General features: G+C 71.4%; 48 protein-coding genes (1 of these 48 only partly in view). 31 read left to right on the top strand and 17 right to left on the bottom strand.

Features of this window, described 5'->3' with window-relative positions:
* Positions 1 to 204: 204 nt before the first annotated feature.
* Together ACFYPH_RS26095 and ACFYPH_RS26090 are read right to left on the bottom strand one after the other, a co-directional pair.
* Positions 205 to 501 carry a DUF4873 domain-containing protein gene (locus ACFYPH_RS26095; RefSeq protein WP_355139932.1) on the bottom strand — a complete coding sequence of 99 codons (297 nt, stop codon included), beginning with the start codon at positions 499 to 501 and terminating at the stop codon, positions 205 to 207.
* Complete coding sequence (locus ACFYPH_RS26090) at positions 498 to 1,226, bottom strand: TetR family transcriptional regulator (protein WP_387185383.1); 729 nt, start codon at positions 1,224 to 1,226, stop codon at positions 498 to 500. Before ACFYPH_RS26090 ends, ACFYPH_RS26095 begins: the two co-directional genes overlap by 4 nt.
* Before the next feature lie 48 nt (positions 1,227 to 1,274).
* Between ACFYPH_RS26090 and ACFYPH_RS26085 the strand changes: the two genes are divergently transcribed.
* Positions 1,275 to 2,165, top strand: coding sequence for a diiron oxygenase (locus ACFYPH_RS26085; RefSeq protein ID WP_354862595.1), 891 nt, complete (start codon positions 1,275 to 1,277; stop codon positions 2,163 to 2,165).
* A 94-nt stretch (positions 2,166 to 2,259) separates the two neighbouring features.
* Here ACFYPH_RS26085 and ACFYPH_RS26080 read toward each other — a convergent pair whose 3' ends face one another.
* Entirely contained in the window at positions 2,260 to 2,859 is a 600-nt protein-coding gene (locus ACFYPH_RS26080) for a winged helix-turn-helix domain-containing protein (RefSeq protein ID WP_355066440.1), read from the bottom strand.
* Positions 2,860 to 3,102: 243 nt separating this feature from the next.
* Between ACFYPH_RS26080 and ACFYPH_RS26075 the strand changes: the two genes are divergently transcribed.
* The 3 genes from ACFYPH_RS26075 (at position 3,103) to ACFYPH_RS26065 (ending at position 9,452) form a co-directional block, all read left to right on the top strand.
* Complete coding sequence (locus ACFYPH_RS26075) at positions 3,103 to 7,515, top strand: S8 family serine peptidase (protein WP_387185379.1); 4,413 nt, start codon at positions 3,103 to 3,105, stop codon at positions 7,513 to 7,515.
* A 226-nt stretch (positions 7,516 to 7,741) separates the two neighbouring features.
* A complete protein-coding gene (locus ACFYPH_RS26070) occupies positions 7,742 to 8,920 on the top strand; it encodes a helix-turn-helix transcriptional regulator (protein ID WP_354861846.1) in 1,179 nt (392 codons plus the stop codon).
* Positions 8,921 to 9,185: 265 nt separating this feature from the next.
* Complete coding sequence (locus ACFYPH_RS26065) at positions 9,186 to 9,452, top strand: hypothetical protein (RefSeq protein WP_354861845.1); 267 nt, start codon at positions 9,186 to 9,188, stop codon at positions 9,450 to 9,452.
* Between the two features lie 179 nt (positions 9,453 to 9,631).
* Here the strand turns inward: ACFYPH_RS26065 and ACFYPH_RS26060 are convergent, their stop codons facing one another.
* Positions 9,632 to 10,132 carry a winged helix-turn-helix domain-containing protein gene (locus ACFYPH_RS26060; protein WP_354861843.1) on the bottom strand — a complete coding sequence of 167 codons (501 nt, stop codon included), beginning with the start codon at positions 10,130 to 10,132 and terminating at the stop codon, positions 9,632 to 9,634.
* A 567-nt stretch (positions 10,133 to 10,699) separates the two neighbouring features.
* Here ACFYPH_RS26060 and ACFYPH_RS26055 point away from each other — a divergent pair.
* Positions 10,700 to 11,569 carry an LLM class F420-dependent oxidoreductase gene (locus tag ACFYPH_RS26055; protein WP_354861841.1) on the top strand — a complete coding sequence of 290 codons (870 nt, stop codon included), beginning with the start codon at positions 10,700 to 10,702 and terminating at the stop codon, positions 11,567 to 11,569.
* 113 nt (positions 11,570 to 11,682) lie between these two features.
* Here ACFYPH_RS26055 and ACFYPH_RS26050 read toward each other — a convergent pair whose 3' ends face one another.
* A complete protein-coding gene (locus ACFYPH_RS26050; RefSeq protein ID WP_354861840.1) occupies positions 11,683 to 13,944 on the bottom strand; it encodes a catalase in 2,262 nt (753 codons plus the stop codon).
* A gap of 183 nt (positions 13,945 to 14,127) precedes the next feature.
* Between ACFYPH_RS26050 and ACFYPH_RS26045 the strand changes: the two genes are divergently transcribed.
* From ACFYPH_RS26045 to ACFYPH_RS25990, 12 genes are all read left to right on the top strand, one after another.
* Positions 14,128 to 15,024 (top strand): alpha/beta hydrolase, encoded by an 897-nt coding sequence (locus tag ACFYPH_RS26045; RefSeq protein WP_354861838.1) that lies wholly within the window; start codon positions 14,128 to 14,130, stop codon positions 15,022 to 15,024.
* A 131-nt stretch (positions 15,025 to 15,155) separates the two neighbouring features.
* On the top strand, positions 15,156 to 15,938 hold the full coding sequence (locus ACFYPH_RS26040; RefSeq protein WP_387185372.1) for an ABC transporter ATP-binding protein: 783 nt from the start codon (positions 15,156 to 15,158) through the stop codon (positions 15,936 to 15,938).
* Between the two features lie 58 nt (positions 15,939 to 15,996).
* A complete protein-coding gene (locus tag ACFYPH_RS26035) occupies positions 15,997 to 16,719 on the top strand; it encodes an ABC transporter ATP-binding protein (RefSeq protein WP_387185369.1) in 723 nt (240 codons plus the stop codon).
* A 28-nt stretch (positions 16,720 to 16,747) separates the two neighbouring features.
* The gene (locus tag ACFYPH_RS26030) at positions 16,748 to 17,626 is read left to right on the top strand and encodes a branched-chain amino acid ABC transporter permease (protein ID WP_387185366.1); all 879 of its coding nucleotides are present in this window, start codon (positions 16,748 to 16,750) and stop codon (positions 17,624 to 17,626) included.
* Positions 17,623 to 18,738, top strand: a complete 1,116-nt coding sequence (locus ACFYPH_RS26025) for a branched-chain amino acid ABC transporter permease (protein ID WP_387185364.1) — start codon at positions 17,623 to 17,625, stop codon at positions 18,736 to 18,738. The genes ACFYPH_RS26030 and ACFYPH_RS26025 overlap by 4 nt, the downstream gene beginning before the upstream one ends.
* 83 nt (positions 18,739 to 18,821) lie before the next feature.
* The gene (locus ACFYPH_RS26020) at positions 18,822 to 20,108 is read left to right on the top strand and encodes an ABC transporter substrate-binding protein (protein ID WP_387185363.1); all 1,287 of its coding nucleotides are present in this window, start codon (positions 18,822 to 18,824) and stop codon (positions 20,106 to 20,108) included.
* 133 nt (positions 20,109 to 20,241) lie between these two features.
* Positions 20,242 to 21,009 (top strand): SDR family oxidoreductase, encoded by a 768-nt coding sequence (locus ACFYPH_RS26015; RefSeq protein ID WP_387185361.1) that lies wholly within the window; start codon positions 20,242 to 20,244, stop codon positions 21,007 to 21,009.
* A gap of 94 nt (positions 21,010 to 21,103) precedes the next feature.
* Positions 21,104 to 21,715: a TetR/AcrR family transcriptional regulator gene (locus ACFYPH_RS26010; RefSeq protein WP_387185359.1), complete on the top strand. Its 612-nt coding sequence runs from the start codon at positions 21,104 to 21,106 to the stop codon at positions 21,713 to 21,715.
* A gap of 53 nt (positions 21,716 to 21,768) precedes the next feature.
* A complete protein-coding gene (locus ACFYPH_RS26005; protein WP_387185357.1) occupies positions 21,769 to 24,555 on the top strand; it encodes an AAA family ATPase in 2,787 nt (928 codons plus the stop codon).
* Between the two features lie 60 nt (positions 24,556 to 24,615).
* Positions 24,616 to 25,764: an acyl-CoA dehydrogenase family protein gene (locus ACFYPH_RS26000; RefSeq protein WP_387185354.1), complete on the top strand. Its 1,149-nt coding sequence runs from the start codon at positions 24,616 to 24,618 to the stop codon at positions 25,762 to 25,764.
* A 16-nt stretch (positions 25,765 to 25,780) separates the two neighbouring features.
* Positions 25,781 to 26,245 (top strand): MaoC family dehydratase, encoded by a 465-nt coding sequence (locus tag ACFYPH_RS25995; RefSeq protein ID WP_355066453.1) that lies wholly within the window; start codon positions 25,781 to 25,783, stop codon positions 26,243 to 26,245.
* A gap of 156 nt (positions 26,246 to 26,401) precedes the next feature.
* Positions 26,402 to 26,782, top strand: coding sequence for a helix-turn-helix domain-containing protein (locus tag ACFYPH_RS25990; RefSeq protein WP_387185350.1), 381 nt, complete (start codon positions 26,402 to 26,404; stop codon positions 26,780 to 26,782).
* 139 nt (positions 26,783 to 26,921) lie between these two features.
* On the opposite strand, the gene ACFYPH_RS25985 is transcribed toward ACFYPH_RS25990, so the two are convergent.
* Positions 26,922 to 27,578, bottom strand: a complete 657-nt coding sequence (locus tag ACFYPH_RS25985; protein WP_387185347.1) for a hypothetical protein — start codon at positions 27,576 to 27,578, stop codon at positions 26,922 to 26,924.
* A 247-nt stretch (positions 27,579 to 27,825) separates the two neighbouring features.
* The gene (locus ACFYPH_RS25980; protein WP_355066455.1) at positions 27,826 to 28,242 is read right to left on the bottom strand and encodes a VOC family protein; all 417 of its coding nucleotides are present in this window, start codon (positions 28,240 to 28,242) and stop codon (positions 27,826 to 27,828) included.
* 73 nt (positions 28,243 to 28,315) lie between these two features.
* Here ACFYPH_RS25980 and ACFYPH_RS25975 point away from each other — a divergent pair, with 73 nt between their 5' ends.
* The 3 genes from ACFYPH_RS25975 (at position 28,316) to ACFYPH_RS25965 (ending at position 31,206) form a co-directional block, all read left to right on the top strand.
* Positions 28,316 to 28,990 carry a hypothetical protein gene (locus ACFYPH_RS25975; protein WP_355066456.1) on the top strand — a complete coding sequence of 225 codons (675 nt, stop codon included), beginning with the start codon at positions 28,316 to 28,318 and terminating at the stop codon, positions 28,988 to 28,990.
* Positions 28,991 to 29,379: 389 nt separating this feature from the next.
* On the top strand, positions 29,380 to 29,763 hold the full coding sequence (locus ACFYPH_RS25970; RefSeq protein ID WP_363940311.1) for a hypothetical protein: 384 nt from the start codon (positions 29,380 to 29,382) through the stop codon (positions 29,761 to 29,763).
* 696 nt (positions 29,764 to 30,459) lie between these two features.
* On the top strand, positions 30,460 to 31,206 hold the full coding sequence (locus ACFYPH_RS25965) for a DUF6193 family natural product biosynthesis protein (protein ID WP_387185342.1): 747 nt from the start codon (positions 30,460 to 30,462) through the stop codon (positions 31,204 to 31,206).
* Between the two features lie 154 nt (positions 31,207 to 31,360).
* Here the strand turns inward: ACFYPH_RS25965 and ACFYPH_RS25960 are convergent, their stop codons facing one another.
* The 3 genes from ACFYPH_RS25960 to ACFYPH_RS25950 form a co-directional block, all read right to left on the bottom strand.
* Positions 31,361 to 32,560 carry a cellulose binding domain-containing protein gene (locus ACFYPH_RS25960; RefSeq protein ID WP_387185339.1) on the bottom strand — a complete coding sequence of 400 codons (1,200 nt, stop codon included), beginning with the start codon at positions 32,558 to 32,560 and terminating at the stop codon, positions 31,361 to 31,363.
* Positions 32,561 to 32,828: 268 nt separating this feature from the next.
* Complete coding sequence (locus ACFYPH_RS25955) at positions 32,829 to 33,839, bottom strand: acetylxylan esterase (protein ID WP_387185336.1); 1,011 nt, start codon at positions 33,837 to 33,839, stop codon at positions 32,829 to 32,831.
* Between the two features lie 14 nt (positions 33,840 to 33,853).
* Entirely contained in the window at positions 33,854 to 34,888 is a 1,035-nt protein-coding gene (locus ACFYPH_RS25950) for a LacI family DNA-binding transcriptional regulator (RefSeq protein ID WP_354861169.1), read from the bottom strand.
* A gap of 315 nt (positions 34,889 to 35,203) precedes the next feature.
* Between ACFYPH_RS25950 and ACFYPH_RS25945 the strand changes: the two genes are divergently transcribed.
* From ACFYPH_RS25945 to ACFYPH_RS25920, 6 genes are all read left to right on the top strand, one after another.
* The gene (locus ACFYPH_RS25945) at positions 35,204 to 37,594 is read left to right on the top strand and encodes a glycoside hydrolase family 3 N-terminal domain-containing protein (RefSeq protein WP_387185331.1); all 2,391 of its coding nucleotides are present in this window, start codon (positions 35,204 to 35,206) and stop codon (positions 37,592 to 37,594) included.
* 9 nt (positions 37,595 to 37,603) lie between these two features.
* A complete protein-coding gene (locus ACFYPH_RS25940) occupies positions 37,604 to 38,596 on the top strand; it encodes an ABC transporter permease subunit (protein ID WP_363938603.1) in 993 nt (330 codons plus the stop codon).
* Entirely contained in the window at positions 38,593 to 39,531 is a 939-nt protein-coding gene (locus tag ACFYPH_RS25935) for a carbohydrate ABC transporter permease (protein ID WP_354861174.1), read from the top strand. Before ACFYPH_RS25940 ends, ACFYPH_RS25935 begins: the two co-directional genes overlap by 4 nt.
* A 45-nt stretch (positions 39,532 to 39,576) precedes the next feature.
* Complete coding sequence (locus tag ACFYPH_RS25930) at positions 39,577 to 41,220, top strand: extracellular solute-binding protein (protein WP_387185327.1); 1,644 nt, start codon at positions 39,577 to 39,579, stop codon at positions 41,218 to 41,220.
* Between the two features lie 196 nt (positions 41,221 to 41,416).
* Positions 41,417 to 42,103, top strand: a complete 687-nt coding sequence (locus tag ACFYPH_RS25925; RefSeq protein ID WP_387185324.1) for a hypothetical protein — start codon at positions 41,417 to 41,419, stop codon at positions 42,101 to 42,103.
* Between the two features lie 43 nt (positions 42,104 to 42,146).
* Entirely contained in the window at positions 42,147 to 44,285 is a 2,139-nt protein-coding gene (locus ACFYPH_RS25920; protein WP_387185321.1) for an alpha-glucuronidase, read from the top strand.
* Between the two features lie 46 nt (positions 44,286 to 44,331).
* Here ACFYPH_RS25920 and manD read toward each other — a convergent pair whose 3' ends face one another.
* Positions 44,332 to 45,540, bottom strand: coding sequence for a D-mannonate dehydratase ManD (manD, locus tag ACFYPH_RS25915; RefSeq protein ID WP_354862453.1), 1,209 nt, complete (start codon positions 45,538 to 45,540; stop codon positions 44,332 to 44,334).
* A 295-nt stretch (positions 45,541 to 45,835) separates the two neighbouring features.
* On the opposite strand from manD, the gene ACFYPH_RS25910 reads away from it, so the two are divergent.
* Both ACFYPH_RS25910 and ACFYPH_RS25905 read left to right on the top strand, forming a co-directional pair.
* Entirely contained in the window at positions 45,836 to 47,209 is a 1,374-nt protein-coding gene (locus tag ACFYPH_RS25910; protein WP_387185317.1) for a PHB depolymerase family esterase, read from the top strand.
* Positions 47,210 to 47,242: 33 nt separating this feature from the next.
* A complete protein-coding gene (locus tag ACFYPH_RS25905) occupies positions 47,243 to 48,667 on the top strand; it encodes an endo-1,4-beta-xylanase (RefSeq protein WP_387185314.1) in 1,425 nt (474 codons plus the stop codon).
* A 168-nt stretch (positions 48,668 to 48,835) separates the two neighbouring features.
* Here ACFYPH_RS25905 and sthA read toward each other — a convergent pair whose 3' ends face one another.
* The 4 genes from sthA to ACFYPH_RS25885 are packed head-to-tail and all read right to left on the bottom strand — an operon-like array spanning position 48,836 to position 52,299.
* Complete coding sequence (sthA, locus tag ACFYPH_RS25900) at positions 48,836 to 50,239, bottom strand: Si-specific NAD(P)(+) transhydrogenase (RefSeq protein WP_387185311.1); 1,404 nt, start codon at positions 50,237 to 50,239, stop codon at positions 48,836 to 48,838.
* A gap of 53 nt (positions 50,240 to 50,292) precedes the next feature.
* The gene (locus ACFYPH_RS25895) at positions 50,293 to 50,424 is read right to left on the bottom strand and encodes a hypothetical protein (protein ID WP_355066469.1); all 132 of its coding nucleotides are present in this window, start codon (positions 50,422 to 50,424) and stop codon (positions 50,293 to 50,295) included.
* 37 nt (positions 50,425 to 50,461) lie between these two features.
* Positions 50,462 to 51,100 carry a response regulator transcription factor gene (locus ACFYPH_RS25890; protein WP_354862443.1) on the bottom strand — a complete coding sequence of 213 codons (639 nt, stop codon included), beginning with the start codon at positions 51,098 to 51,100 and terminating at the stop codon, positions 50,462 to 50,464.
* Positions 51,097 to 52,299 carry a sensor histidine kinase gene (locus ACFYPH_RS25885; protein ID WP_387185307.1) on the bottom strand — a complete coding sequence of 401 codons (1,203 nt, stop codon included), beginning with the start codon at positions 52,297 to 52,299 and terminating at the stop codon, positions 51,097 to 51,099. The genes ACFYPH_RS25890 and ACFYPH_RS25885 overlap by 4 nt, the downstream gene beginning before the upstream one ends.
* A gap of 147 nt (positions 52,300 to 52,446) precedes the next feature.
* On the opposite strand from ACFYPH_RS25885, the gene ACFYPH_RS25880 reads away from it, so the two are divergent.
* The gene (locus tag ACFYPH_RS25880) at positions 52,447 to 53,205 is read left to right on the top strand and encodes an ABC transporter ATP-binding protein (RefSeq protein WP_387185304.1); all 759 of its coding nucleotides are present in this window, start codon (positions 52,447 to 52,449) and stop codon (positions 53,203 to 53,205) included.
* Positions 53,202 to 55,736, top strand: a complete 2,535-nt coding sequence (locus ACFYPH_RS25875) for an FtsX-like permease family protein (protein ID WP_387185301.1) — start codon at positions 53,202 to 53,204, stop codon at positions 55,734 to 55,736. Before ACFYPH_RS25880 ends, ACFYPH_RS25875 begins: the two co-directional genes overlap by 4 nt.
* Positions 55,737 to 55,800: 64 nt before the next feature.
* Here the strand turns inward: ACFYPH_RS25875 and ACFYPH_RS25870 are convergent, their stop codons facing one another.
* Both ACFYPH_RS25870 and ACFYPH_RS25865 read right to left on the bottom strand, forming a co-directional pair.
* Complete coding sequence (locus ACFYPH_RS25870) at positions 55,801 to 56,664, bottom strand: alginate lyase family protein (protein ID WP_387185399.1); 864 nt, start codon at positions 56,662 to 56,664, stop codon at positions 55,801 to 55,803.
* A 123-nt stretch (positions 56,665 to 56,787) separates the two neighbouring features.
* Entirely contained in the window at positions 56,788 to 57,210 is a 423-nt protein-coding gene (locus ACFYPH_RS25865; protein WP_354859095.1) for a DUF2000 domain-containing protein, read from the bottom strand.
* Between the two features lie 50 nt (positions 57,211 to 57,260).
* On the opposite strand from ACFYPH_RS25865, the gene ACFYPH_RS25860 reads away from it, so the two are divergent.
* Positions 57,261 to 57,671, top strand: the 5' end (the start) of a protein-coding gene (locus ACFYPH_RS25860; protein ID WP_355137716.1) for an AraC family transcriptional regulator. The gene runs 417 nt beyond the window's last position; the window shows 411 of its 828 coding nt (coding positions 1-411); the start codon lies at positions 57,261 to 57,263; its stop codon lies off the right edge, out of view.

Raw genomic sequence — 57,671 nt, 5'->3', positions numbered from 1 at the left:
GACGGAGCTGTTCCCCGTACCGTCGTATTGCCCACTGAGCGGAATCCGCGCATGCCCGGATGACGCCGGGCCGGGGAATCGCACCGGACTCCCGGCGGATGACCGAGCGGCTTGCGCCGCCACCTGGCGGCCCGACGCGCGTCCGGCGTTCGCCGTTGATCGGCTGTAGCTCACGTTACGTGGTCGCCGGACCGCGGCTCGCGATTACGGGAAAACGGGCTGGTCCGGCTCGTCGCCTGTCGGCGCGGGCCAGGGTGGAGGTCCCACGCCGGTGATCCGCACACCACCCCAGGCGTCGACCTCGGCCAGCCGGGCGGGCCGGGCCCGGTCGGCGATGCGAAGCTCGACGTCGCGCCGACCGGAGCGCAGCAGTCCGGCCACCCTGGGCTCGGGCTCGATCCGGCCACTCCAGTGGTAGCGGCCGTCGACCGGCTCCCACCGACCGCTGAGGTGCACCCGCACCGGGGTGCCCGCGACGCTCGCCGGGCCGTGGTAGCTCACGGCACGATGCGTTCGTGCGCGCGGGTCAGCTCGCGCGGCAGGTCGGCGCTGGCGCGGACCCCCTGGATCCCGCTCCACAGCAGCGTGGTCAGGTAGTCGGTGAGGGCCGCGCGGCTGATCGGCTGGCCGCGGGTCGTCCACCAGTCGCCGACCGCCTGAACGAAGCCCACCAGGCCGTACGCCCAGGGCTCCGCCGGGCCGGCGTCCAGGCCCAGGGCGCGGAGCCGGTCGCCGATCACGCGGGCCAGCCCGGCGGCCACCTGCCGACTGGTCCCGGAGACGACCTGGTGGATGCCGGGGTCACCGGACCGGTGGATCAGGAACCGGTAGAGCGTCGGCTGGGACTCGATGACGCCGAGGTACGCGTCGATCGTCGCCTCGACCAGGTCGCGCTCCTCGCGGACCCGCGCGATGGCCGGAGCGATCGTGTCGACGACCTGGGCGGACAACCGCTCGCTCACGGCGACCCAGAGCTGCGACTTGTCGGCGAAGTACCGGTAGAGGACCGGCTTGCTGACGCCGGCGGCGGTGGCCACCTGCTCCATGTCGACCTCGGGGCCGTGCCGCAGCAACGCCTGCACGGCCGCACCGACCAGCGCCTGCCTGCGCTGCTCACGGTGGTTGGCCCAGCGGTCCCGGCGGCCGTTGCCCGTCGCCGTTCGACCGTCGCCGGTGGACGCGGCCGGCGGCTGGGGTCCATTGACATCGTTGCGTGGCGCTTGCATGCTACTACAGGTAACAGTTACTGCCAGTCACGTCAATGTGGAGGAGTCATGGAGGCGGCGGAACCCGAGGACTCGGCGGTCGCCGAACGGCTGCTCACGTCGTCGCTGCGCACCAGCTACGACCCGGTGGTCGAGATCGACTGGGACGCGCCGCACACCCCGGGCGCCTACTGGCTCCCGCCGCACCGCAGCAGCCTCTACGGCACGGCGCTCTGGTCGGGCCTCAGCGAAGAGCAGCGCGTCGAGCTCACCAAGCACGAGGTGGCCAGCACGGCCAGCGCCGGTCTGTGGTTCGAGACGATCCTCATGCAGATGCTGATCCGGCACTACTACGACGCCGACCCGACCAGCCCGCGCGCCCAGTACGCGCTGACCGAGGTCGCCGACGAGTGCCGGCACTCGATCATGTTCGGTCGGCTGATCGAGGCGATGGGCTGTCCCGTCTACCGGGCGGACCCGTTCGACCACCTGCTCGGCCGGTTCCTCAAGGCGACCGCCAGCGGCCCCCGGATGTACGCCGCGATCCTCGTCGCCGAGGAGATCCTCGACGCGTTCCAGCGCGAGATCATGGCGGACGAGTCTCTTCAGCCGCTCATCCGGATGGTCTCGCGCATCCACGTCGTCGAGGAGGCGCGACACGTCCGGTTCGCCCGCGACGAGCTGGCCCGCCAGGTCGCGGCTGCCGGACCGGTCGGCATGGCGTACGCCCGGCTGCTGGTCGGTCGCGCCGCACACTCGATCGCCAACCGTCTCGTCCACCCCGACGCGTACGCGGCGGTGGGTATCCCGCCGGCGGTGGGCCGGGCCGCCGCCCGCGCCAACCCGTACTGGCAGGCCACGCTGCGGTGGTCGGCGGCCCGTGTGCACGACCACCTCGCGGGCGTCGGGCTGGTGGGCGGGCCGGGGCGGCTGTTGTGGGCCCGGGCGGGGCTGATCTGACGGCCGTCGTCCGGCCGGGGCGCGGCGTCGACGGGGTCTGCCGGCGGTGCGGGGCGTCCGGACGTGGCGATGAACTGCCCACATCAGGCAGCCGTCAGGCACGCCCGATCCGCGGCTCGTGCCGGCCGGTAAGGCGCAACCCGACACCGCGTACGGCCTCGATCGTGGCACCGGCGCCGAGGTCCCGCAACTTGCGTCGCAGCCGCTTCACCAGCGACTGCACGTCCGCTCTGCGCTCGCGCCCCTCGTCGTGCCAGACCGACCGGTGCAGCTCGGCGTAGCTCCAGATCCGGACCGGCTCGGTGATCAGGCAGGTCAGCAGGTCGTGTTCCAGTCGGGTCAGGTCGACCTCGCGACCCCCGTACCGTGCGGTGGACCGGGCCGAGTCGATGACCAGGGCGGGGCCGGGCTCGACGGTGGGCGTCGGGGTCGACGGTGGCTCGCCGAGCGGGCCGGCCCGTTGCTGCGGGATCGCGATCAGCCGGCGCAGCTCGTCGAGGTCGGCCACCAGCAGCAGCGGCGCGATCCCGTCGAGGCGCTCCGCGAGCCGGATGCGCTCGGTCGGCGACGGCGTCACCGCGATCAGCAGCGGAAACGGTTCGTCGGCCGGATCAGCCCCGTCCACCGCCGTCTCGTCGTCCTCGGCCACCACACCGCCCGGGATCGATGGGCTTCCCTGCCCAGTTATCGTCATGGTCCTGACAATGATTGGCAAGCGCGCCGCCAGCAGGGCAACCGTTAGCGACAAGTTGCTCACAGCAAGTTCTTGATCGTCCTTTCCTCTCGATCATAGTGTCCACTCGGGCAACCGGCGTGACCCGCGCGGTGCATGGGGAGGCATGAGGGGTCCGTTCGCTCGGTTCCGTCGAGCTGGATCTCGCGCACTCCTCACCATGGCCCATAACACCCCTGGGTCGTTCTGAGGGAGGCAGCACCGATGTTCAGACGTCCACAATGGAGACGCACGGCCAGATCGCTGGTCAGCGCCAGCGCGGCGATGGTCCTCGCCGCCACATGCCTGGCCAGCGTCGGCTCCGGCGCGCAGGCCGCGCCCGGTTCGTTGGGAGCGGGCACCGCCGCCGGGGACAAGATCCGACCGGAGCTCGCCCGCCAGCTTGAGGCCAAGAGCGCAGGGGACTTCTGGATTCGGTTCAAGGACCGGGCCGACCTGAGCAAGGCCAGTGCCATCAAGGACTGGACGAAGCGCGGCGCCGCCGTCGCGCAGACGCTGCGGGAGACCGCCGCCGCCAGCCAGGGCAAGATCCGCGCCGAACTCGACAGCTCGGGTACGAAGTACCAGACCTTCTGGGCCACCAACGCCATCAAGGTGAACAGCGGCTCCCTGGCGATGGCGCAAAAGTTCGCCGCCCACGCGGAGGTCGAGGGCCTCTACGCCCCGGTCGCCTACAAGCTGCCGGAACTCACCAAAGGAACCGACGAGAAGACCGTCAACTCCGTGGAGTGGGGCGTTGCCAACATCAACGCCGACGACGTCTGGTCCCAGTACGGCGTCACCGGCGAGGGCGTCACCATCGCGAGCATCGACAGCGGTGTGCAGTACGACCACCCGGCGTTGGTGAACTCCTACCGCGGCAACAACGGCGACGGCACGTTCGACCACAACTACAACTGGTTCAACGCCGCCGGGACGTGCGCCGACGCACCCTGTGACGACGACGGCCACGGTACGCACACCATGGGCACCATGGCCGGCTCCGCCGGCGCGAACCAGATCGGCGTCGCGCCCGGGGTCAAGTGGATCGCGGCGAACGGCTGCTGCCCCACCGACGCGGCGCTGATCGAATCCGGTCAGTGGATGCTCGAACCGACCGACCTGAGCGGTCAGAACCCGGACGCCAGCAAGCGGCCGAACATCATCAACAACTCCTGGGGCACCCGGGAGCCGTCGAACGAGCCCTTCATGGAGGACGTGACGCTGGCCTGGGCCGCGTCGGGCATCTTTGGGGTGTTCTCCAACGGCAACAGCGGGCCGGCGTGCCAGACCAGCGGCTCACCGGGAAGCCTCGCCAGCAACTACTCGGCCGGCGCGTACGACGTCAACAACACCATCGCCAGCTTCTCGGCGCGCGGCGTCGGGCAGAACGGCGAGATCAAGCCCAACATCTCCGCGCCCGGCGTGAACGTCCGGTCGAGTGTTCCCGGCAACGGGTACGGCACCGCCAGCGGCACGTCGATGGCCGCCCCACACCTGGTGGGCGCGATCGCCCTGCTGTACTCGGCGGCGCCGTCGCTGATCGGTGACGTCGACGGGACCCGCGCGCTGCTCAACGGCACCGCGATCGACAAGGCCGACGCCCAGTGCGGCGGCACGGCTGCGGACAACAACGTCTGGGGTGAGGGCCGGCTGGACGCCCTCGCGCTGCTCAACGCCGCCCCGACCGGCGATGTCGGCACCCTGGCCGGCACGGTCACCGACGCGGCCACCGGCGCACCGATCGCCGGCGCGACAGTGACCCTCACCGGTCCGACCTCGCGTGAGATCACCACCGGCGCCGACGGCACCTACTCGACCCAGGTCCCGACCGGCGACTACCAGGTCGTCGTGTCGGCATTCGGCTACGGCAGCACCACGAAGTCCGCGACGGTCGCCAACCGCGCGACCACGACGCTCAACGTCGCCCTGACGGCGGTGCCGCGCGTCAACGTCACCGGCGCGGTCACCGACGGCTCCGGCCACGGCTGGCCGCTGTACGCGAAGGTGACCGTGAGCGGCCCGTCCGGCGTGTACGACTACACGACGCCCTCGAACGGCCGATACAGCATCACGCTGCCGGCCGGGCAGACGTACACCCTGAGGTACGAGTCGCAGTACCCGGGCTACCAGACCGTCACCAAGGAGGTCGTGGTCGGCACCCGCAACGTGACCGCCAACGTCGCGGTGCCGGTGAACACCACCACCTGCACGACGGCGCCCGGCTACACGTTCGGCTCCGACGGCGAGTACGAGACCTTCGACGCGACGACCACCCCGGCCGGCTGGACGGTGGTGGACAACGCGGGCAGCGGTCAGGTCTGGAAGTTCACCGACGACGGCGGCCGGGGCAACCTGACCGGTGGCACCGGCAACTTCGCGATGATCGACAGCGATGACTACGGCGCGGGCACCAGCCAGGACACCTCCCTGGTCAGCCCGGTGGTCGACCTGACCGGCGTCACGGCCCCGGTCATCCGGTTCAACCAGGACTTCAACCAGCTCAACGACGACACCGCCGACGTCGACCTGAGCATCGACAATGGCGCGACCTGGACGAACGTGCTCCGGCAGGAGACCGACGTCCGGGGCCCGAAGCTCACCGAGATCCCGATCCCGCAGGCGGCCGGCAAGGCGCAGGTCCAGGTGCGGTTCCACTACTACGACGCCTCGTACGAGTGGTGGTGGGAGGTCGACAACGTCCTCATCGGCAGCCAGGTCACCTGCGTGCCGGTCGACGGCGGCCTGGTCGTGGGCAACGTCCGCGACAAGAACGACAACAGCTACGTCAACGGCGCCACCGTCACCAGCAACGACCGGCCCGCCGAGAAGGCGGTCACCGTGGCGACCCCGGACGACCCGGGACTGCCCGACGGGTTCTACTGGATCTACTCGACGCTGACCGGCACCCACAAGTTCACCGCGACGGCCGGCAACTACGTCAGCCAGAGCAAGCAGGTCGACGTCGAGCCCGACTGGGCCACCGCCGCGAACTTCGTCCTCGCGGCCGGCCGGTTGTCGGTGACGCCCACCCAGGTGAGCGCGACGGTCCAGATGCCCAACGGGAAGGCCACCAGGACGTTCACCGTGACCAACACCGGCGGAGCGCCGGTCGAGGTCGGCTTCGGTGAGCGGGACAACGGCTTCGAGCTGCTGCGGGCGGACGGTTCCCGGGTGACCCGGCAGCAGGTGCTCGGCGCGGCCGGCGCACCGGAGCAGCGGCTGAGCGTCCCGACGTCGTTCGCGGCCCGGGCGTCCGGCAAGGCGACGTCGGCGACCGCCGCCGCGGCCGGCCCGCAGGCCGCTCCGTGGACGGACATCACCGACTTCCCGACCAACATCATGGACAACCGGGTGGTCACCCTGGACGGCAAGGTCTACTCGATCGGTGGTGGCGACGGGAGCGCCTCCACCGCGAAGACCTACGCCTACGACCCGGTCGCGCAGACCTGGACGGCGGCAGCCGACCTGCCCGGCGCCCGAAACGCGCTGACCGTGGGCGTGGTCGGCGGGAAGATCATCGCAACGGGTGGCTGGGGCGCCGAGGGCCCCGACGCCGCCACCTGGTCGTACGACCCGGGGGCCAACAGCTGGACCGAACTGGCCGACAACCCGGCGCCGCGGTCCGCGGCCGGGCAGGCGGTCGTCGGCGGCAAGCTCTACGCCGTCGGCGGCTGCACCACCTCGGCATGTCTGCCGATGTCGAACACGGTGGTCCGCTACGACCCGGGCACCGACGCCTGGGAGACGCTGGCGAACTACCCGAAGTCGGTGGCCTTCGCCTCCTGCGGCGGGATCGACGGCGTTCTCTACTGCACTGGCGGCAACGACGGCACCGCGGCGCAGAAGGCCAGCTACGCCTACGACCCGGGTGCCAACACGTGGACCGCCATCGCCGACGCGCCGACGGACAACTGGGCCAGCTCGTACGCGGTGGCCAGCGGCAAGCTCCTCGTCGTGGGCGGTTCGCAGGGCGGCGCCATCAGCAACGCCGGCTTCGCCTACGACCCGGCCACCAGCTCGTGGTCGAACCTGCCGAACGCCAACACCGCCCGGTACCGGGGTGGCGCGGCGTGTGGCTTCTACAAGATCGGTGGCTCGTCGGGCAGCTTCAACGCGGCACCGGACAGTGAGGTGCTGCCGGGCTTCGAGGGGTGCGTCGAGGCGGCGGCCGACGTCAGCTGGATGACGATCGACAAGTCGACGGTCACCCTCGCGCCGGGTGAGAAGGTCACGGTCACCGTCGGGATGACGGCGAACGTGGACCAGCCGGGCACCTACTCGGGTGCGGTCACGATCAAGGAGAACACACCGTACTCGGTGGCGCCGGTGGCGGTGACCATGACGGCGACGCCCCCGAAGACCTGGGGCAAGCTGATGGGCACGGTGACCGGGACCAGTTGCCAGGGCGCGACCTCGCCGATTGCCGGCGCGGTCGTCCAGGTCGACTCCTGGGCGATGTCGTGGACGTTCGCGACCGACAGCGCCGGCAAGTACGCCTACTGGGTGGACCGTCGGAACAACCCGCTCACCCTGATCGTCGCCAAGGACGGCTGGAAGCCCCAGACCCGTCAGACGAGGATCGACACCGCCACTCCCGCGGTGGAGAACTTCGGGTTGGCGCCCATTCGGTGCTGACACCTGAGCGGTAAGCGGTAGCGCATCGATCCGGCCCGCCTGGTCCTCGACCAGGCGGGCCGGACCAGCTTCGATCGGCCGGTCAGGAGCGCTCCTGGCGAGCCGGTCGTTGCGCTACAGCGATGGGTGACCGGACGCGATACTGCGGGTAGCGTGAGCGCTGGTGGTGCCGCCGGTTGTAGCGGTGGGCGGCCCACCCCCCAGACCGCTACCTGGGAGCACAGCCATGACGTCCCACGTCGACCCGCGCTTCGGCAACACGCTTCGTCAGCTCCGCGAGCAGTCCGGGCTGTCCCTGCGGGCCCTCGGTCAGCTCACCCACCGGGGCAAGAGCCACCTGCACGAACTTGAGGCCGGCAGCAAGGCACCCACCGTGGAAACCGCCCAGCACCTTGACCAGGCACTGCACGCCAACGGTGCTCTTGTCCGCCTCGTGCGCGCGCCCGTCGACCACGAAGCCGAAGCCGACGAACTGCTCCGGCGGGTCGCTGCTTGCGACGTCAGCGCCGAAACCCTCGCCCGCATCGAGCGAGGCGTGGACGACCTCGCCAGCCTGTACCCCACGACCGCGCCGGTCGACCTGCTGCCGATGGTGCGTCAGCACCTCGCCTATGTCACCCGACTACTCGGCGGCCGGGTCACCCTCGCCCAGCAACGGCGTCTCGTCGTCGCGGGCGGCTGGCTGGCCGTACTGAGGGCCACCGTGCACATCGACCTGCAACAGCCGGGCGCCGCCGCCGCGCACCTCACCGCGGCATCCGGGCTCGCCGGCCACGCCGAGCATCCGGAGATTCAGGGTTGGTGTCTGGAGACGCGGGCGTGGGAGGTGCTGACCCTCGGCGACTACCGGGGTGCCCTGGACCTGTCGCGGCAGGCGCAACAGGTGGCGCCTGTCGGCAGCTCCGCGCACATTCAGGCGACCGCGCAGGAGGCGCGGGCATGGGCGCGGATGGGCGCGGTCCGTGAGACGCGTCGGGCACTGGACCGGGTGGAACGCTTGACTGCGAACCTGCCTGTCCCGGAACGGGCGGAGCACCACTACCGGTACGACCCGGCAAAGGCTGAGGCGTACGCGGCGACGACGCTGGCGTGGGCAGGTGACCCCGCCGCCGAGCGGGTCGCGCGGTCCGTGCTGGCCCACCTGGATCCGCGCGGCGACGGCGGTGAGCGGCCCCGGCGGGCGGCATCGGCTCGACTGGACCTCGGGCTGGCGTTGGTGACCGCCGGACGACCGGATGAGGCGTCGGTGTTCGCCGCGGAGGCGGTCGCGTCGGGGCGAGTGGTGCCGTCGAATTGGTGGCGGGCGCGGGAGGTGTTGCGCCGGGTCGAGCGGACGGGCGCACCGGAGGCTGCCGACCTGCGTGACGTGTACGAGCAGTTCGACCGGACCAGCACGGGCGAGTAGCGGACAGGATCGGTTGACGGCGGACAGCCGCGTCCTCCTGACCGCAGGCAACCCTCCGTAGCGTCATGTTTACGGGATCAGTGGCCGGTGTGCTGTCGGACGTGATGTGGGCGCTCAGCGCCGCCGGTCCCGCCAGGGAGGGCAGGGGCGCCGTGCCGGATATGACCGGCCGACTCTGCTCCGGAGGCGAGGGGCGAGCGATGATCCGCAAACTGGTATCCACTCTGACCGGCCGACCAGCTCACCACTACGACGGGTCGGTCCGGTGACCGCCCGGCAGATGCCCGGCCCCGGCACCCGGATGTCGGTGCGGCCTACCGAGTGGCAGCCCAGCCCTGGCATCGAGGGCCAGACACACCACGACATCGTCATCGTGTCCGTCCACGAATCTCATGACCCGCGCTTCGCCTGGGTGTACGGCCACGGCCCGGACTGTGCGTGGGAGTCCGCCGACTGCTCGCAGCCGTTCTGCTTCGAGGTGCTGGTCAGCGTCGACGTTCTTGCCGCCGCAGCGGCCGGTGCGAGGCCATGACCGCCCCCACGCTCGCCCGGTTGGAGGCGCGGTGGCGGCGGACCCTCATCGAGCACCAGGCCGTTGCCGGTCGCTGCCCGGTCTGCGGGACGCGGGGCCGCTGCCGGGAGTGGGCGGAGGCGTTCGGTCAGCTCGTCGCCCACGACCTGTTTCTCCCCGGTGCTCGTCGGCGCGGTGTGTCAGACGGGGGCGAGCCGGAAGCCGACGCCGCGGACCGCGTGGATCGTGGCGGCGGCGTCCAGCCGGGCGAGCTTGCGGCGCACCCGACGGACGACCGAATGCATGTCGGACCCACGGCCGAGGTGCCGGTTGCCCCAGACCTTGAGGTGCAGTCGCTCGTAGGTCCAGATCTGCCCGGGAGCGTCGACGAGGCAGAGCAGGACGTCGTGTTCCAGCCGGGTCAGGTCGATCTCCTGATCGCGCCAGCACACCACCCGGCGGTCGGAGTCGACGCTCAGATCCGGCGGCGGCTGCGGGCGTGGCGCGGCCTCCGTGCGCACGGCCGGGACGGGAGGAGGTACGGGGGGCAGCTCGCCCACCCCGAGGAACCCCCGTGCCTGGTCGACGTTCGAGACGATCAGGAAGGCGTCGGTCCCGCCGAGCAGACGGGCCAACTGCCGGCGCTCAGCCGGCGAGGACGCGATGCCGATGACCAGCGAGGCGACCGGAATTCCCTGCATTGCCCAACCCCTTCCGGTTCCCCACGAACACTCCGGATGGTTTTCGCACCGCCGAGGACGACCATCGATCGGCGTCCTGACCCTAGTGGTGGCTCGTCTCGGCTGGGTAAAACATAGTTGCATGTAAGCATGTGAATGACGGTCGAGGTCACAGCCGTGCGGACGGCTTGGCGACAACAAGGGGGGTTCGGAGAGCGGGATCGCCGCTTTTTTCCAATGGTGACCGGCGGTTGTGACAGAACGAAGACAATCCACGGACGGCGTCCGGACCTGGCGGGACGAGCATGGTCGACGTGTCCCACGGATCGTCGTACCCCGTCGGTCGGTCGTCGCCCGGCTCCGCGCGGGCGCTGTCGTCCGGCTCCGCGCGGGCGCTGCCGTCCGGTCGCGTCGCCGCGCCGCCCGGTCTCCGGCTGCTCGGAGCTGCCGTCTGCTTCCTGCTCGCCCGGGTGCTCACCGGCGTGCTGTTCGTCCGGCGGGTCGCTGGACACCGACCAGACCATCTTCGCGGCGAAGCGTCGGGCACGCGGCCGACCACTACTAGGCTCGATCGCGGAGGTGCCGAACATGAAGCTCGGGCTGCACTACTGGACTTTCTCGACTCCGGCCGATCCGGCCGCCATCGCGCCGACCCTCACCGAGGCGGCGACCATCGCCGACCAGGCCGGCGTGGCCTCGTTCACGGTCATGGACCACTTCTTCCAGATGGAGGCGCTGGCCCCGGCCGAGGAGCCGATGTTGGAGGCGTACACGACGTTGGGCTTCGTCGCGGCGCAGACCCGTCGAATGACGCTCGGTGTGCTGGTCACGGGTGTGATGTACCGGTATCCGGGGCTGCTGGCCAAGACCGTGACGACCCTCGACGTGCTCTCCGGAGGCCGGGCCCGGCTCGGCATCGGGGCGTCCTGGTACGAGCGGGAGCAGCGCGGGCTCGGCGTGCCAGTGGTGCCGGTGGCCGAGCGGTTCGAGCGGCTGGAGGAGACGCTGCGGATCTGCCGGCAGATGTTCAGCGACGACAACGGGCCGTTCGACGGGCGGCACTACCAGCTCACGGAGACGATCAACTCGCCGCAGCCGCTGCGTCGTCCGCACCCGCCCATCATGATCGGTGGCAGCGGCGAGAAGAAGACGCTGCTGCTGGTCGCCCGGTACGCCGATGCCTGCAACCTGTTCGGCACCGGCGCCGAGGGGATCGCGCACAAGCTGGACGTGCTGCGCGGGCACTGCGCTGCCGAGGGCCGCGACTACGACAGCATCGAGAAAACAGTGCTGGCCTCCAAGCCGCCGCTGGAGGATCTCGACGGGTTCCTCGCCGAGGTGTCCGACTATGCCAAGCTCGGCGTCACCGAGGTGCAGGTCACGCCGGACCGGCATCCCGTGGAGTTCGCCCGGCGGCTCGGCGACGAGGTGCTGCCGCGGCTGGCCGACATCGGCTGACGCGACAGGAATTGCGGGTCCGGGTCGCTGCGCGAGGCGCGACCGGCTGCTCGCCCACGACGGCGAGGGCCGCCCTCCCGCCGAAGCGGGGGACGGCCCTCGTCGGTGACCGGTCAGCCGACCGAGGCGGGGAACCTCTCCCACACCCGGTGCGCGGCCATCAACTGCTGCACCGCGGTCAGCGCCTCGGCGCCCGAGCCGGCGGACACGATGCCCGGGGTGCCGGCCACCCCGGCCTGCTCCAACACGGTGACGCCGGCGCCCCAGGCGCCGATCGCCTTGGCGTGCCGCCAGCACTCCTCGACCAGGAGCAGCACGCGGGGATCGACGGTCGCCGCGCCCGGCCGGCCGGCCTTGGCGTCGCGCGCGGGCAGCGCGTCCGGTGCGGGCACCGGCGCCCCGGCCAGCAGGAGCGCGTCCAGCTCGACCGACCGGCCGGTGGCGAAGGTCCGCTGGACGGGCATGTCGCCCACCATGCCCCCGTGCGGGGCGATCAGCAGCGGCACCATGCCGGCCTCGAACACGGCCCGGCGGACCTCGCCGACGCCGTCCAGGTCACCGTCGGGGTCCACGACGATCCCGACCGTGCGACCGTCGGCGGGCCATGCCCCGCCGACCTGCGACAGGGCCGGGCTCGGCGCGACGTCGGCCAGCGGCACCGTCGGCTGCGGCGCGGGCAGTCCCAGGCCGGTGGCGACCTGCTCGCACAGCACCGGGTCGATGTTGGCGAGGCACTGGAGCTGGCGCTCCTTGATCGCCTGGTGGTAGCACTTGCCCAGCTCGAAGGTGTACGCCCGGATGATGTGCTCCTTCTCGACCGGCGACATGCTCAGCCAGAACAGGCGTACCTGGCTGTAGTGGTCGTCGAACGACGCTGGGTTGGCCCGAACCTTTGGCGCCTGCGCCACGGTCACCGGCACGTCGAGGAATGCGTTCTCGGCGTCGCCGGCCGGGAAGGGGTTGCCACCGTCGAGCGAGTTCGGCCGGTACGGCGCCACCCCGGCGTGCACGGCGTGCTGGTGGAAGCCGTCGCGCAGCATGTCGTTGACCGCGGCGTGCGGGCGGTTGATCGGGATCTGTGCGAAGTTCGGCCCGCCGAGGCGGGTGAGCTGCGTGTCGACGTACGAGAAGAGCCGGCCCTGCAACAGCGGGTCGTTCGTGACGTCGATGCCCGGCGGCAGGTGGCCGAGGTGGAAGGCGACCTGCTCGGTCTCGGCGAAGAAGTTCGTCGGCGTCCGGTTGAGGACCAGCCTGCCGATCGGCTGCACCTCCGCCAGTTCCTCCGGAACGATTTTCGTGGCGTCCAGCAGGTCGATCCCGGCGAAGGTCTCCTCGGGAGTGTCGGGGAAGACCTGAATGCCGAGTTCCCACTCGGGGAACGCGCCGGCCTCGATCGCGTCGTAGAGGTCCCGGCGGTGGAAGTCGGGGTCGATGCCGCCGAGCAGCTGCGCCTCCTCCCAGGTCAGGGAGTGCACACCGAGCTTCGGCTTCCAGTGGAACTTCGCCAGCACCGTCTCCCCGGCCTCGTTGACGAGGCGGAAGGTGTGCACACCGAAGCCCTCCATCGTCCGGTACGAGCGCGGGATGCCCCGGTCGGACATGTTCCACATGGCGTGGTGCTGCGCCTCGGTGTGCAGCGAGACGAAGTCCCAGAAGGTGTCGTGCGCGCTCTGCGCCTGCGGGATCTCCCGGTCGGGGTGCGGCTTCGCGGCGTGGATGATGTCGGGGAACTTGATGGCGTCCTGGATGAAGAAGACCGGCATGTTGTTGCCGACCAGGTCGAAGGTGCCCTCGTCGGTGTAGAACTTCGTCGCGAAGCCACGGGTGTCCCGGACCGTGTCGGCCGAGCCGCGCGACCCGAGCACTGTGGAGAACCGGACGAAGACCTCCGTCTCGCGCCCCTTCTTGAGGAAGCCGGCCCGGGTCACCGCCTCGGCGGTGCCGTAGGCCGTGAACACCCCGTGCGCGCCCGCGCCACGGGCGTGCACCACACGCTCCGGAATGCGCTCGTGGTCGAAGTGCGTGATCTTCTCGCGCAGGTGGTGGTCCTGGAGGAGCACCGGCCCCCGGGGCCCGGCCTTGAGCGAGTGGTCGGTGTCGCGCAGTCGCGCCCCGTTCGCCGTGGTGAGGTACGCGCCCTGCTGGCCCTTCGCGGTCGCCGGCACGCCGGTCTCGGCGCCGGTCGGCGTACGGGTCTGCGGTGCGCCCTGTTCCGGCTTCGGCGGCAGCGGGTCGTGGGGCGAGGTCGGTTCCTCGACGGGTGGGGGTGCGCTGCCCGGGGCGCCGGGCACCTCGGGCGTCAGAGCGTCGGCGATCTTTTCGGAGGCGGTCTTCACGACGTTCTTGACCGCCTCGGCGGGCTTGCTGGAATCCACTGGTGTGAACCTCTCCGTGGAGCGTTTGGGCATGCCCCTGCACCCCTACCCCTGGTCGGAGGGTCGAAACGCGCAGAAGATCCGATCTGCGGGCGGGACTGGTGATTTCACCGATGCGGGGGCCGAGCGGAGCGGCGAAGACTGACGAACGTCGATATCGCTCGACTCTAGGGAGTGCCCGACGTGTCGTCACCAACCACCACCCGTCCCCGTTCCGCGCCCGCTCGCGCCGTCCGGCTCGCGCTGGCCGCCACCCTGCTCGCCGCCGGTGTCCTCGCCGGACCCGCCCCCGCTCAGGCGGCCAGCCCGTACGAGCGGGGCCCCGCCCCGACCACCGCGATCCTGGAGGCCAGCCGCGGCCCCTTCGCCACCGCCTCGCAGAGCGTGTCCTCGTTGAGCGTCACCGGCTTCGGCGGCGGGGTCATCTACTACCCGACCAGCACCAGCGAGGGCACGTTCGGCGCCGTCGCCATCTCGCCCGGCTACACGGCCGCGTGGTCCAGCATCAGCTGGCTCGGGCCGCGGATCGCCTCGCACGGCTTCGTGGTGATCGGGATCGAGACCAACAGCCGGTTCGACCAGCCGGACAGCCGTGGCCGGCAGCTGCTCGCCGCGCTCGACTACCTCACCGAACGCAGCTCGGTGCGCAGCCGCATCGACAGCAGCCGCCTCGCGGTCGCCGGCCACTCGATGGGCGGCGGCGGCAGCCTGGAGGCCGCCTCGGCGCGGCCGTCGTTGCAGGCCGCGGTGCCCCTCGCGCCCTGGAACACGGACAAGAGCTGGTCCGAGCTGCGGGTGCCCACGCTGATCATCGGCGGCGAGAGCGACACGGTCGCGCCTGTCGCGTCGCACTCGGTGCCGTTCTACACCAGCATCCCGGCCTCGGCCGAGAAGGCGTACCTGGAGTTGAACGGCGCGAGCCACTTCTTCCCGCAGACGGTCAACACGCCGACGGCCCGCCAGATGGTGGCCTGGTTGAAGCGGTTCGTCGACGACGACACCCGCTACGAGCAGTTCCTCTGCCCGGGCCCGAGCGGGTCGGCGATCGAGGAGTACCGCAACACCTGCCCCAGTTACTGAGCGGGTCGGGCCGGGGTGGTCGCCGTTGGCGGCCGCCCCGGTCGCGTCAGCGCATCGAAGGTCTTGACGCCATAACCGAGAAACGTACACTGCGAGTGTAAATAACACCCGCCACGGCAGAGGGATGGGTGATGGAACGCGGGCTCGAACTGCACGGCATCGGCGTCCGTTTCGGCGGCCTCACGGCCCTCGACGACGTCTCGCTGCGAGTGCCACCCAACCGGGTGGTGGGCGTGATCGGGCCCAACGGCGCCGGCAAGACCACGTTGTTCAACGTGATCTGTGGCTTCGTGACGCCCCAGATGGGTTCGCTCACTCTCGACGGTCGTCCGCTGCGACCACGGCCGCACCGGCTGACCAGACTCGGCATCGCCCGGACCCTGCAGGGGACCGGGCTCTTCGCCGGTCTCAGCGTCCTGGAGAACGTGATGACCGGCGCGTCGCACACCGCCCGCGCCGGCTTCGGGTCGGCGCTGCTCGGGCTGCCCCGCAGCGACCGCGACGAGCGCCGGCTGCGCGAGCACGCCCTGGACGTCCTCGACGACCTGGGGATCGCCCGGCACGCCGACGCCGCGCCGGGCACGCTGCCCTTCGCCGTACGCCAGCGGGTCGCCCTGGCCCGCGCGCTCGCCGCGCGGCCCCGGCTGCTGCTGCTCGACGAACCCGCCGGCGGCCTCGGCGCCGACGACATCGCCGAGCTCGCCGAGCTGGTGCGGCAGCTCCCCAAGCGCGACGCCGACCCGTGCGCGGTGCTGCTCGTCGAGCACCACATGGACCTGGTGATGGCCGTGTGCGACGAGCTCGTGGTGCTCGACTTCGGCCGGGTGATCGCCGCCGGCACGCCGGACGAGATCCGCGACGACACGACGGTCGCCGACGCCTACCTCGGTGCCCTCGTCGAGGAGACCTCGTGAGCGCGAGGACTGCGCGGGGCGCGCGAGCCGGGCGGTCGCGAACGAAGGAAGGCCCAGCGTGAGCGCGGCCGATCTGCTCGTGGTGCGGGGGCTGGTGGCCGGTTACGGTGCCGCGCCGGTGTTGCGGGCGGTCGACCTCACCGTGCCGGCCGGCACGATCGCCGCCGTCGTGGGCGCCAACGGCGCCGGCAAGACGACGCTGTTGCGGGCGCTCTCCGGCATGATCCGTCCGGCCGCCGGCCAGGTCGTCCTCGCGGGGGAGGACCTGCGGGGTACGCCGGTGGAGCAGCTCGTCCGGCGCGGCATGGCGCACGTGCCGGAGGGGCGTGGCGTGATCAGCGAGTTGACTGTCGACGAGAACCTGCGGCTCGGCGGGCTGTGGCGGCGTGACCGGGCGGACGCCGGCCGCGCCCTCGACGAGGTCTACCAGCTCTTCGAGCCGCTCGCCCGGCGTTCCCGGCACCTCGGCCACCAGCTCTCCGGTGGTGAGCGGCAGATGCTCGCGCTGGGCCGGGCACTGGTCGGCCGGCCGCGCCTGCTGCTGCTCGACGAGCCGTCGCTCGGCCTGGCACCCCGGGTGGTCGCCCGGACCATGGCGCTGCTGCGCCAGCTGCGCGACCGCACCGGCCTGACCGTGCTGCTCGTCGAGCAGAACGTGCGCAGCGCGCTCGCCGTGGCCGACCAGGGCGTCGTGATGTCACTGGGCCAGGTGGTGATCGCCGCCCCGGCGGCCACGCTGCGCGACGACGACGACCTGCGCCACGCGTACCTCGGCTTCTGACCCACCTCGTCCCCTGGAGGGAGGACTGTTGGACCGCTTCGTCTTCCTCACCGTCGACGGTCTGTCGCGGGGCGCGGTGTACGCCGCGTTCGCGCTGGCGCTGGTGCTCATCTGGCGGGCGGCGCGGGTCGTCAACTTCGCCCAGGGGGCGATGGCCGTCGCCGCCGCGTACGTCGCGTACTCCGTGTCCGCCGCGACCGGCTCCTACTGGCTCGGCTTCCTGGTCGCGATCGTCGCCGGCCTGCTGCTCGGCGCGCTGGTGGACCGGGTCGTGATGCGGCACGTCGACCACGCGTCGCCGCTCAACCCGGTCATCGTCGCGCTCGGGCTGGTGCTGGTGCTCCAGGCCGTGCTGGGCATGGTGTACGGCAACGAGTTCCGCCCCGCCGACGTCCCGTTTCGCCGGTCCGCCCTCACCGTCGGCGGGGTGGCCGTGCTGTCGCCGTACGACCTGTTCGTCTTCGCCACGATCGGGGTGGTGGTCAGCGCGTTGGCCTGGATGTTCGCGCGTACCGCCGTCGGGTTGCGGATGCGCGCGGCGGCCTTCGCGCCGGAGGTCTCCCGCCTGCTCGGGGTCAACGTCGGCGGGATGTTGACGCTCGGCTGGGCGCTCGCCTCCGGCGTGGGCGCGCTCGCCGCGATGCTCGTCATCCCGACCGAGTTGGGCCTGCACCCGCACGCCATGGACCTGGTGTTCGTCTCGGCGTTCACCGCGGCGGTGGTCGGCGGGCTGGACAGTCCACCGGGGGCGGTGGTCGGTGGCCTGGTGGTGGGTCTGCTGCTCTCCTACGTCAGCGGGTACGCCGGCAGCGACCTCACCCCGCTGGCGGTGCTCGTCCTGCTGCTGGCGGTGCTGCTGGTCCGGCCCGGCGGGTTGTTCGCCCCGGTCGCGGCGAGGCGGGTGTGAGCGCCACCCGGGCGGCCCTGCCGCCGAGGCAGCGGCCGGCCCAGACCGGCGACCGTCCGGTCGACCGCGGGCGCCGCGGCTCCACGCTGCTGCGGCACCTCGCCGTGCTGCTCGCGGTGGGGCTGGTGCTGGTGGCGGTCAGCTACGCCGTCGAGCCGTTCCGCAACTTCCAGCTCGCCACGGTGGCGGCGTATCTCTGCGCCACCGCCGGGTTGACCGTCCTCACCGGGCTCAACGGTCAGCTGTCGCTGGGGCACGGGGCGTTGATGGCGACCGGCGCGTACACCGTGGCCCTGTGCCAGAACGCGTTCGCCGACCGGGGGTTGACCGGCGCTTGGCTGTTGCCGCTGTCGCTGGTCGCGGCGGTGCTGGACACGGTCGCGGTCGGCGCGGTGGTCGGTGTGGCGGCGGCCCGGCTGCGCGGGCCCTACCTCGCCGGGGTGACGCTCGCCGTGGCCGTCGTGGTGCCGGCGTTGGCCGTCACCTTCGACGGCGTGTTCAACGGCGAGCAGGGGCTGTCGGTGCCGGTGGAGCCGCCGCCGATGGCGCTCGGCGCGTACTTCCCGTACGAGCGGTGGCAGCTCTGGCTCTCGGGCGCTGCCACCCTGCTGGCCCTGCTGCTGGTGGCGAACCTCATCCGCAGCCGGTACGGGCGGACCTTCCGGGCGGTCCGCGACGACGAGGTGGCGGCCCGGCTCGCGGGCATCCACGTGGCCCGCACGCAGGTTCTCGCCTTCGTGGTCAGTGCCGCCACCGCCGGGCTCGGCGGCGGACTGCTCGCGATGCTCGCGCAGAGCGTCTCGCCCGGGGCGTTCTCGCTGACCCTGTCACTCTTCCTGCTGATGGCGGTGGTGATCGGTGGCCTCGGTCGCCTCGCCGGCGCGCTGTGGGGGGCCGTGCTGCTGGTCGCCCTGCCCGATCTCACCCATTCCGTGACCGAGCTGCTCACCCTCTCGCCGGCGGTGGCGCAGCGGCTGGAGGGCAACCTCCCGCTGGCGATCTTCGGCGGCACGCTGATCGTCGTGATGATCGCCGCGCCCGGCGGTGTGCAGGGTCTGCTGTCCCGTCTCGGCCGAGGGCTGCGGGCCCGCTGGCCGGCGCGGCGTTCCTGAGCTGTCCCCGGCCCGGCCTCGGCCGGGCGCCTCACCACCACACCATTCCCACCGAACCGGACCGAGAAAGGTCGGTGTTTCCCATGCACCGTACGGCACGACGCGGTCTCGCGATCGCCAGCACCATCGCCCTGCTCGTCACCGCCGCGGGCTGTGGCGGCGACGACGGCCCCACCTCCGGCGGGGGGTCGGTGCCGGGGGTCACCGACACCGAGATCGTCGTCGGCACCCACATGCCGCTCACCGGGCCGGCCTCGGCCGGCTACTCCAAGATCGCCCCGGCGACGAAGGCGTACTTCGACTACGTCAACGCCAACGGCGGCGTGCACGGCCGGAAGATCACCTACAAGATCATGGACGACGGCTACAACCCGGCGAACACCCAGCAGGTGGTACGCCAGCTCGTCCTGCAGGACAAGGTCTTCGCCATCCTCAACGGCCTGGGCACGCCGACGCACACCGGTGTGCTCGACTTCCTCAAGACCAACCGGGTGCCCGATCTCTTCGTCGCCTCCGGCAGCCGCAGCTGGGACCAGCCCGACAAGTATCCCGGCACGTTCGGCTTCAACCCGGACTACACGATCGAGGGCAAGATCCTCGCCAACTACACGAAGGCGAACCTGGCCGGCCAGAAGGTCTGCTTCCTCGGTCAGGACGACGACTTCGGCCGCGACAGCCTGGCCGGCGTGGAGAAGGTGCTCGGCGCCGGGGCGGTGGCCGTCAAGCAGACGTACGTCACCAGCAACACCAACGTCGCGCCGCAGATCGGCGCGTTCAAGGCGGCCGGCTGTCAGGTCGTCATGCTGGCGACCGTGCCCGGCTTCACCGCGCTGTCCATCGGCACCGCCGCACGGCTGGGCTTCAAGCCGCAGTGGCTGGTCTCCAACGTCGGCGCCGACCACCCGACCCTGGCCAAGCAGCTCGGCGCCGCCGCCCCGCTGCTGGAGGGCATGGTCGGCACCAACTACCTGCCGATGCAGAACGACACCGCGAACCCGTGGATCCAGCTGTTCACGAAGATCAACAAGACGCACAACGGTGACGCGCCGTTCGACGGCAACACCGTCTACGGCATGTCGGTCGGCTACCTCTTCGTGCAGGTGCTCCTCGCCGCCGGCAAGGACGTCACCCGCGAGAAGGTGCTCGAAGCGGTCCAGAAGGGCGGCTTTGCGGGCCCCGGGCTCGCGCCGCTGCGCTTCTCCGCCGACGACCACTCCGGCTACGGCGGGCAGCGGTTGAGCCGGGTGAGCGGGGGAGTGCAGAGCTACTTCGGGCCGACGTACGAGACCGACGACGGGGACGGGCCGGTCACCGAGTACAGCGCCCCGCCGGTCGCGCCACCGGCGAACGGGGTGCCGACCGTCTCCTGACGAGCCCGCCATCGCCTCGTACGACCCGGGGGTCACCGCCTCCGGGTCGTACGAGCGTGCCCGGATGCCGTGCGCGGTGCCGACGGGTGCCGGCCGTTGACCGACACCGATCAGTCCTCCTACTATCTGCACTGTGGATGCAATTTCAGGTCGACTCGCGGGTCGGGTCGCCATCGTCACCGGCGCCAGTCGCGGGATCGGCCTGGCCATCGCCCGACGACTCGTCGCCGAGGGCGCCCGGGTGTGTCTGACCGCCCGCCGTCCCGAGGCGCTCGCCGACGCGGTCGTCGCCCTCGGCGGCCCCGCGTACGCCGTGGCCGTGCCCGGCCGGGCCGACGACCCGGCGCACCGGGCCGAGGCGGTGCGGCAGGTCGGCGCGGCGTTCGGGCCGGTGGACCTGCTGGTCAACAACACCGGCATCAACCCCGTGCACGGCCCGCTGGTCGAGCTGGACCTGGCCGCCGCCCGCAAGATCCTCGACGTCAACCTCGTCGCCGCGCTGGGCTGGGTACAGGAGGTCTGCGCCGCCGGCATGACCGAGCGGGGCGGCTGCGTGGTCAACGTCTCCTCGATCGCCGGCCTCGCGCCGTCGCCGGGCATCGCCCTCTACGGCGTGAGCAAGGCCGCGCTCAACCACCTCACCGCCAGTCTCGCCGTCGAGCTGGGGCCGACGATCCGGGTCAACGCCGTCGCCCCCGGGGTGGTCAAGACCCGCTTCGCCGCGGTGCTCTACGAGGGGCGCGAGGACGAGGTCGCGGCGCGGTACCCCCTCGGTCGGCTCGGTGTCGCGCCGGACGTGGCGGGCGCGGTCGCCTTCCTGGCCGGCCCCGACGCCGCCTGGATCACCGGACAGACCATCGTCTGCGACGGTGGCGTCACGCTGGCCGGCCGGCCCGGATGACACCTCCCGTGCGCGCTCGGAGGTGCCTGATCATCGCCTGTCTAGACTCGGCGGGGAGCCGGGCGACGTCGTGGCGGTGAAGGGGCGGGGGCGGATGAACAGGGTCGAGGCCCCGGGGCGGGTGGACGGGCGGACGGCCCGGGCCGAGCGCACCCGGGCAGCCATCGTCGAGGCGCACCTGGCACTCATCGCCGAGGGCGACCTGCGGCCGACCGGGGAGCGCATCGCCGAACGGGCCGGCATCTCACTGCGGACACTCTGGACCAACTTCAAGGACATGGAGACGCTCTTCGAGGCGAGCGGCGCCGAGGTGCTGCGCCAGCAGGATGCCGCCTACCGGCCGATCTCGCCCGCGTTGCCGCTGGCCAAGCGGGTCGACGCGTACTGCCGGCAGCGGGCACGGCTGCTCCAGCTCATCGCGCCGTCGGCGCGGGCCGCGCAGATGCGCGAGCCGGTCTCCGACCAACTGCACCGCAACCGCCTCAAGCACATCGACCGGGTGCGCGACGAGGTCGAGCACCTCTTCGCCGCCGAGCTGACGAACGCCGGGCGGGGGCGCGAGCAGCTGCTCAACGCGGTGGTGGCGGCGAGCATGTGGCCGGCCTGGTCGATGCTGCGCTACGGCCTCGGGCTGGGCGTGGACCAGGCCCGCGCGGTGATGTCCCGGACGGTCGGCGCGCTGCTGGCCGAGGTCGCGACCGACTGATCCCGGCTCGTCCCCTCTTTCCATCCGGTGATCGATGGGTGACACTGGGACGCATGGTTACTGCATACTCAGTGCAAATAACCGTGTTGCGCGGCCGGGACGACCAGTGCCGAGCCATCCGGACTCTGCTCGACGGCGTGCCCGACGGCGGTGGGGCTCTGCTCCTGCACGGCGAGCCGGGCTCGGGCCGGACGGCGCTGCTCTCCTACGCCCAGCGGTACGCGAAGGACTGCACCGTCCTCGCCGGCGCCGGGCTGCCCGAGGAGGCGACGCTGCCGTACGCCGGCCTGCAACGCCTGCTCGATCCGGTGCTCGACCGGGCCGCCGCCCTGCCCGAGCCGCGACGGCACCTGCTGCGCCGGGCGTTGGACGGCGAGGGCTGCCGGCCCGAACGCCGGCTGGCCCTGTCGGTGGCCGTCCTCGGTCTGCTCGCCGCGGCCGCCCGGGAGCGCCCGCTGCTCGCCACCATGGACGACGTCGACCGGGGTGACCCGCAGACCGCGCAGGTGCTGGCCTTCGTCGCCCGCCGGCTACGGCACCTGCCGGCGGCCGTCCTGCTCACCGCGGACGTCGGCACCACCGTCGACGGCATCGCGGCGCACCGGCTGTCGCCGCTGGGCGAGCGGGACAGCATCGCCGTCCTCACCGACCGGCTACCCGAGCGACCCGCCGCGCCGGTCGCGGCCACGCTCGCCGCCGTCGGTGGCGGCAACCCGCAGGCTCTCGTGGACCTCACCGAGGTGCTGAACCCCGGGCAGTGGCGCGGGGAGGAGCCCCTGCCGGCCGCGCCGCCGGCCGATGGCGCACTCGCCCGCGCCTACCGGGCCCGCCTCGACCGGCTGCCGCCGGACACCCGCCGGATGCTGCTGCTCGCCGCGCTCGACGAGTCGGACGAACCGGCGACCTTCGTTCGCGCGGCCGACGCCGCCGGCCTGGCCGTCGAGGCGCTCGCCCCGGCCGAAGCCGCCGGTCTGGTTCGGGTCGAGCCCGGGGGCGTCACGTTCGCGCAGCCGCTGGCCCGCACGATGGTCGCGGCCGGTGCGCCGCTGGCCCAGCGGCGCGCGGCGCACCGGCTGCTCGCGGAGGTTCTCGATCCGGACGGGCAACGGCTGCTGCGGGCGATGCACCTCGCCGCCGCGACGGCGGGCGCCGATCCGGCCCTCGCCGCCGAGTTGGAGCGGGCGGCGGCCGGTGGGCGCGACGGCTGGGCCGTGGCGTCGGCCGCGCTGTGCCGGGCCGCCGCGCTCAGCGACAGCCCGAGCGACGTCGCCGCGCGCCTGCTCGCCGCCGCCCGGTACGCCTGGACCGCCGGGCAACCCGGCCAGGCCCGGCTCCTGCTCGACCGCCTCCGCGCGACCTGCGCGGACCCGACCGTCACCGGGCACGCCGGGCTGCTGCGCGGCGAGCTGCAACTGCGCTGTGACGACGCCGCCGGCGCGGCGGCCACGCTGCTGTCCGCCGCGCGTACGGTGGCCGGGACCGACCGCGCCGTGGCCATGGAGGCGCTGGCGCGGGCCGGCGAGGCCGTGTGCTTCGCCGGCGACCAGTACCGGTACGCGGAGGTCGGCCGGCGGGCCGCGGCCCTGCGGCACCCGAACGACCCGCCGGCCGTGGAGCTGGCGGGATGCCTCGTCACCGGGGTGGCCGCCACGCTGCGGGGTGACCACGAGCGGGCCGGGCCTGCGCTGCGCCGAGCCGTCGTGCTGGGCGGCCGGTTGGCCGGGCCGGCGCTGACCCCGACCGCGCTCACCTGCGCGGCGGCGGCCGGGCTGGTGGTGGCCGTGGACGGCGCCGCGCACCGGCTCGCCGAGCGCGCCGTCGGGTTGGCGCGGGAACGGGGCGAGCTGTCCATGCTGTCCCGGGCGTTGGAGCTGCGCGCGGTAGCCGAGTACTGGCTGGGGCGGCACGAGGCCGCGGCGGAGACCTCCCGCGACGGGCTGCGGGTCGCCCGCGCCACCGGGCAGTTCAACTGCGCCAACGTCCACCTGGGCCTGCTCGCCGTGCTGGCCGCCGTCCGGGCCGACCGGGAGTCCAGCCTGCGGCGGATCCGCGAGATCGGCCCGACGCCGACGCCGGGCAGCCGACCACACGCGCTCGCCGGGTGGGCGCTGGCCGTGCTCGACCTCGTCGACGGTCGGCACGCCGAGGCGGCGGCCCGACTGGCGTCGCTGGCCCGGCTCGGCACCGGCCGGGGCCAGGTGCTCGTCCAGGTGATGGCCACCCCGTACCTGGTGGAGGCGGCGGCCCACCTGCCGCACCGGCCGGCGGCGACAGCCGCGCTCGCGGCCTTCGACAGGTGGGCGAGCAGCACAGCGAGCCCGCTGCGCCGGGCGCTCTCGGCCCGGTGTCACGCGCTGCTCGCGCCCCGGGGCGGCGTCGAGGCGGAGCAGGAGTTCCGGACCGCGCTGCGACTGCACCCGACGGAGGATGGCGCCTTCGAACGGGCGCGCACGGAGCTGCTCTTCGGTCAGGACCTGCGGCGCAGCCGGCGTCCGCGGGACGCCCGGGGGCACCTGCACCAGGCCCGGGAGACGTTCACGTTGCTCGGCGCGGGTCGCTGGGCCGAGCAGGCCACGGCCGAGCTGCGCGCCGCCGGGGAGTCGGTCGGTCCGCCGGACCTGCCGGCGGCGCGGTTGCTGACCGGTCAGCAACTGCGGATCGCGCAACTGGTCGCCGAGGGCGCCACCAACCGGGAGATCGCCGCCCGGATGTTCCTGTCCACCCGCACGGTCGACCACCACCTGCGCAACGTCTTCCACCGGCTGGGCATCCGCTCCCGTACCGAGTTGGCCCGGACCTTCGCCGCCGAGCCGCACGCCGGTCTGGCGTCCGACCGGTGAGCGCGGCCCGGGCCCGGTCCGGTCTGGACGACGTAAACTATCACCGCTAGTTTATGCGTCATGGAGCTCACCCTGTCCGCCGAGCAGACGGCGGTCCGTCAGCTCGCCGCCGAGTTCGCCGACCGGGAGTTGACGCCGCACGCCGCCACGTGGGATCGGCGCGAGTCGGTCGACCCGGCCATCGTCGGCAAGCTCGGCGACCTCGGCTTCCTCGGGCTGACCATCGCCGAGTCCGACGGCGGCTCCGGCGGCGGCCACCTCACGTACTGCCTGGTCCTGGAGGAGCTTGGCCGGGGCGACTCGGCCGTGCGTGGCATCGTCTCCGTCTCGCTCGGCCTGGTCGCCAAGTCGATCGCCGCCCACGGGTCGGCCGCGCAGCGGGCCGAGTGGCTGCCCCGGCTCTGCTCCGGCGCCGCGCTCGGCTGTTTCGGGCTGACCGAGCCGGACAGCGGATCGGACGCGGCCGCGCTGCGCACCCGCGCGGTCCGCGACGGCGACGACTGGCTGCTCACCGGCACGAAGACGTTCATCACCAACGGCACGACCGCCGACGTCGCCCTGATCTTCGCCCGCACCGGCGGTCCCGGCCACCGGGGCATCACCGCGTTCCTGGTGCCCACCGACAGTCCGGGCCTGACCCGGCGCGAGATCCACGGCAAGCTCGGCCTGCGCGGGCAGGCCACCGGTGAGCTGCGTCTCGACGACGTGCGGGTGCCCGACACCGCCCGCCTCGGGGCCGAGGGCGCCGGCTTCCGGCTGGCCCTGGCCACCCTCGCCAAGGGGCGGATGTCGGTGGCGGCCGGCTGCGTCGGCATCGCCCAGGGTTGCCTCGACGCGGCGGTCGGCTACGCCGGGCAGCGGACCCAGTTCGGCAAGCCGATCGCCGGGCACCAGCTCGTCCAGCAGCTGCTCGCGGCCATCGCCGTCGACACGGCGGCCGCCCGCCTGCTGGTCTGGCAGGTCGCCGACCTGATCGACCGCGACCAGCCGTTCGCCACCGAGGCGTCGATGGCGAAGCTCTTCGCCAGCGAGGCCGCCGTCCGCGCGGCCAACAACGCGGTCCAGGTCTTCGGCGGGTACGGCTACATCGACGAATACCCGGTCGGCAAGTACCTGCGCGACGCGCGGGTGGCCACCCTCTACGAGGGCACCAGCCAGATCCAACAGCTCCTGATCGGACGCGCGCTCACCGGCGTCAACGCCTTCTAGCTCTAAGGACACCCGGATGCGAGTCTTCACCTCCGTCGACGAGCTGACCACCGCGGTCGGCGAGACCCTCGGGCCCGGCCCCTGGCAGCGGATCGAGCAGGACCGCGTGGACCTCTTCGCCGACGCCACCGACGACCACCAGTGGATCCACATCGACCCGGTACGCGCGGCGGCCGGGCCGTTCGGCGCCACGATCGCGCACGGCTACCTGACCCTGTCGCTGTTGCCGGCGTTGGCCGGTCAGCTGTACCGCGTCCAGGGGGTCGCGATGGGAGTCAACTACGGGCTGAACCGGGTGCGCTTCCCCGCGCCGCTGCGGGTCGGCGCCGCCGTGCGGGCCACCGCCGTCATCGCGGAGGTGTCACCGGTCAGTGGTGGGGTGCAGATGGTCACGGCGGTGACCGTGGAGAGTGACGGCGGGGGCAAGCCAGTGTGCGTCGCCGAGACGGTGAGCCGCCTCTATGGCGAGGCGGGTCGCTGAGCGGTCGTCCGACGGCGTAGCTGTCAGGCGCTGAGGGTGCGTCTCCGGGCGCGGAGCGTGACGGGCTACGCACAAGGACGGTACCTTCGACATGGCGGCCCGCCGGTGTAGAGGCCGGCGGTGCCGCCATTCCCGTCCTCTACCGGGAGCACCGCCATGACGGCCCACGTCGACCCACGCTTCGGCGCCACACTCCGGCAACTTCGTGAGCAGGCCGGCCTGTCCCTGCGGGCGCTCGCCCAGCTCACTCACCGCGGCAAGAGCCACCTCCACGAACTGGAGAATGGCAGCAAGGCAGCCACCTTCGAGACCGCTCGCCACCTCGACCAGGCGCTCAACGCAGGCGGCAGGCTCGCCCGCCTGGTCGCCGCTCCCGTCGACCACGAGGCTTCTGACCGGTGGAGTGGCCGACCGACACCGCGGCCGGTCGGCCGCTCGCGCATGGCCCCGTCGCCGTGCATGGGCTCAGTCCGGTGGAACGTCGCCGACTGTCGGCGTACGGGTCCAGGTGCACAAGCAGGTACGGCTGGAGCGTAGAGAGGTCGACGTTCCAGAAGGGGCGACGACGTCTGTCGAGCACCTTCCCATATCGCATGACGGACCGCCCTGCCGACTACATCTGTCACCGCTGAGGTGGTCGCGCTCGCGCCCGACCAGCGGCAGATGAGTTATACGTTCAAGGCTGCTCGGGCAGGAACGGCGCGAAGTGCTCGGCCACTAGGTCGGCCACGGCTTCGGCGTCCCGTGATCCGTCGACCTCGATGACGCGGACCCCCAATCGGTGCGCGTTGCGGACCGCGTCTGCGGCGATCAACCGATCACGCTCGACGCGGTTGCGTTGAGCGAGTTGCGAGTCGCTGACCTGATGACCGATGGCGCTGGCACGGGGTAGCCGAGCGACCTGGCGTTGCAGGAACTCCTCGGCCGCGACCATGACCACCATCCGGCCGATAGAGCCGGCGACCGGCGCGACCAGTTCTGGGCGTAACCCCCAGCCCTCAGCAAGGATGGGCCGAGGGGAGACGAGGGCACGCAGGTCGTCTTGCACCCACTGGAAACGGTCCGGGAAGTCGGCGATGACCTGATCGGCCATCTCCTCTGGCGTTGCTTGGATCCAGACTGCCTCCCAGTCCGGTCCGGTTGGGGACTCGCCGCAACGGACCCGCTGTGCTATCCGCCGATCATCATGGCCGCGAGCGTCGTGGTAGTCGTAGTGGTAATGGGTGAGGCCGTACCGCTCAGCGAGAATGCCAGCGACAGTGGATTTGCCGGCCCACTGGCCGCCGCCGATCCACAGGGCGCGTTGGAGCGTGGTGACGGGGTCCCATCTCATGTGTCACAGCGTGGAACCACCGCGCTACAAGATCAAGTCTTGTTCTTCGTCCGAGGACCTGATTATCTGAAGATAGGCCGGGCGGCACTTGATGCCAGGTGACGAGGGAGTCGACACCGCGACCTGCCATACCAGCGACATCTGTGAGCGCTGAACCCTGGATGACCTCTCATCGGCAGATCCGCGCACACTCAGCGGCACATCAGGACGTCTGACCTGGGCGCCTCGACTGACAACTGCGGCGACGTCATGCGCATCCGAGAAGGTCCCACCGGTTGCCGGCGATGTCGAGGAAGACCGCGACCCGGCCATAGGGCTCGGCCCTTGGCTCCCGGACGAAGGTGACACCGGCCTCGGCCATCCGTCGGTAAGTGGCGTCGAAGTCGTCGACTCGGAGGAAGAACCCGACTCGGCCGGCTACCTGGTTACCAGTTGCGGCACGTTGGTGTTCTCCGTCGGCGCGAGCGAGGAGAATCCCGGTCTGGGCACCCGGCGGCCGGACGACGACCCAACGCTTGGGCCGCCCGTCAGTGGTCAGCGATGGGGAATCCTCGACGAGATCGAAGCCGAGTACGTCGGTGAAGAACGCGATCGCGGGTTCGTACTCGTCAACGATCAGGGCAACCAGATCGATCTGCACCACGGCAGCGTACGCAGGGTCCATCGTGCTCGCCGCCCACCCCGAGCGCTGTCGTCGTCGGCACGATCCGGCGCGGCGACCTGGTTAGATTCATGCCGTGACGAAGGTCGACGAGTTGCTGGCGACCGCTGCGGCCGATTCGTACGCAGATGCTTGGGACTCGCTGTACGAGAAGGCGTGCCACGAAGGTTTCTCCGAGGCGGACGAAGCCTTCCTGATCCCGCGGTTGGCCGACCTCGCGGGCCGGTACGCACCGGCCGGCCGCGACAACGTTCTGATGCTTGCTGGCAAGATCGCAGCGGATCTTGATGAGGCTAACTGGCCGCGATACGCCGAAGTGTTCGCAACCATGCACCGGCTGACCAACGACTGGCTTGCCACACCGACCGACCGGCACTCGTTCGTCTTCCGTCTGCAGGCGGTGATGGCGCTGGAGGGTGACGAGCTCTGGGGGGCGGAGCTCGATCGGATCGTGCACGACGAGATCGAGGTCGAGTGCCCGCAGTGCGAGACGTCGCTGTTCGTGGCCTTCGGCGAGGATGGGTGTTTCGCCACCCACGAGGACTACGCCACGAAGCCGGACGTCGAGCAGACACCGCTACTGCCGACCGAACCGGACGAGTTGAACGGCGTCGGTCAACGGCTGCATCTGATGAGCGTGCAGGCCGGGCAGCAGTCCGTCGCCATTGCCCTCACCTACCTGTTCGGCCGTGCCACCTGCACGCAGTGCAGCACGACGTTCCGAGTGTCCGAGCAGGTCTTCCGGTATTGACCTGGGTGAGCCGTGACCCTGGCGACGCGGGCCTGGCCGACGGCCCGCCGAGGTACGCCTGCGCGATCCGACATACGACTTTCGACAGATCCGCGCACACTCAGCGGCAGATCCGGATGCCGTCAGTCGGACGCCCGGTCACGGAACTCGGCCGGACCGACATAGGGGTACCGCCTGGATTGCACCACGGCGCGACGATATCGACCCGAGCCCGAATACGGCTACACCAATTCAGTCCCGCGGATACGCCGAGTAACGCCCGGACGCGGCAGAAGAGGTCGCGCGACGAGTAGGGGGCTAGCGTGATTGAATCGTGCGATGTATCGGCGCGAGTAAGAGGAACTCGGTGGCCCATGATGGACGAGTTGGATGAGACGTGGAGGTGGTCCGTGTTGGACGATCCCGCCGTCATCTGGAACCGTGCCTGCGACTATGGGGCTGACGGTGAAGCGCCTGAAGGAACTCCGCTGGGGATTGCGCACCTTTCCTTCCTGCTACGTGTCTACAACTCGGCCATGGGCGGCGGCTTGGGCTTCGCCGTGGAAGTCAACGAACCTTTCCGCCTGAGACGGGCGATCGACGCGATGCGCTACTTCCGCCTGTCCGAGCTTGCTGACCTCCTGGCTGACGTCTTGAACCATGAGTCAGATGTCGAATACGCTGGATCGCGGGAACGTCAGTTCTATGACCTTCTCGGCCCAGCGGATGAGAATCTGGATAAGGCGTTCAGAGCCAAAGCGGCCGAGGCTCCTAGCGACTTCGGTCTTCGATAAAGTCCGCCGGCTCAGGCCGAGTGTTATGTGATCTGTGCACTCATCTCGGCTACTTGTTTCATTGACCTGCGACCATGGCCCGGCCCGGCCCGGCCCGGCCCGGCCCGGCCCGGCCCGGCCCGGCCCGGCCCGGCCCGGCCCGGCCAGGCTTCGGTCGAGGCGCCCGGGCTGTCGTTCTCATTTCGGTTGCCCACGCTGGTCGTGTGGCTCTCATTTGGCCTGCGCGGCCCGGGCGTCGCCCCATGGCGGGGAGAGGCTCAAGAGGGGTTTGCTCGGCTCGAAGTAGCGTTGCCCTCCCGGCTCGACAACCCAGGTGGATCGAGCATCGGAGGACGCGGTGAGTGGCACGTCAGATCGTGTGGTCAGCGGGATGGACCCGCACAAGCGCTCGGTAACGATCGAGGTCATGGCCCGCGACGAGACCGTCGTCGGCGGCCGCCGGCAGCGGGCCCGGGAGGACAACGGGGAACGACAACTGGCTCCAGCGCGACCGACCCTCATCCCCCAGCCGGCTCTTCGGAGAAGTCACTTCCTGGACCCGCCGAAACCCAGGATAGAACTCTCCTCCTGGCGGTGTCTTGACAGAGAGGGGAGCCATGACCACGCGGATCGCGGCAAGAGCGGGTGCTTCGAGTCGACTCGATCCCGGCCGTCTCGCGGCTGTCCCGGCAGCGTGGTGGGGCAGAATCGTGAGCCGTGCCGACCTACCCCGATCCTGTTGTTCTCTATCCGGAGGTTGCTGCCGAGGGCAGCCTTGCGGCGGCGTTGCGAGCCGTCGCCATCCGGCAAGGGCTGTCCATTCGCGTGCCGGTTACGGCGTCCAATTCGTTGCATGGCGCTGTCGTTCCGACCACCCTCCCGCATCGTGAGGAGTTGAAGGTGTCCGCCAGCTACGTAGAGCGGCGGTGGTCTATTCGCAGTTGCGAGCGCGACCAAGGTCTGGCCTTGATCGAAGGAGACACGGTGGATCTCGGTCAGGTGGCGCGAGCCGCGCAGGCCTGGCATGACGGAGCGCACCTGACCGAGATCCCCCAGGCTGCGTCGTTCGTGAAACTGACTGGACGGTTCGAGGTGCCCGACCGCGATCCGGCAGGGCTGGTCGAATCGGAGTGGCGGCACCTGCGTACGGAGGCAGCGGAGGTGAACTGGCCCGAGTACCACGCGCTCATCGAGGCCGCGTACGCCGAGCCAAGGCTCCGGCAGCTCTACCCGTTCACCAGCCATTGGTCTCTGCGGTTCTCCACCAGCACCCGGCCCAGCCTCTCCCGTGATCTCCTGGTGTGCTTGCATGCCGGGCGAGGCAAGGACTACATCGTCACGATGGGCTACATGGGACAGGAACTCGGTGAGACCGCTACAGCGGAGGAGGCCGTGTCATTGGCCGCGCGCAACCTGCCCGCCGATCTCAGTCCGGTGAGGTACGGCGCAGCCGAACAGAGCTAGTACTTCTCCGCCAGGCCATCCGCGCGTGGGCAGATCCGGACGCCGAGCGGCGCGGCGCTCGGCGTCCGACCGTTACGCGTCCTGAGCCACCCGTACCTGCGGGGGCGGCGAGAAGAAGCCTCGCCGCCCCCGCGTCCCGCGTCGGGTACGAGGGTCAGGCGACCGCGCAGGCGGTGCCGTTGAGCGTGAAGGCGGACGGCCGACCGGCGTTGCCGGTGTGGGTGGCCTGGAAGCCGATGTCGACCGACGTGTTCGGGGCGATGGTGCCGTTGTAGGAGACGTTGCGTGCGGTCACCGCCCCGCTCGACGGGGAGTAGGTGGCGTTCCAGCCGCTGGTGATGGTCTGGCCGTCGGGCAGCGTGAACGCCAGGGCCCAACCGTTGACCGCGCTGCTGCCGGTGTTGGTCACCGACACGGCCGCGGTGAGCCCGCTGTTCCAGGCGTTGACCGTGTACGTGACCCGGCATCCCCCGGACGGCGGGGGCGTGGTCGGCGGCGCGGTGGTGGGTGGCGCGGTGGTGGGCGGTGCCGTGGTCGGCGGTGCCGTGGTGGGTGGTGCGGTGGTGGTCGGTGCGGTGGTCGGCGGCGTGTCGCCCCCGATGCTGCCGGGCACCGTGCGCAGGGCGTCGTACCAGGCGACGGCCATCTTGCGGTAACCCGTGGCGTTGGGGTGTACGCCGTCGGCCAGGTCGCTGAGCGTCAGGGCGCGGTACATGTCGACCAGGTGGACGCGCTTGCCGGCGGCGGCCCGGGTCTGCACGATCCCCGGGATCGCCGCGTTGTAGCCGCGGACCTGGGTGTCCGCGCCGGACTTCGGAATGATCGTCGCGACGAACACGTCCGCGTTCGGTGCGGTGTTGGTGATGCGATCGACCAGGGTGGCCAGACGAGCCGGGGCGCCGGACGTGTCGCCGTACATGTCGTTGGTGCCGATGTGCAGCAGCACGGTCCGCGGGTTCGTGGCCCGCAGCCAGTTGACGACGTTGGCGTCGATCTGGGCGATCGTCCACCCGGAGTGGCCCTCGTGGTCGTGGTCACCGAGGCTGGCCGGGCCGTTGAACCCGGAACCGACGAAGTCGATCCGGTATCCGCCGGAGACGAACCGCTGCCAGAGTTCGATCCGGTAGCCACCGGCGACGTTGAAGCCGTCGGTGATCGAGTCGCCGAGGGGCATGACACGTACCCCGCCGTTGGACTCGGCGCTCGCGGGCGCGGTCGCCACCGGGACGGCCGCGGTCATGGCCGCGACGGCGGCCAGGGCCGCCCACCACAGTCGGGCCCGGCGGGGCCTCGACGTCGTCGCGGTGGTGGTGGGCGGCGGGGGGACGGGGTTGCCAAGGATCGGTCTGCTCATGGGGCTTCCTCAGGTGGTGGGGGCACGACATCGGCGGCCCACCGACGAGGCGGAACCGCGCGGTACGCGAGAGTGAGCTGCGCGAGGACCAGGAACCCGGACGTCATCACCGCTGGTCGTCAGCTCTGGTCATCGACGGTCGGAGACGACGGATCGATGAGCCCTGGCCGGGATGTGCCCTGCACCCCGCCTGGACGCACCATAGCTTGTTATCGCTAACACCGGCAATGCATCGAACGTGGGCGATGGTCGGGAGTGGACGAGGCGGTCAGTCCTGGCCCGTCACCTCGGTCGGCGCGAGCCTCGCGGCGAGCCAGCGCAGCTGCCGCCGGACGTGCACGGCCTCGCCGCCCTCATGGCCGTTGAACGGGTAGACGTGCATCTCCCGCTGCGGCGGGACGGGCCGTCCGCTCGCGGCACCGTACTGGTTGTAGGCGGCGAAGCCGGTGCTCGGCGGGCAAACGGTGTCGCGCAGGCCGACGCCGAAGTGCGCCGGCGCGGTGGCCCGCCGGGCGAAGGTCACCCCGTCGACGTAGGACAACGTGCGCCGGACCGCGTCCTCGGCCTCCCGGTGCACCGCCAGGTACCGGCCGATCTCACCGTACGGCGACACGTCGCTGAGCGTGATGGCGCGCTGGACGTCGCAGAGGAACGGGGCCGTCGCCAGCACCGCCGCGAGGTCGTCGACGAGGCCGGCCACCGCCAGGGCCAGGCCGCCGCCCTGACTGTTGCCGACCACGGCGACCCGGCCCGCGTCGATTCCGGGCAGGGCGCGAACCGCCTCGACGGCCCGGACCGCGTCGGTGATCAGACGTCGGTAGTGGTAGTCGTGCGGGTCGAGGATTCCCCAGGTGGCCGGCCAGGGGCCGCCGGGCCTGCCGTGCGGGTCGGCGGTGTCGCCGGCGCCGTGCTGCCCCGCCTGGCCCCGGTTGTCCATCAACAGGTGCGCGTACCCGGCGACCGGCCAGGTCAGCCGCTCGTGCGGCAGGCCGCGTCCACGCCCGTAGCCGGCGTACTCCACCACGGCGGGCAGCGGTCCGCGTGCACCCGCCGGTCGGGTGTACCAGGCGCGCACCGGGTCACCGCCGAAGCCGGCGAACGTGACGTCCCAGGAGTCGAGCAGGCGCAGGTCGGTGGGTTCGGGACGGACGTCCACGAGCACCGGACGGGTGGCCACCTCGGCGAGGGTGCCACGCCAGAACTGGTCGAAGTCCTCGGGCTCGGCGACGGTCGGCACGTATCGCTCAAGCTCGGCGAGGGCGGGGTCGGAGTACGGCACGGTTCCTCGCAGGGTCAGAGCTGTTGGGCGGGGGGTGCGGTGCTCTCCCGGACGACCAACTCGGTCACCAGGTCGATCCGGCTGGTCGCCGGGGCGGTGCCGCCGACCAGGCCGAGCAGCATCTGGGTGGCGATGCCCGCCATGTCGCGCAGCGGCTGGTTGATTGTGGTGAGAGCCGGATCGGTCCAGGTGGCGACCGGCAGGTTGTCGTACCCGATCACGGAGAGGTCCTCGGGGACCCGCAGGCCGCACTGCCGGGCGGCCCGGAGCACCCCCATGGCCTGCGTGTCCGAGCCGGCGAAGATCGCCGTGGGGCGGTCCGGCCGGTTCAGCAGCTCGAGCCCGTGGGCGTGCCCGGCCCCGGCGGAGAAGCTGCCGTAGCGGACCAGCTCGCGGTCGACGGTCAACCCGATCTCCTCGTGCGCGTGCTGGAAGCCCGCGGCTCGGGCCCGGCTGCACAGCACGTCGGGCGGCCCGGAGATGACGGCGTTTCGGCGGTGGCCCAGCTCCAGCAGGTGTCGAGCGGCGAGCAGGCCGCCGTTCCAGTTGTTCGACCCGACCGTGGGCACGGAGGCCGAGGTCGCGCTGTCGGTGTCGATCACGACGAACGGGACGCCCTGGCGTCGCAGCTGCTGTTGCTGCGTCTCGGTCAGGTGGCAGAGGACGAGCAGCACACCCAGCGGGCGTTGGCTGAGCACCGTGTCGAGCCACCGTTGCGGTGGGCGGTGCGCACCGTCGAGTTGGGAGACCGCGAGGCCGATGCCGGCGATGCTGGTGACCGCCTCGGCGCCGCGCAGAACCTCCATCGCCCAGCCGGTGTCGAACTCGTGGAACACGAGATCGATCCGCCCCGCGCCGGACGATCGCCGAGCGCGGCGCTGGTACCGGTGACGGTCGAGACTCTCCTCGACCCGTGCCCTGGTGCCGGGGGCGACATCCTCGTGGCCGTTGAGGACCTTGGACACCGTGGCGACCGACACGCCGACGTCGTGGGCGATCGTCGCGATGGTGGTGGAGGCGGGTGGGTCGAGCGGGCGGTGCTCTGTCATCGCAGCCTCATGCAGCGTCGAAATTTTCGGAAGACCTTAACACGATCAGTCGGTCAGGACGGTCGATGTGGCCGTAGCTCAGGCGCGGCTGCGGCGGTTCCCGGGCCCGGTCATGACCGAGCGCAATGGCCAGTGCCACTGAGCGTACGAAGGAGCCGTTCCGCGACCGATCGAGCCCCTTGACTACATCCGGGCGGTGGACTTAGGTTGCCGAAAAGGTTGCTTGGGTTTCCGGAAAGTTTCGGATCGCACACGTCCGCCACGGACCGGTCCCACGAGGGTGCGGGAACGTGGCCGGAGCTAAGGGGTCTCGGCATGAGAAGTCAGCTGCCCGCCGACGGCGAACCGACGTCCCGCGACGCCACACCGTGGCGCGACGCGCGGCTGTCACCGGCCGAGCGGGCCGAGGCGCTGCTCCCGCTGATGTCGGTGCAGGAGAAGATCGCCCAGCTCGTCGGCGTCTGGGTCGGCGCCGACGCCTCCGGCGAGGGCGTCGCCCCGCACCAGTCCGACATGGTCGCCGAGACGCCGGCCTGGGACAGCGTCATCTCCCACGGGCTGGGCCAGCTCACCCGGCCGTTCGGCACCGCGCCGGTCGACCCGGTGCTCGGCGCCCGGTCGCTGGCGGCCTCCCAGGCGCAGATCGTCGCCGCCAGCCGGTTTGGCATTCCCGCCCAGGTGCACGAGGAGTGCCTCACCGGGTTCGCGGCCTGGCGGGCCACCGTCTACCCGACCCCGCTGGCCTGGGGCGCGTCGTTCGACCCCGACCTGGTCGAGGAGATGGCCGGCCGGATCGGCCGGTCGATGCGCGCCGCTGGCGTACACCAGGGGCTCGCGCCCGTCGTCGACGTCACCCGCGACTACCGCTGGGGCCGCACCGAGGAGACGATCGGGGAGGACCCGTACCTGGTGGGGACGACCGGCTCGGCGTACGTGCGGGGCCTGGAGAACGCCGGCGTGGTCGCCACCCTCAAGCACTTCGCCGGCTACTCCGCCTCCCGGGGTGGCCGCAACCTCGCCCCGGTGTCGATGGGGCGCCGCGAGCTGGCCGACGTCATCCTGCCGCCGTTCGAGATGGCCCTGCGCCTCGGCGGAGCGCGGTCGGTGATGAACTCCTACGCCGAGATCGACGGCATGCCGGCCGCCGCCGACGAGCACCTGCTGACCGGGCTGCTGCGCGACGAGTGGGGTTTCACCGGCACCGTGGTCGCCGACTACTTCGCCGTACGGTTCCTGCAGACTCTGCACGGTGTCGCCGAGGGCGCCGCCGACGCCGCCCACCTGGCCCTGCGCGCCGGGATCGACGTGGAACTGCCCACCGTGGACGCCTTCGGCGACGCGCTGGTGGAGGCGGTCCGCGCCGGCGAGGTCGACGAGGCGCTGATCGACCGGGCGTTGCGTCGGGTGCTGATCCAGAAGATCGAGCTCGGCCTGCTCGATGAGGACTGGCGCGAGGTGCCCGACGACGTCGCGGACCTGCGCCTCGACGACGAGGCCAGCCGGGACGTCGCCGTACGCCTGGCCCGCGAGTCCGTCGTCCTGCTGCGCAACGACGGTGTCCTGCCGTTGCCCGTCGCGAGCCGCGTCGCCCTGGTGGGTCCGGTCGCCGACGACCCGATGGCCATGCTCGGCTGCTACTCCTTCCCCAACCACGTCGGCGTCAACCACAGCGACCATGGCCTCGGCCTGGACATCGCCTCGCTGCGCGAGGAACTGGCCCGCCGCGTCCCGCTGCTCACCCACGAGCCGGGCTGCGCCATCACCGGCGGGGACACCTCGGGCATCCCGGCCGCGGTCGCCGCGGCCACCGCCGCCGACGTGTGTGTGCTCGCCGTCGGCGACCGGGCGGGAATGTTCGGCCGGGGCACCTCCGGTGAGGGCTGCGACGCCGCCGATCTGCGGCTGCCCGGGGTGCAGGCCGACCTCGTGCGGGCCGTCCTCGCCACCGGCACCCCGGTGGTGCTGGTGCTGATGACCGGCCGGCCGTACGCGCTCGGCCCGGAGTTCGACGCCGCGGCGGCGGTCGTGCAGGCGTTCTTCCCCGGCCAGCTCGGCGGGCAGGCGCTCGCCGAGGTGCTCATCGGCGCGGTGAACCCGTCCGGGCGGTTGCCGGTTAGCGTTCCCCGCGACGCCGGCGGACTGCCGGGCACCTACTTGTCGCCGCCGCTCGGGCACCGCAACAAGGTGTCCTCGATCGACACGACCCCGGCGTACCCGTTCGGCCACGGCCTGAGCTACACCAGCTTCGAGTGGTCCGACGCCACGGTCGTGCCGTCGGCGGATGGGGATCGGGACGAGACGACGGACTGGCCGGTCGACGGCGAGGTGCGGGTGCGGATCACCGTCCGCAACACGGGTGACCGGGCCGGCACCGAGGTGGTGCAGCTCTACCTGCACGACCCGGTGGCGCAGACCACCCGCCCGGTGATCCGGCTCGTCGGCTTCGCCCGGGTGCCGTTGGAGCCCGGGGCGGAGGCGCACGTGACGTTCGGCGTACCGGCCGACATCGCGTCGTTCACCGGTCGGTCCGGTCGGCGCGTCGTCGAGCCCGGCGCGGTGGAGCTGCGGTTCGGTCGGTCGAGTGGGGAGATGGCGGCGGCCCTGCCGCTGCGGCTGACCGGGGCCGAGCGCGAGGTCGGCCACCAGCGGGAACTACTCACGTCGGTGCGGATCGAGCCCCTGGTGGCCGTACCGCACTCCGCATAGGAGGCGAGGATGACATCCGGAACGTTACGGCCACCGCCACCGGCGCCACCCGCCCCTCCGGCGGCGGTCACCGTCGGGGCCCCGCCCGCACCGAGCCGGCGCCGCACCTGGCGGCAGGCGCTGCGCCGGGACTGGCAGCTCTACTCGCTCGCCATCCTGCCTCTGCTGTTCTTCCTTGTCTTCCGGTACCTCCCGATGATCGGCAACGTCATCGCGTTCCGACGGTTCAAGCCCGGCGGCAGCATCTTCGGTGAGTACTGGGTGGGGCTGCGGTACTTCCGGATGTTCCTCACCGACCCGACGTTCTGGGACGTCTTCACCAACACGCTGGTGCTCGGGACGCTGACCCTGCTGTTCTGCTTCCCGCTGCCGATCGTCCTGGCGCTGCTGCTCAACGAGGTACGCGCCCGCCGCCTGCGGCGGTTCGTCCAGTCCGTGTCCTACCTGCCGCACTTCCTGTCGATCGTGATCGTGGCGGCCATGGTCATGCAGCTGACCTCGGTCGACGGCACCATCAACCAGATCGTGCAGGCCACCGGCGGCGACGCGGTGCCGTTCCTGCAACGAGCCGAGTGGTTCCGGACCATCTACGTGTCGTCCGAGGTCTGGCAGACGGTCGGCTGGGGCACGATTCTCTACCTCGCCGCGCTCACCACCGTCGACGACGACCTGTACGAGGCGGCCCGGATCGACGGCGCCAACCGGTGGCGGCAGACCTGGCACGTGACGCTGCCGGGCATCCGCCCCACCATGGTGACGTTGCTGATCCTCAACATCGGCAGCTTCATGGCGGTCGGGTTCGAGAAGATCCTGCTGCTCTACAACCCGCTGACCTATCCGACCGCGGACGTGCTGTCCACGTACCTGTTCCGGATGGGCTTCGGGTCCAGCAACTTCAGCTACGCCGCCGCCATCGGGCTGTTCGAGGCGGTCATCGGGCTCACGCTGGTCCTGACGGCGAATCTGATCGCCCGCCGCACCGTGGGGACGAGCCTGTGGTGACCGTCGACGCCACCGACACGGCCAGCGGCAGCGGCCTGCCCGCCCGCGCCCGGCCGCGCGGAATCCGCCCGAGCCGGGGCTACCGCGTGTTCCAGGCGTGCAACGCGGTAGTGCTCACCATCGTCGTGGTGGCGACGCTGTTCCCGTTCGTCAACGTCGTGGCCCGTTCGCTCAGTGACGAGCGGTACCTCATCGCCGGCAAGGTCAACCTCGTGCCGCGCGGGTTCAACCTGGACACCTACCGGCTGGTGCTGAACGACTCGCTGTTCTGGACGAACTACCGCAACACCGTCTTCTACACGGTCGTCGCCACGGCCATCTCGATCGTGCTGACCACCTGTTACGCCTACGTGCTGTCCAAGAAGCACCTGCGGGGCCGTACGGCTCTGATCGGTATCGCGGTGTTCACCATGTTCTTCACCGGCGGCCTGATCCCCAACTACGTGCTGGTCACCAGCCTGGGCATGAAGAACAGCGTCTGGGCCATCGCGGTGCCCAACGCGATCAACGTGTTCAACCTGCTGGTGATGAAGGCGTTCTTCGAGAGTCTGCCCACCGACCTGGAAGAGGCCGCTGCCGTCGACGGCCTCAACACGTACGGCATCCTGCTGCGCATCGTGCTGCCGCTGTCGAAGGCGATCGTCGCCACGATGGTGCTGTTCTACGCCGTGGCCTTCTGGAACTCCTGGTTCGCCGCCTTCCTCTACATGGACCAGCAGGAGCTGTGGCCGGTGACCGTCTATCTGCGCAACCTGATCGCGGGGGCCACCGGCGCGGAGAACGTCGGCGTCATCTCCGAGGCCGACGAGGTGCAGGCCGACGCGACGCTCAAGGCCGTGACGATCGTGCTCACGACCCTGCCCATCCTCGTGGTCTATCCCTTCGTCCAGCGGTACTTCGTCCGCGGCGTGATGCTCGGCGCCGTCAAGGGCTGACCGGCACGTCCACCATGTCCCTCCACCGAACCCGAAAGGACCGCCATGCTCCACCGATCGTGGCGTCGCGCCGCGACAGCGGCAGTTGCCGCTCTGCTCGCGGCCAGCAGCATCGCCGCCTGTAGCGAAGATCCGTCCGACAACAAGGACCTGTCGGAAAACCGGGCCGGTGCGATGGCCGACTACGGCATCGGCAAGCAGTTCAAGGCGAGCGAGCCGGTCTCCTTTTCGATCCTCTACAACAACCATCCGAACTATCCGCTGCGCGAGGACTGGCTCTTCTGGAATGAGCTGAAGTCGCGGGCCAACGTCACGCTCTCGCCGGTCGCCGTGCCGCTGAGCGACTACGAACAGAAGCGCAGCCTGCTGATCGGCGCCGGCGACGCCCCGATGATCATCCCGAAGACGTACCCCGGCCAGGAGGACGCCTACGTCTCCTCCGGGGCGGTCCTGCCGGTCAGCGACTACCTCGACCTGATGCCGAACCTGCAGGACAAGATCTCGCGGTGGAACCTCAAGCCCGAACTCGACGGGCGGCGCCAGGAGGACGGGAAGTTCTACCTGCTGCCGGGGTTGCACGAGAAGCCCTGGCAGGACTACTCGCTGGCGATCCGGACCGACATCCTCGCCGAGTTGCACCTGACGGCCCCGAAGACCTGGGACGAGCTCTACACGGTGCTCAAGGCGATGAAGGCCAAATACCCGAACGTGTATCCGTTCTCCGACCGGTGGAGCAAGCCCAACCCGGCCGGCAACCTGCTCAACATCCTGGCCGTGTCGTACGGACTGCAGGGCGCGGGCTGGAACTTCCAGCACACCTCCTGGGACGCGAACGCCAAGAAGTTCGTCTACACCGGCGCCACGGAGCAGTACAAGCAGATGCTCCAGTACCTCAACAAGCTGGTGTCGGAGAAGCTGCTCGACCCGGAGAGCTTCACCCAGACCGACGAGCAGGCCCGGCAGAAGCTCGCCAACAGCAAGTCCTTCGTGATCAGCGCCAACGCGCAGGCCGTCGTGAACGACTACCGACCCGACCTCGCCAAGACCAACCCCACGGCGACGATCGCCAAGATCCCACTGCCGATCGGGCCGGCCGGTGAGGTCAACCCCGCCAGCCGGTTGGAGAACGGCGTGATGATCTCCTCGAAGGCCCGCGAGAGCAAGAACTTCGTGGCGATGATGCAGTTCATCGACTGGCTCTGGTATTCCGACGCCGGCCAGGAGTTCGCCAAGTGGGGCGTCGAGGGAACGACGTTCGTCCGGGATGCCGTCGGCAAGCCCAAGCTGGCGCCCGACGTCAACGTCATCGGCCTGAACCCGAAGGCGTCCAAGCACCTGCAGAAGGACTTCGGCTTCTACAACGGCGTGTTCGCCTACGGCGGCAAGCCGGAGCTGGTGCAGGGCTTCTTCTCCCCGGAGGAGCAGGAGTTCCAGAAGGTGCTCAACGCCCGTCCGCCGGTCGCGGTGCCGCCGCCGCACCCCCTGACCGACGATGAACGGGAGCAGGCGTCACTGTGGGAGACGCCGCTGCGTGACCACGTCTACCAGGCGACCCTGCAGTTCGCACTCGGCCAGCGCGACTTCTCCCAGTGGGACGCGTACCTCGCCGAGTTGAAGGGCAAGAACATGGACACCTACCTGGCCATGATCAACAAGGCGTACGACAGGTACCAGAAGGACCACGGCTGACCGCCGGCCGGTCCGGTGGTGCCCGTCACGACCGGACCGGCCGAGCACCGTCAGCCGCGCACCGCACCGAAGAGGACCAGATGACGCGCATGACCGTGTCGGCGGATCCGCAGGGCCGACTGTCCGATGCCTGGCGCTTCGCCGTCGGCACCGGCCGCGCGTACCTCGACCTCGGCGCCGAGCCGGGAGAGCACTGATGAGCACCGCGCACGCCGGGCGGCAGTTCGGCGACGGGCCCCTGTCCCGGTTCGCGTCCCGCGTCTACACGCTGCTCGTGATCGAGGTGCTGCTCCTCGTCACCACGCTGCCCGGCCTGCTCCCGCTGCTGCTGCTCGGCCGCGACCCCAGCAACCTGCCGCTGGCCGCGCTCCTGCTGCTGCCGGTCGGTCCGGCGGTCTGCGCCGCCCTGTACGCCCTGCGCCACCAGCGGCCCGACCTGACGGACCTGCGGCCCGCCGCCCTGTTCGGGCGGGGCTACCGGATCAACGTCGGGGGCGCGCTGCGGGTCTGGGCGCCGACGTTGCTGTGGCTGACCGTGCTCGCGCTGAACCTCGCGTACCGGGGCGCGGTCGGCCTCGGGAAATGGTGGGTGGTGCCGCTGGTCCTGATCGCGGTCGGGGTGACCCTTTGCGCGGCGAACGCGCTGGTGATCACCTCGCTGTTCGAGTTCCGCACCCGCGACGTCCTGCGCCTGGCCGTGCACTTCCTCGTCCGTACCCCCGGGGTCACCGTCGGCAACGCCCTGCTGCTCGCCGCGGCGGCCGGGGTCACCGCGGTCTTCTCCGAAGCGGTCCTGGCGCTGCTCGCCTCGGTCGTGGTCCTGGCGGTCCTGCGCGTCGGCGACCCGATGATCCACCTGATCCGGAAGGAGTTCACCGCATGAGCCTGTCCGCGACCGCCGAGGTGCGCTTCGGCCGGGAGGACGCGTGAACGCGCACGAGTCGATGGACCTGGAGGAGCCGGTGTTCGTGGCAGAACCGCCCGACATCGATGGGCCGCGCGTACACCCGGCCTGGCTTCCACCGGAGGCCTTCCGGGCGCTCGGCGCGCGCCGCGTCCTCGTGCACGGCGACGGGCTGCTCGTCGACACCGTCCTCGACGAGGTGACGCGCGCCTGCACGCGCTACGGCGGGCGGGTCTGGCATTCCCCCTCCTGGGACGTCGACGCCGACCTGGTGCTCACCCTGCGCGACGCCGACGAGCTGCCCAGCTCCGCGGTGGAGGCGGCGCGGTCGGCGGGGGAGGCGGCGCTCGTCGACCTCGGCGACGGTGCGACGCTCGGCGACGAGGGGTTCCTACTGGCCCGCGCGGGCGAGATGACGGTGGTGCTGGCCGACGCGCCCGCCGGCCTGCTGTACGGGCTGTTCCACGTCGTACGGCTCTGCGCGGCGGCGTTCGACCCGGCCCGTCCACCCGAGCTGCACCGGCCCACGCTGCGCCGACGGATGCTGAACCACTGGGACAACGTGGCCGTGCACCCGGTGATGGGTCAGGTCGAACGGGGGTACGCGGGCGGCTCGATCTTCTGGGCCGGTGGCCGTCCGCGCGGGGATCTGGCTCGGATCCGGGAGTACGGGCGGCTGCTGGCCGCCAGCGGGATCAACGCGATCTCGGTGAACAACGTCAACGTGGGTCGCGTCGAGGCGCTGCTGCTCACCGACCGGCTCGGCGACGTGGCCGAGATCGCGGACGTGCTGCGCCCGTACAACATCCGGGTGCACCTGTCGGTCACCTTCGCCGCGCCGATGGTCCTCGGCGGACTGTCCACCGCCGACCCGTTCGACGACGAGGTACGCGCCTGGTGGGCGGCCACCACCCGGCGGGTGTACGAGCGCATCGACGACTTCGGCGGCTACGTGGTGAAGGCCGACTCCGAGGGGCAACCCGGCCCGTTCACCTACGGGCGCGACCACGCCGACGGCGCGAACCTGCTCGCCGAGGCCCTCGCCCCGTACGGGGGAGTGGTGCATTGGCGGGCGTTCGTCTACAACCACCACCAGGACTGGCGGGACCGCTCCACCGACCGGGCGCGGGCCGCGTACGACCACTTCGCCCCGCTCGACGGGCGGTTCCGCACCAACGCGGTCCTCCAGGTGAAGTTCGGCCCGGTGGACTTTCAGACGCGCGAGCCGGTCTCGCCGGTGCTGGCCGCCATGCCGGCCACCCGGATCGCCGTCGAGCTGCAGGTCACCCAGGAGTACACGGGTCAGCAGCGGCATGTCTGCCACCTCGGGCCGTGCTGGGGCGACGTGCTGCGCTTCGCGCCCTGGGGCCCCGGCGGGCGGACGATCGCCGACGTGGTCACCGGGGAGGCCGGCAAGGGCGGTGGCCTGGTCGCCGTCGCCAACACCGGCGACGACCCCTTCTGGACGGGGCACCCGCTGGCACAGGCCAACCTCTACACGTTCGGCCGGCTCGCCTGGGATCCGCGCCTCGATCCGACGGCGGTTCTCGACGAGTGGATGACGTTGACGTTCCCGCCGTCGGCCACCGCCGAGCCGGAGCTGGTGCGGCGGACGCTGCACGAGATCATGGACGACTCCTGGCGGACGTACGAGCGGTACACCGCCCCGCTGGGCGTCGGCTTCATGGTCCATCCCGGCGACCACTACGGCCCCGATGTCGACGGGTACGAGTACTCGCGGTGGGGCACCTACCACTTCGCCGACCGTGACGGCGTCGGCGTGGACCGCAGTCGCGCCTCGGGCACCGGCTTCGCCGGCCAGTACCCGCCCTACTGGGCCGAGGTGTACGAGTCGCCGCGGACCTGCCCGGACGAGCTGCTGCTCTTCTTCCACCACGTCCCGTACACGCACGTCCTGCACAGCGGGTCCACAGTCATCCAGCACATCTACGACACCCACTTCGCGGGCGTCGAGGAGGTGGCGGTGATGCGGCAGCGGTGGCAGACCCTGAACGGGATGATCGATCCGGCCGTGTACGAACGGGTGGCCGAGCGCCTCGACGAGCAGGTGCGCTGCGCCGCCGAGTGGCGGGACCAGATCAACACGTACTTCTTCCGCAAGTCCGGGGTGCCCGACGCGCGGGGGCGGCGCATCCACTGATCCGGCCGGCCCGATCGGGCCGGCCGGAGCACCGGCGCTGTCGCGCTCACCAGGGGTGTACGGTCCCGTCCTCCAACCGGTTCACCGGCAGGTACGCGGGCGCGTACGGGTAGCGGGCCGCCGCCTCCTCGTCGATGTCGACGCCCAGCCCGGGGGTCTCGGCGGGATGCAGGTAGCCGTCGGCGTAGTGGTAGCCGTGCGGGAACACCTCGTCGGTCTGCGCGGTGTGCCGCATGTACTCCTGCAGGCCGAAGTTGGGGATCGAGATGTCGAGCTGGAGCGCGGCGGCCATGCACACGGGCGACAGGTCGGTGGCGCCGTGTGAGCCGCTGCGGACGTGGTGCAGCGCGGCGAGGTCGAAGATGCGCCGCAGGTGGGTGATGCCGCCGGCGTGCACCACCGTGGCCCGGATGTAGTCGATGAGCTGTTCCCGGATGAGCTGCGCCGCGTCGAAGACGCTGTTGAAGACCTCGCCCACGGCGATCGGGGTGGTGGTGTGCTGCCGGATCAGCCGGAAGCCCTCCTGGAGGTCGGCGGGGACCGGATCCTCCATCCAGGTCAGCGCGTAGGGCTCCAGACTCTGGCCGAGCCGAGCCGCCTCGATGGGCGTGAGCCGGTGGTGCACGTCGTGCAGCAACCGCAGGGTGGGGCCGAACTCGTCGCGGACCCGGGCGAACACGGTGGGCACGTGGGTCAGGTAGCGCGGCGTCGACCAGGTGGCCTCGCTGGGCAGCGCCGCGTCGGCCGGCTCGTAGAAGAGCTTGTCGGCGCTGACCCCGTACGTCTTGGGCAGGCCCGGCACACCGCACTGCACCCGGACCGCCCGGTAGCCGAGGTCGACGTAGCGGGCGACCTCGACCAGGACCTCCTCGACGGTCTCGCCGTTGGCGTGGCCGTACACCGTGACGCCCTCGCGGGACCGGCCGCCGAGCAGCTGGTAGACCGGCAGGCCCGCCACCTTGCCCTTGATGTCCCACAGCGCGGTGTCCACCGCGGCGATCGCGCTCATCGTGACCGGCCCGCGCCGCCAGTACGCGCCCTGGTACAGGTACTGCCAGGTGTCCTCGATCCGCGCCGGGTCCCGGCCGATCAGCAGCGGCGCCACGTGGTCGGACAGGTACGACGCGACGGCCAGCTCCCTGCCGTTGAGGGTGGCGTCCCCGACGCCGGTGACGCCCTCGTCAGTGACGATCTTGAGGGTGACGAAGTTGCGGCCCGGACAGGTCACGATGACCCGGGCATCGACGATCTTCACGCGATCTCCTTCGTGCCTACGGGGGTCGTAGGGGGGTGCACACGAGGACGTTCTGCTTACCGGGAACGTGCCGATAATATCCCGCCGGCGGCCGGCGCCGAACGGTTCGGCGGGCCCGCACCCGTGCGCAGGTGGCCGCCCAATCCCTTGCCCCGAAAGGTTTCCGGAAGCCTTGACAATCGAGTGTGCTCGATCGAAGCTGACATCGGTCACGCGAGCCGCGGTCACGGTCGGGCGAAGGGCAGTCCTCGACTAACCCCCTTCCATGCGCCATTCTCCCGAGGAATCGCGAACCATGACACTGAAGACAAGGCTGCTCGGCGTCCTCACGGCGGTCGCGACAGTCGCCGCCGCCGCGCTGGCGTTCGCCACCCCCGCATCAGCCGCGACGCTCACCCAGGTGACCGGCTTCGGCAACAACCCCACAAACCTCCAGATGCATCTGTACGTCCCGGACCGGGTCGCATCCCGGCCAGGAATCCTGCTCGCCCTGCACTACTGCACCGGAACGGGCCCCGCCTTCTACTCCGGCACGCAGTACGCGTCCCTCGCCGACCGGTATGGATTCATTGTCATCTACCCGTCGGCGACGCGCAGCAGCAAGTGCTGGGACGTGGCCTCGCCGCAGGCGCTGCGCCGAGGTGGCGGCAGCGACCCGGTCGGGCTCGTGTCGATGATCGATTACGTGAAGCAGCGGTACTCCGCCGACCCGGACCGCGTCTTCGCCACCGGCACCTCGTCGGGCGCGATGATGACCAACGTCATGCTCGGCGACTACCCGGACGTGTTCGCGGCGGGCGCGTCGTTCGCCGGGGTGCCGTTCGCCTGCTTCGCCACCGGGGGCAGCTCGGAGTGGAACAGCGAGTGCGCGAACGGGCAGTCCATCAAGACCGCGCAGCAGTGGGGTGACCTGGTCCGCGGGGCGTACCCCGGCTACACCGGCCGGCGACCGCGGATGCAGATCTGGCACGGCACCAGCGACGAGACGCTGCGCTACCCGAACTTCGGCGAGCAGATCAAGCAGTGGACGAACGTCCACGGTCTGAGCCAGACCCCGACGTACACCGACTCCCCGCAGTCCGGGTACACCCGCACCCGGTACGGCAGCAGCGGCCCGATGGCACCGGTCGAGGCGATCAGCATGCAGGGCGTCACGCACAACATCCCGGTCGACGCCGCCCAGGTGATCCGCTTCTTCGGCCTGGACGGCACGACGCCGCCCCCGACGACGCCCCCACCGACGACGCCGCCGCCGACGACTCCGCCCCCGACCACGCCGCCCCCGACTACGCCGCCACCCACCACGCCGCCCCCGACGACTCCGCCGCCGACCACGCCGCCGCCGAGTGCGGGCGCGTGCCGCGTCGGATACACGGTCAACGCCTGGAACTCGGGTCTCACCGCGAGCGTGACCATCACCAACACCGGAACCGCCGCCGTCAACGGGTGGGCGCTGACCTTCACGCTGCCCAGCGGCCAGACCATCACCAACGGCTGGAACGCCACCTACTCCCCGACGAGCGGAGCGGTAACCGCCCGCAACGTCTCCTACAACGGCACCATCGCGCCGAACGCGTCGGTCGAGATCGGTTTCCAGGCCACCCACACCGGCGGCACCGGCAAGCCCTCGTCGTTCGCCCTCAACGGGGCCACCTGCGCGGTCTCCTGACCACCCACCACCATCGACAAACGGAGTCGCACGATGAGCAGAACGAGATGGAAGGCGGCATCGAGAGCCGTGATCGCGCTGAGCGGCGCGGGCGCTCTCGCCGCCGGCATGGCGCTGGTCCTGGTGACGCCCGCGTCCGCCGGAACCACCCTGGGCGCGTCCGCGGCGGAGAAGGGCCGCTACTTCGGTACGGCGGTGGCCGCGAACAAGCTCTCGGACAGCGCGTACACCACGATCTTGAACCGCGAGTTCAACATGGTGACGGCCGAGAACGAGATGAAGATCGACGCGACCGAGCCGCAGCAGGGTCAGTTCCGCTACACCCAGGCGGATCCGATCGTCAACCACGCACGCAGCCACGGAATGCAGGTACGCGGGCACACCCTGGCCTGGCACGGCCAGCAGCCGGGGTGGATGCAGGGCATGGAGGGCACCGCGCTGCGCAACGCGATGCTCAACCACGTGACGCAGGTGGCGACCCACTACCGGGGACAGATCTATTCCTGGGACGTGGTGAACGAGGCGTTCGCCGACGGCAACTCCGGTGGCCGTCGAAACTCGAACCTGCAGCGCACCGGCAACGACTGGATCGAGGCCGCGTTCCGCGCCGCGCGAGCGGCGGACCCGGGCGCGAAGCTCTGCTACAACGACTACAACATCGACAACTGGACCTGGGCAAAGACCCAGGGCGTCTACAACATGGTGCGGGACTTCAAGTCCCGTGGCGTGCCGATCGACTGCGTCGGATTCCAGTCGCACTTCAACAACGACTCCCCGTACGCCAGCAACTACCGCACCACGCTGTCGAGCTTCGCGGCGCTGGGCGTGGACGTGCAGATCACCGAGCTGGACATCCAGGGCGCTCCGGCGAACACGTACCGCGCCGTGGTCGAGGACTGCCTGGCGGTGCCGCGCTGCAACGGCATCACCGTGTGGGGCATCCGCGACAGCGACTCGTGGCGGTCCTCGCAGACGCCGCTGCTGTTCAACAGCAGCGGGCAGAAGAAGGCCGCGTACGACGCCGTGCTCGCGGCGCTGAACAGCGGTACCAACCCGACGACCCCGCCGCCCACCACTCCGCCGCCGACGACGCCTCCGCCCACCACCCCGCCGCCCACGACGCCTCCGCCCACGACGCCTCCGCCCACGACCCCGCCGCCGGGGCAGACCGGCTGCTCGGCGTCGGTGACGGTGAACCAGTGGAACGGCGGCTTCGTGGCGAACGTACGGGTGACCGCCGGCTCGTCGGCCCTCAACGGGTGGACCGTGACGCTCACGCTGCCGTCCGGCGCGACCGTCACCAACGCCTGGAGCGCCGACCGCAGCGGTAACAGCGGCACGACGAACTGGACGAACGTGTCCTACAACGGCCAGGTCGGGGCCGGACAGTCCACGGAGTTCGGCTTCCAAGGCACCGGCACCGCCGGCACCCTGACCCCCACCTGCGCCCCCCGCTAAAACCCACCCACCCCACCCAACCCCACCCCACCCGGTCCCACCCCCGCTCCACCCTCGTGATCAAGAGGTTTGCGTCACCCGTCCCGGCGTGTCGTGACGCAAACCTCTTGATCACCGGGGCCGGGTCCGGGGTTGGGGGAGGGAGGGGTTGGGGTTGGGGGTCCGGGGTCAGCCGTCGATGCGGGTGATGTTGCGGATCTTGTTGGACGCGTCCAACGCGGCCACCTTGTACGCCTCGGCCAGGGTTGGGTAGTTGAACACGGCGTCGACCAGGTAGTCGATCGTGCCGCCGCAGCCGATCACCGCCTGTCCGATGTGGACGATCTCGGTCGCCGCGGTGCCGAACACGTGCACCCCGAGCAGCCGGCCGTCCTCGGGGGAGACGAGCAGCTTCAGCATCCCGTACGAGTCGCCCACGATCTGGCCACGGGCCAGCTCGCGGTAGCGCGCGATGCCCACCTCGAACGGCGTCGACGAGTCGGTCAGCTCGGCCTCGGTCTGGCCGACGAAACTGATCTCCGGGATGGTGTAGATGCCGATGGGTTGCAGGCCGTGCATCTCCCGGATCGGCTCGCCGCAGGCGTGCTGCGCGGCCAGCCGGCCCTGCTCCATCGAGGTGGACGCCAACGCCGGGAAGCCGATCACGTCGCCGACGGCGTAGATGTTGTCGACCGGGGTGCGGTAGTTGGCGTCGACAGCGATCCGGCCGCGTCGGTCCGCCGCCAGCCCGGCCGCCTCCAGAGCCAGGTCGTCGGTCTGGCCCTGCCGGCCGGCCGAGTACATGACGGTGTCCGCGACGATCTTCTTGCCGCTCTTGAGGATGCACAGCGCCGCGGTCTGGTGCTTCTCCACCGCGGCGACCTCCTCGCCGAAGCGGAACGCCACGGACAGGTCGCGTAGGTGGTATTTGAGTGACTCGACCACCTCCTCGTCACAGAACTCGAGCATCCGCTCGCGGCGCTCCACGACGGTCACCTTGGTGCCGAGGGCGGCGAACATCGACGCGTACTCCATGCCGATCACACCGGCGCCGACCACGACCATGCTGCGCGGGACGGCCTGGAGGTTGATGACGCCGTCGGAGTCCACGATGGTCCGGTCGTCGAAGTCGACGCTGTCCGGGCGGGCCGGGCGGGTGCCGGCCGCGATGATGGCCTTGTCGAACGTCACCTTCGACTCGCGTCCCGAGCCGGCGTCGACCCAGATGGAGTGCGCGTCCGCGAAGCGCCCGGTCCCGGTGATCATCGCGACCCGGTTGCGGGCGAGCTGGTTGCGGATGACGTCGGTCTGTCGGGTGATCACGTGCTGGGTGCGGGCGGCCAGGTCGCTGACCGTGATCTCCTCCTTGACCCGGTAGCTGCTGCCGTACAGGTCGCGCTGGCTCAGGCCGGTCAGGTAGAGCACGGCCTCCCGCAGCGTCTTGGACGGGACGGTGCCGGTGTTGATGCACACCCCGCCGATCATGTCGCGGCGGTCCACGATGCCGACCCGCCTGCCGAGCTTGGCGGCGGCGATCGCGGCCTTCTGACCGCTGGGTCCGGAGCCCAGCACCAACAGGTCGTAGTCATACACGATCGTTAGCGTCGCAAGATGTCGCCGTCGACGCCAGACCCCGGACGCGAGCGTTACTTGTCTGCCACCACGCAGATGCCGCCGTTCAGCGTGACCTCCTCCGGCAGTTGCGTTCCGGTGGCGACGACGCCCAGCGACACGGTGCCGCCGGGCCTGATCACCGCGTTGTGGCCGGTGTTGCGCACCCGCAGATAGCTGTTGGTCGGCCGGTCGGGTCGTCGTTCAGCGGACGAGGCGGCGTTCCCAGGCCCAGGCGGCGATCTCGACACGGTTGCGGGCCGGGAGCTTCGTCTGCACGCTGGCGAGGTGGGTCTTGACGGTGCCGACGGCGATGAAGAGCTGGCCGGCGATCTCCGCGTTGGTCAGGCCCCGGGCGACGAGCTTCACGACGTCGAGTTCCCGCGGGGACAGGCCGGCGTCGTCCCGCGGCGCGCTGGGCGGGCTGAGGTGCTCCAGCAGTCGTACGGTGATGGACGGGCTGATCAGCGCGTCGCCGGAGACGGCCGCGCGGACCGCCTCGACGAGCAGCGCCGGGCCGGAGTCCTTCAGGAGAAAGCCGCAGGCGCCGTTGGACAGCGCGGTGTGCACGTACTCGTCGAGGTCGAAGGTCGTCACCACGACCACCCGCACCGGGTCGGCGACGCCCGGCCCGGCGAGCAGGCGCAGCGCCTGCAGGCCGTCGAGGCGGGGCATCCGGATGTCCAGCAGCACCACGTCCGGGCGTAGCCGCCGGACCATCTCGACGGCGGCGACCCCGTCGGCGGCCTCGCCGACCACCGTCATGTCCGGCTGCGCTCCAATGATCATGCCGAAGCCGGTCCGGACCATCGCCTGGTCGTCCGCGATCAGCACCCGGATCATCGGGCCACCGCCGATCGCAGTGGGAACGCGGCGTCGAGCACCCAGCCGCCGGAGATGCCCGGCCCGGCGGTGATCGTGCCGCCGAGGGCGCGTACCCGCTCGGTGAGGCCGAGCAGGCCGAAGCCGTGCCCCCGGGCGGGAGCGGTACGCGGGGTCGCGCCGTCGTCGGCGACCCGGACCAGGAGCCAGTCCGGCGTACGACGCACGGACACGGCCACCGACCGGGCGTCCGGGGCGTGCTGGCGGGCGTTGGTCAGCCCCTCCATCACCACCCGGTACGCCGAGGTCGACACCTCCACCGGCAGCCCGTCGAGCGGACCGTCGACGTACAGCCGGGCCGGCGCGTTCGTGGTGTCGTTGTGGCCCTCCAACAGGGGCGCGAGGTCGGCCACGCCGGCCAGCGGGGCCAGCGGGGCGTCCGGCGGGGCGTCCGGATTGCGTAGCACGCCGACCATCCGCCGCATCGAGGCCATCGTCTCGGCGCCGGCGCGCTCGATCTGCTCCAGCGCGACGATCACCCGTTGCGGGTCCTGCTCGGCGACGAACCGGGCGCCCTGCGCCTGCACCACGATGCCGGTCACGTGGTGGGCGATGAAGTCGTGCAGGTCGCGGGCGAACTCGGCGCGCTGCTCGGCCCGTACCAGCGCGATCGCCCGCTCCCGCCCGGCGGCGACGACGCGCAGGTAGATCCCGACGGCGGCGGCGCCGATCGCGGCGAGCGCCTGGAGCAGCCCGAAGATCACGTAGACGTAGTCCGCGCCGGCGCGCAGCGGCAGCGCGGCGGCAGCGAGCGCGGCGAGCACCGCCGCCCACGGAGCGAGCCGTGCGGCGGCCCACCGGGTCACCACGAACACCACCGCGATCATCCCGGCGGACTCGGCCAGCCCCCAGCTGCCGCCCAGCAGATAACTGCCGCTCGTGCTGAGCACCAGGAAGCCGAAGGTGACGGCGAGTGAGGTGGCGCCGAGCACGAGCGCCGCGAGCGGCAGGGACCGGGACCCCTGCCGGTGCACGGGCAGCCAGACCACCGCGGTCATCAATGCCAACCCCACCTGCACGAGGGCGCGCAGGGCTTCGGCCGCGCTCACCCCGGTGTAGAGGCCGTACCGCAGGTCGAAGGCACCGAGCAGGGCCAGCGCCGCCAGACCGGCGAGCTGGCCCAGGCGTACCCACCATGTCGAGAATCCCGGCGCGTTCATCGTGACCCAGCGTAGCCAGGCGGACGGCGCGGGCAGATCGGCCGAAAGACAGACCCGGCGTGGGCGTTCCCCGACCACGGACCGATGCGGCTCCCACCCGGCGCGGGCGAGGCTTCCCGGGTCACATCGCAGCCACTGGAGGAACCCATGACAACCCACGCCCCGCCGCCGACCGGGCAGGCCGCCGTCGCCGCGGTCGACCTGGTGAAGGTGTACGGCAGCGGCGACACCGCGGTCCGCGCCCTGGACGGCGTCTCGGTCGGCTTCGGTCGGGCCGAGTTCACCGCGATCATGGGCTCGTCCGGGTCCGGCAAGTCGACGCTGATGCACTGCCTGGCCGGCCTGGACACGGCCACCTCCGGTCGGGTCCTGCTCGGCGGCACGGAGCTGACCGGTCAGTCCGACCGCACGCTGACCCGTGCACGCCGCGACCGGATCGGCTTCGTCTTCCAGTCGTTCAACCTGCTGCCGCAGCTCACCGCCGCGCAGAACATCACCCTGCCGCTGGACCTCGCCGGCCGGGAACCCGACCGTGACCTGCTCGCGCACCTCGTCGACGTGCTGGGCCTCGGGCAGCGGCTCGGGCACCGGCCCAGCGAACTCTCCGGCGGCCAGCAACAGCGGGTGGCGGTGGCCCGGGCCCTGGTGTCGCGGCCCGAGGTCGTCTTCGCCGACGAGCCGACCGGCAACCTCGACTCCCGCTCCGGGGCGGAGGTGCTCACCATCCTGCGCGACTCGGTACGCGACCTGGGCCAGACTGTCGTCATGGTCACCCACGATCCGATCGCGGCCGCGTACGCCGACCGGGTGGTGCTGCTCGCCGACGGCCGCGTCGCCTGCGAGATCGACGAGCCGGACCAGGGCTCGGTCACCGACGCGCTGCGCGAACTGGCGGTTCCCGCGTGAGGGCGACGGTGCTGCGTACCCAGGTGAGCGCCGCGGCCCGACGCCCGGGTCGACTGATCCTGACCGGCCTGGCGATCCTCGTCGCGTCGTTCGTCGTCTTCGGCACCGTGCTGGCGCAGGACATCACCGAACGGACCGCGCGGGACAACCTCAGCGGCACGCCGGCCGCCACCGACCTGGTCATCGGTGACCCGCAGCAGCCGCCGCCCACCGTGGCGGCGCTGCGTGACGTCCGCGCCCTGCCGGGTGTCACCGAGGCGGTGGGCCGGACGACGCTCGGTGTCTCCCTCGCCGAGGGCTACCTCAACCTGCGGACCGACCCGGGCGCCGGCCCGCTGGCGACGGTCCGCCTGGTCCAGGGCAGCTACCCGGATCAGCCCGGCGAGATCGCGGTGACCCGCCGCACGGTCGAGCGGCTGGGGTTGGCGGTCGGCACCGTGACCACCGGGACGGGCGGCGACCTCACCACCGGGGCGCCGCTCACCGTCACCGGCGTGGTCGACACTCCCGACGACGGGGGATTCGACGCGTACGCCCCGGACGACGCGGTGGCCGCGTGGGGTCACGTCGGCACTGTCGAGCGGATCGACGTGCGGACAGCTGCCGGCGCGGCGGAGGCGGTTCGCGACCGGGTGACCGCGGTGGTCCCGGCCGATCAGCCGATCCGCTCCGGCGCCGAGGTGCGCGACGCCGAGGCCGACGCGGCGGCCGAGCAGGTGGGGAGGCTGTTCGCGCTGGTCGGAATGTTCGTCGCGGTCGCTGTGGTCGCCGCGGCGCTGGTGGTCACCTCGACGTTCCGCATCGTCTTCGCCCAGCGGATGCAGCACCTCGCGCTGCTGCGCGCGGTGGGCGCGGGCCGGAGCGGGCTGGTGGTCGCGCTGACCGCCGAGGGTGCCCTGACCGGGCTGGTCGCGGGTGTCGTGGGGGTCGTCGGCGCCCTCGCCGCCGGGCAGGTCCTCCCCATGGTCCTGCGGGCCTGGGGCATGGCGGTCTCGTCGCCGGGCCTCTCGCTGGGGGCGGCGGTCGCGGTGGTGCTCGGCGCGGTCGTCCTCACCGTGGTGGCGGTGCTGGCGCCGGCGTTCTCCGCCGCCCGGGTCTCGCCCCTGGAGGCGCTGCGGGCGGCGAGCGTGACCGCCGGGCGGCGCGGCATCGGAGCGCCGCGTCTGGTGTCCGGCGCGCTGCTGGTCCTCGGCGCGTTGCTGGCCGCCGTCGCTACGGTGCGGCGGTTGCCGACGCCGGATCAGGAGTCCTACGACCCGAGCGCGGCGCTGCTGCTGCTGGTCACCTCGGGAGCGCTGGCGTTCTTCGCCCTGGTCGCCCTCGGGCCGCTGCTGGTGCGCCCGGTGCTGGCCGTGGCGGGTTGGCCGTTGCGCCAGGTCGGACCGCTGGGGCGGCTGGCGGTCGGCGGGATCGGTGGGACGCCGCGGCGGGCCGCCGCCGTCTCCGTCGTGGTCGCGCTCGGCGTGACCCTGATCTCCGGGGTGGTCATCGGCGGCGCGTCGATGCGCGTCGTCGCCGATCGTGACATGGCGCTCTCCGCGCCGGCCGACTTCGAGGTGTCCGCCAGTGACGGTACGACCCTGCCGGTCGCCGTGGTGACGAGGGCGCGGGCGGCGAGCGGCGCGCTGACCCGGGTGGTGCCGTACCGGATGGTCCACGACGTCGCGCTGCTGCGGGGCGCCGAACGGCTCGGCGACACCGAGTCCGGATACTCGACCACCGACCTCGACATCTCGGCGCTGCCGACCACCGCGGACCTGGACGTGGCACAGGGCACCCTCGCCGACCGTGGACCTGGCCGGATCGTGCTCGGTGACTGGGTCGCCCGCAACGCCGGGCTGCGGGCCGGCGACACCGTGACACTGGCCCGCGACGGGCGGACGGTCGACGTACGGGTGGCGGCGGTCCTGCCCGACCGTGGCCCCCTGTACGCGGGCATCCTCGCCGACCGTGCCGACCTGGACCGGATCGGCGGGCCGACGGCGTACACCGGTCTGCTGGCCGACGCGGCGCACGCGGGCGAGGACGGCCGCACCGCCGGGGTGCGGGCGCTGCGGCAGGCGATCGGGAACGGCGCCGGGCTGGGCATCGCGGTGCTCGCCGACGAGCGGGATCGCAACGACGCGGTGCTGAGTGCCCTGGTCTGGATCACTGCCGGCCTGGTCAGCCTGACCGTGCTGATCGCGGTGGTCGGCGTGGGGTCCACGACCGCGCTGTCGGTCGTCGAGCGGGTCCGCGAGTCCGGGCTGCTGCGCGCCGTCGGCCTGTCCCGGGCGGGGCTGCGCACGATGCTGACCGTCGAGTCCGGCCTCTACGGGGTGATCGGCGCGAGTTTCGGTCTGCTGCTCGGCGTCCCGTACGCCTGGTTGGCGGTGCGGGCGCTCGGGCTCAACGCGCCGCTGTCGCTGCCGGTGCTGTCGCTGGTCGGGCTCTTCGCGGCGCTTGTCGGGCTGACCGCGCTGGCCGGCGTGCTGCCGGCGCGGCGGGCGTCGCGGGTCAGCCCGGTGGTGGCGCTGGGCGTCGAGGGCTGAGCGCCCCCAGGTGCGGGGGCGGGCCGGCGTCGAGGGGGTTCGACGCCGGCCCGCCGCGGCGCGGTCAGTTGGGGTTGCTCGCGTGGGTCAGCGTCTCCCAGGCGACGAAGAGGTTGTTGATGCCGGCGGGTCGCTGTTGCAGCGTGAGGGTCTGCGTGTTGGTCATGACGGTGCCCAGCCGGTTGCTCAGCGCGTTGAAGCCGACCTCGGTGACGGGGCCGAGGCCCCGGGTGAGGGTGCCGCCGCAGAGCCAGGAGGGTGCCGCCTCGCCGAGTTGGTAGCGCGAGTGCAGGCCGAGCGCCTGCCGCAGCCGCTCACCGACCTGCGGGTACAGGTCGCGGCCCTGGATGCGGGAGGTCTCCGCGACGTGCGAGATGGCGGAGATCCCGTACCCGGTGTGGACGAAGTCCCGGCAGGTCTCCTGCGCGAGGCCGGCGACGAAGGTGGACTGGCCCTGCCAGTAGCCGATGATCTCCGAGCTGGTGTCCAGGCCGCTGCCGGGCACGGTGTACGGCAGCGCGCCGTCGCTGGGCAGGTAGATGAAGGCGCGGGTGCGGTTGAGGAAGCGGGTGACCGCCGCGTCGTAGGCGGTGCGGCCCTCCAGGAAGACGGCGATGCCGACGGCGGCCTCCATCATGGTCAGTTCCCAGTTGCCGTTGCTGTTCGAGCCGTTGCGGACCACCGGCAGGTAGACGTTGCGCAGCATGGTGGCGAACCGGTTGGCGTTGGGCCAGCTCCCGTAGGTGTACTTGATGATCTCGGCGGCCCGGGGCCAGGTCGAGGCCGCCCAGCCGGTCTGCAGGGGTCCGTTGCTGCCGGTGTGCGAGGTGATCGTCGCCGACCAGGCGTCCATGATCTGGATCGCCTTCTGCGCGTACCGGGAGTCGCCGGTGAGGTACCAGGCGAGCGCGTCGGTGTACGCCGCGATCGCGTCCTCGCGCTCGTCCGTGCAGCCGTTGTTGGGGTTGGAGTAGGAGCCGCACTCGACGACGGCGCGGGGCGCCGGGAGTCGTACCCATTGATATCAATGTCTTCGCCGCGCCGGATGCGCTCACGGGTGCATGGCCGCGCCCTTGAGGACCTTGTCCACCACGGTGCGCGGCGCATGCAGGGCCAGCCCCACCAGGTCGAGCTTCTCCCGGCCGACCGCCTGCACGGCGGCCCGGTTGTCCCGGTCGTTGCCGGTGGCGAACAGCTCGGACGTGAACACCGCGAGCCGCAGCCCGCGAGCGAGAGCCCGCGAGTGCGCGTTGGTCAGGGTCGCCCGGTCGCCGGCGAAGACCAGCACCGGCTGGCCGAACATCGGCAGGTACGGGGTGCCGTCCGCGTCGCGGTACTCCTCGCCCAGCAGCTCCGGCTCGGCGTGCGCGACGCCACTGACCAGAAAGGCGGTGACGTTGAGTCGCTGCCAGCCGACCAGGTCGTTGCGGAGCAGCACGGCGATCTTGGTGGGAAATCGGATCGGTTCGGTCATGGCGTCGAGCCTGCCGGTGCCGACACCCACCGGTCTTGTACGTTCTTAGCGTGGCCACCCGCCCGGCCGGCTCGCAGGTCAGCGCGTGGCGACCCGCCGTCGCCGGGGTCGCCGAGGTCTTCCACGCCCATTTCGTGGACCACGCGTACCCACGGCACGTCCACGACGTGTGGACGCTGCTGATCGTCGACGACGGCGCGGTCCGCTTCGACCTCGACCGGCACCGGCACGGCGCGCTGCGCACATCGGTCACCCTGCTGCCGCCGTACGTGCCGCACGACGGCCGCTCCGCCACGGCGAGCGGCTTTCGCAAACGGGTCCTGTACCTCGACACCTCGGCCCTCGCCCCCGACCTGGTCGGCCGGGCGGTGGACGAACCGGACCTGGCCGATCCGCGTCTGCGGGACCGGATCCACCACCTGCACCACGTGCTCGCCACGCCGGGTGAGGAGTTCGAGGCC

The organism is Micromonospora sp. NPDC005252, assembly GCF_042872475.1.
Taxonomy (GTDB): Bacteria; Actinomycetota; Actinomycetes; order Mycobacteriales; family Micromonosporaceae; genus Micromonospora.
This window is presented reverse-complemented; position numbering and strand designations above follow the sequence as displayed.

Excerpts from the sequence above, each read along its gene's own strand:
- ACFYPH_RS25905 (WP_387185314.1), top strand. The coding sequence starts at position 47,243 with ATGAGCAGAACGAGATGGAAGGCGGCATCGAGAGCCGTGATCGCGCTG.
- ACFYPH_RS25925 (WP_387185324.1), top strand. The coding sequence starts at position 41,417 with ATGAGCACCGCGCACGCCGGGCGGCAGTTCGGCGACGGGCCCCTGTCC.
- ACFYPH_RS25980 (WP_355066455.1), bottom strand. The coding sequence starts at position 28,242 with ATGGACCCTGCGTACGCTGCCGTGGTGCAGATCGATCTGGTTGCCCTG.
- ACFYPH_RS26075 (WP_387185379.1), top strand. The coding sequence starts at position 3,103 with ATGTTCAGACGTCCACAATGGAGACGCACGGCCAGATCGCTGGTCAGC.
- ACFYPH_RS26090 (WP_387185383.1), bottom strand. The coding sequence starts at position 1,226 with ATGCAAGCGCCACGCAACGATGTCAATGGACCCCAGCCGCCGGCCGCG.
- ACFYPH_RS26005 (WP_387185357.1), top strand. The coding sequence starts at position 21,769 with ATGGTTACTGCATACTCAGTGCAAATAACCGTGTTGCGCGGCCGGGAC.
- ACFYPH_RS25995 (WP_355066453.1), top strand. The coding sequence starts at position 25,781 with ATGCGAGTCTTCACCTCCGTCGACGAGCTGACCACCGCGGTCGGCGAG.
- ACFYPH_RS26070 (WP_354861846.1), top strand. The coding sequence starts at position 7,742 with ATGACGTCCCACGTCGACCCGCGCTTCGGCAACACGCTTCGTCAGCTC.
- ACFYPH_RS25990 (WP_387185350.1), top strand. The coding sequence starts at position 26,402 with ATGACGGCCCACGTCGACCCACGCTTCGGCGCCACACTCCGGCAACTT.
- ACFYPH_RS26010 (WP_387185359.1), top strand. The coding sequence starts at position 21,104 with ATGAACAGGGTCGAGGCCCCGGGGCGGGTGGACGGGCGGACGGCCCGG.
- ACFYPH_RS25945 (WP_387185331.1), top strand. The coding sequence starts at position 35,204 with ATGAGAAGTCAGCTGCCCGCCGACGGCGAACCGACGTCCCGCGACGCC.
- ACFYPH_RS25960 (WP_387185339.1), bottom strand. The coding sequence starts at position 32,560 with ATGAGCAGACCGATCCTTGGCAACCCCGTCCCCCCGCCGCCCACCACC.
- ACFYPH_RS26040 (WP_387185372.1), top strand. The coding sequence starts at position 15,156 with ATGGAACGCGGGCTCGAACTGCACGGCATCGGCGTCCGTTTCGGCGGC.
- ACFYPH_RS25950 (WP_354861169.1), bottom strand. The coding sequence starts at position 34,888 with ATGACAGAGCACCGCCCGCTCGACCCACCCGCCTCCACCACCATCGCG.
- ACFYPH_RS25910 (WP_387185317.1), top strand. The coding sequence starts at position 45,836 with ATGACACTGAAGACAAGGCTGCTCGGCGTCCTCACGGCGGTCGCGACA.
- ACFYPH_RS25890 (WP_354862443.1), bottom strand. The coding sequence starts at position 51,100 with ATGATCCGGGTGCTGATCGCGGACGACCAGGCGATGGTCCGGACCGGC.
- ACFYPH_RS25865 (WP_354859095.1), bottom strand. The coding sequence starts at position 57,210 with ATGACCGAACCGATCCGATTTCCCACCAAGATCGCCGTGCTGCTCCGC.
- ACFYPH_RS25885 (WP_387185307.1), bottom strand. The coding sequence starts at position 52,299 with ATGAACGCGCCGGGATTCTCGACATGGTGGGTACGCCTGGGCCAGCTC.
- ACFYPH_RS25930 (WP_387185327.1), top strand. The coding sequence starts at position 39,577 with ATGCTCCACCGATCGTGGCGTCGCGCCGCGACAGCGGCAGTTGCCGCT.
- ACFYPH_RS25940 (WP_363938603.1), top strand. The coding sequence starts at position 37,604 with ATGACATCCGGAACGTTACGGCCACCGCCACCGGCGCCACCCGCCCCT.
- ACFYPH_RS26085 (WP_354862595.1), top strand. The coding sequence starts at position 1,275 with ATGGAGGCGGCGGAACCCGAGGACTCGGCGGTCGCCGAACGGCTGCTC.
- ACFYPH_RS26000 (WP_387185354.1), top strand. The coding sequence starts at position 24,616 with ATGGAGCTCACCCTGTCCGCCGAGCAGACGGCGGTCCGTCAGCTCGCC.
- ACFYPH_RS25985 (WP_387185347.1), bottom strand. The coding sequence starts at position 27,578 with ATGAGATGGGACCCCGTCACCACGCTCCAACGCGCCCTGTGGATCGGC.
- ACFYPH_RS26020 (WP_387185363.1), top strand. The coding sequence starts at position 18,822 with ATGCACCGTACGGCACGACGCGGTCTCGCGATCGCCAGCACCATCGCC.
- ACFYPH_RS26060 (WP_354861843.1), bottom strand. The coding sequence starts at position 10,132 with ATGCAGGGAATTCCGGTCGCCTCGCTGGTCATCGGCATCGCGTCCTCG.
- ACFYPH_RS26080 (WP_355066440.1), bottom strand. The coding sequence starts at position 2,859 with ATGACGATAACTGGGCAGGGAAGCCCATCGATCCCGGGCGGTGTGGTG.
- ACFYPH_RS26055 (WP_354861841.1), top strand. The coding sequence starts at position 10,700 with ATGAAGCTCGGGCTGCACTACTGGACTTTCTCGACTCCGGCCGATCCG.
- ACFYPH_RS25880 (WP_387185304.1), top strand. The coding sequence starts at position 52,447 with ATGACAACCCACGCCCCGCCGCCGACCGGGCAGGCCGCCGTCGCCGCG.